The 55,787-nt window shown below is 67.7% G+C and carries 53 protein-coding genes (2 of these 53 running past the window's edge); 16 read left to right on the forward strand and 37 right to left on the reverse strand.

The genetic code is table 11. The features are described from left to right. Positions 1-786 carry the 3' portion of an ABC transporter permease gene (locus AC1D0A_RS12680; protein WP_476945961.1) on the forward strand. 27 nt of this gene lie to the left of the window's left edge, so 786 of the gene's 813 nt are visible here — the last part of the coding sequence; the start codon falls outside the window, past its left edge; the stop codon is at positions 784-786. 10 nt (positions 787-796) lie between these two features. On the opposite strand, the gene AC1D0A_RS12685 is transcribed toward AC1D0A_RS12680, so the two are convergent. After that, complete coding sequence (locus tag AC1D0A_RS12685) at positions 797-1,462, reverse strand: HutD/Ves family protein (protein ID WP_243180629.1); 666 nt, start codon at positions 1,460-1,462, stop codon at positions 797-799. A 166-nt stretch (positions 1,463-1,628) separates the two neighbouring features. Here AC1D0A_RS12685 and AC1D0A_RS12690 point away from each other — a divergent pair, with 166 nt between their 5' ends. Next, positions 1,629-2,231, forward strand: a complete 603-nt coding sequence (locus tag AC1D0A_RS12690; RefSeq protein ID WP_243180630.1) for a phosphoribosylanthranilate isomerase — start codon at positions 1,629-1,631, stop codon at positions 2,229-2,231. A 32-nt stretch (positions 2,232-2,263) separates the two neighbouring features. On the opposite strand, the gene AC1D0A_RS12695 is transcribed toward AC1D0A_RS12690, so the two are convergent. The 8 genes from AC1D0A_RS12695 to AC1D0A_RS12730 all read right to left on the reverse strand — a co-directional run bounded on the left by AC1D0A_RS12695 (position 2,264) and on the right by AC1D0A_RS12730 (position 10,649). Continuing rightward, positions 2,264-2,968, reverse strand: coding sequence for a hypothetical protein (locus tag AC1D0A_RS12695; RefSeq protein ID WP_243180631.1), 705 nt, complete (start codon positions 2,966-2,968; stop codon positions 2,264-2,266). 98 nt (positions 2,969-3,066) lie between these two features. Next, positions 3,067-3,246, reverse strand: coding sequence for a hypothetical protein (locus AC1D0A_RS12700; RefSeq protein WP_026538140.1), 180 nt, complete (start codon positions 3,244-3,246; stop codon positions 3,067-3,069). Beyond that, the gene (locus AC1D0A_RS12705) at positions 3,243-3,620 is read right to left on the reverse strand and encodes a hypothetical protein (RefSeq protein ID WP_243180632.1); all 378 of its coding nucleotides are present in this window, start codon (positions 3,618-3,620) and stop codon (positions 3,243-3,245) included. Before AC1D0A_RS12705 ends, AC1D0A_RS12700 begins: the two co-directional genes overlap by 4 nt. Next, positions 3,610-5,493 carry a hypothetical protein gene (locus AC1D0A_RS12710; protein ID WP_243180633.1) on the reverse strand — a complete coding sequence of 628 codons (1,884 nt, stop codon included), beginning with the start codon at positions 5,491-5,493 and terminating at the stop codon, positions 3,610-3,612. The genes AC1D0A_RS12705 and AC1D0A_RS12710 overlap by 11 nt, the downstream gene beginning before the upstream one ends. Before the next feature lie 8 nt (positions 5,494-5,501). Further along, the gene (locus AC1D0A_RS12715) at positions 5,502-7,595 is read right to left on the reverse strand and encodes a glycosyltransferase (protein ID WP_476945962.1); all 2,094 of its coding nucleotides are present in this window, start codon (positions 7,593-7,595) and stop codon (positions 5,502-5,504) included. An 11-nt stretch (positions 7,596-7,606) separates the two neighbouring features. Beyond that, positions 7,607-8,707: a hypothetical protein gene (locus AC1D0A_RS12720; RefSeq protein WP_243180635.1), complete on the reverse strand. Its 1,101-nt coding sequence runs from the start codon at positions 8,705-8,707 to the stop codon at positions 7,607-7,609. A gap of 90 nt (positions 8,708-8,797) precedes the next feature. After that, positions 8,798-9,796, reverse strand: coding sequence for a glycosyltransferase family 2 protein (locus AC1D0A_RS12725; protein ID WP_243180636.1), 999 nt, complete (start codon positions 9,794-9,796; stop codon positions 8,798-8,800). A gap of 1 nt (position 9,797) precedes the next feature. Beyond that, on the reverse strand, positions 9,798-10,649 hold the full coding sequence (locus AC1D0A_RS12730; RefSeq protein ID WP_243180637.1) for a glycosyltransferase family 2 protein: 852 nt from the start codon (positions 10,647-10,649) through the stop codon (positions 9,798-9,800). A gap of 235 nt (positions 10,650-10,884) precedes the next feature. Between AC1D0A_RS12730 and AC1D0A_RS12735 the strand changes: the two genes are divergently transcribed. Continuing rightward, positions 10,885-11,958 carry a glycoside hydrolase family 16 protein gene (locus AC1D0A_RS12735; RefSeq protein ID WP_476945963.1) on the forward strand — a complete coding sequence of 358 codons (1,074 nt, stop codon included), beginning with the start codon at positions 10,885-10,887 and terminating at the stop codon, positions 11,956-11,958. 73 nt (positions 11,959-12,031) lie between these two features. Here the strand turns inward: AC1D0A_RS12735 and AC1D0A_RS12740 are convergent, their stop codons facing one another. Further along, positions 12,032-12,940: a metallophosphoesterase gene (locus AC1D0A_RS12740; protein WP_476943219.1), complete on the reverse strand. Its 909-nt coding sequence runs from the start codon at positions 12,938-12,940 to the stop codon at positions 12,032-12,034. Positions 12,941-13,474: 534 nt separating this feature from the next. On the opposite strand from AC1D0A_RS12740, the gene AC1D0A_RS12745 reads away from it, so the two are divergent. The 3 genes from AC1D0A_RS12745 to AC1D0A_RS12755 all read left to right on the forward strand — a co-directional run bounded on the left by AC1D0A_RS12745 (position 13,475) and on the right by AC1D0A_RS12755 (position 15,125). After that, positions 13,475-14,026 carry a YceI family protein gene (locus tag AC1D0A_RS12745; protein WP_028275465.1) on the forward strand — a complete coding sequence of 184 codons (552 nt, stop codon included), beginning with the start codon at positions 13,475-13,477 and terminating at the stop codon, positions 14,024-14,026. A 142-nt stretch (positions 14,027-14,168) separates the two neighbouring features. Next, positions 14,169-14,582, forward strand: coding sequence for a YccF domain-containing protein (locus AC1D0A_RS12750; protein ID WP_028275466.1), 414 nt, complete (start codon positions 14,169-14,171; stop codon positions 14,580-14,582). A 69-nt stretch (positions 14,583-14,651) separates the two neighbouring features. Beyond that, entirely contained in the window at positions 14,652-15,125 is a 474-nt protein-coding gene (locus tag AC1D0A_RS12755; protein ID WP_243180640.1) for an SRPBCC family protein, read from the forward strand. A 34-nt stretch (positions 15,126-15,159) separates the two neighbouring features. Here the strand turns inward: AC1D0A_RS12755 and AC1D0A_RS12760 are convergent, their stop codons facing one another. The 8 genes from AC1D0A_RS12760 to AC1D0A_RS12795 all read right to left on the reverse strand — a co-directional run bounded on the left by AC1D0A_RS12760 (position 15,160) and on the right by AC1D0A_RS12795 (position 24,206). Next, positions 15,160-16,029, reverse strand: a complete 870-nt coding sequence (locus AC1D0A_RS12760; RefSeq protein WP_476943218.1) for a DUF4031 domain-containing protein — start codon at positions 16,027-16,029, stop codon at positions 15,160-15,162. Positions 16,030-16,147: 118 nt separating this feature from the next. After that, positions 16,148-17,485, reverse strand: coding sequence for an FAD-binding oxidoreductase (locus AC1D0A_RS12765; RefSeq protein ID WP_476943217.1), 1,338 nt, complete (start codon positions 17,483-17,485; stop codon positions 16,148-16,150). Between the two features lie 176 nt (positions 17,486-17,661). Further along, positions 17,662-18,153, reverse strand: coding sequence for a carboxymuconolactone decarboxylase family protein (locus tag AC1D0A_RS12770; RefSeq protein WP_243180643.1), 492 nt, complete (start codon positions 18,151-18,153; stop codon positions 17,662-17,664). A 597-nt stretch (positions 18,154-18,750) separates the two neighbouring features. After that, positions 18,751-19,776: a glycerate kinase gene (locus AC1D0A_RS12775; RefSeq protein ID WP_476945964.1), complete on the reverse strand. Its 1,026-nt coding sequence runs from the start codon at positions 19,774-19,776 to the stop codon at positions 18,751-18,753. A gap of 4 nt (positions 19,777-19,780) precedes the next feature. Continuing rightward, the gene (gene kce / locus AC1D0A_RS12780; RefSeq protein ID WP_028275471.1) at positions 19,781-20,713 is read right to left on the reverse strand and encodes a 3,5-dioxohexanoate:acetyl-CoA acetone transferase; all 933 of its coding nucleotides are present in this window, start codon (positions 20,711-20,713) and stop codon (positions 19,781-19,783) included. Between the two features lie 99 nt (positions 20,714-20,812). Then, positions 20,813-21,577, reverse strand: a complete 765-nt coding sequence (locus AC1D0A_RS12785; RefSeq protein WP_243180646.1) for an SDR family oxidoreductase — start codon at positions 21,575-21,577, stop codon at positions 20,813-20,815. Between the two features lie 83 nt (positions 21,578-21,660). Next, on the reverse strand, positions 21,661-22,980 hold the full coding sequence (locus AC1D0A_RS12790) for an MFS transporter (RefSeq protein WP_476945965.1): 1,320 nt from the start codon (positions 22,978-22,980) through the stop codon (positions 21,661-21,663). A 167-nt stretch (positions 22,981-23,147) separates the two neighbouring features. Continuing rightward, complete coding sequence (locus tag AC1D0A_RS12795) at positions 23,148-24,206, reverse strand: LacI family DNA-binding transcriptional regulator (protein WP_476945966.1); 1,059 nt, start codon at positions 24,204-24,206, stop codon at positions 23,148-23,150. 470 nt (positions 24,207-24,676) lie between these two features. On the opposite strand from AC1D0A_RS12795, the gene clpB reads away from it, so the two are divergent. Next, a complete protein-coding gene (gene clpB / locus AC1D0A_RS12800; RefSeq protein WP_476945967.1) occupies positions 24,677-27,334 on the forward strand; it encodes an ATP-dependent chaperone ClpB in 2,658 nt (885 codons plus the stop codon). 123 nt (positions 27,335-27,457) lie between these two features. On the opposite strand, the gene AC1D0A_RS12805 is transcribed toward clpB, so the two are convergent. After that, the gene (locus tag AC1D0A_RS12805) at positions 27,458-28,228 is read right to left on the reverse strand and encodes a septum formation family protein (RefSeq protein WP_243180650.1); all 771 of its coding nucleotides are present in this window, start codon (positions 28,226-28,228) and stop codon (positions 27,458-27,460) included. Between the two features lie 293 nt (positions 28,229-28,521). Between AC1D0A_RS12805 and AC1D0A_RS12810 the strand changes: the two genes are divergently transcribed. Both AC1D0A_RS12810 and AC1D0A_RS12815 read left to right on the forward strand, forming a co-directional pair. Beyond that, complete coding sequence (locus tag AC1D0A_RS12810; RefSeq protein WP_018774150.1) at positions 28,522-28,755, forward strand: DUF3073 domain-containing protein; 234 nt, start codon at positions 28,522-28,524, stop codon at positions 28,753-28,755. 273 nt (positions 28,756-29,028) lie between these two features. Beyond that, positions 29,029-29,811, forward strand: a complete 783-nt coding sequence (locus AC1D0A_RS12815) for a VOC family protein (protein WP_476945968.1) — start codon at positions 29,029-29,031, stop codon at positions 29,809-29,811. A 92-nt stretch (positions 29,812-29,903) separates the two neighbouring features. Here the strand turns inward: AC1D0A_RS12815 and purM are convergent, their stop codons facing one another. The 3 genes from purM to AC1D0A_RS12830 form a co-directional block, all read right to left on the reverse strand. Then, positions 29,904-31,073, reverse strand: coding sequence for a phosphoribosylformylglycinamidine cyclo-ligase (gene purM, locus AC1D0A_RS12820; RefSeq protein ID WP_243180652.1), 1,170 nt, complete (start codon positions 31,071-31,073; stop codon positions 29,904-29,906). Next, the gene (purF, locus tag AC1D0A_RS12825) at positions 31,070-32,743 is read right to left on the reverse strand and encodes an amidophosphoribosyltransferase (protein WP_028275477.1); all 1,674 of its coding nucleotides are present in this window, start codon (positions 32,741-32,743) and stop codon (positions 31,070-31,072) included. Before purF ends, purM begins: the two co-directional genes overlap by 4 nt. Before the next feature lie 64 nt (positions 32,744-32,807). Then, positions 32,808-33,191: a hypothetical protein gene (locus AC1D0A_RS12830; RefSeq protein WP_476945969.1), complete on the reverse strand. Its 384-nt coding sequence runs from the start codon at positions 33,189-33,191 to the stop codon at positions 32,808-32,810. Positions 33,192-33,280: 89 nt separating this feature from the next. On the opposite strand from AC1D0A_RS12830, the gene AC1D0A_RS12835 reads away from it, so the two are divergent. Further along, positions 33,281-34,129: a class I SAM-dependent methyltransferase gene (locus tag AC1D0A_RS12835; protein WP_476945970.1), complete on the forward strand. Its 849-nt coding sequence runs from the start codon at positions 33,281-33,283 to the stop codon at positions 34,127-34,129. Positions 34,130-34,178: 49 nt separating this feature from the next. Here AC1D0A_RS12835 and bcp read toward each other — a convergent pair whose 3' ends face one another. Beyond that, positions 34,179-34,658 carry a thioredoxin-dependent thiol peroxidase gene (gene bcp / locus AC1D0A_RS12840; protein WP_243180655.1) on the reverse strand — a complete coding sequence of 160 codons (480 nt, stop codon included), beginning with the start codon at positions 34,656-34,658 and terminating at the stop codon, positions 34,179-34,181. Between the two features lie 240 nt (positions 34,659-34,898). On the opposite strand from bcp, the gene AC1D0A_RS12845 reads away from it, so the two are divergent. Beyond that, complete coding sequence (locus tag AC1D0A_RS12845) at positions 34,899-35,849, forward strand: serine hydrolase (RefSeq protein WP_476945971.1); 951 nt, start codon at positions 34,899-34,901, stop codon at positions 35,847-35,849. Positions 35,850-35,900: 51 nt separating this feature from the next. Here AC1D0A_RS12845 and AC1D0A_RS12850 read toward each other — a convergent pair whose 3' ends face one another. The 12 genes from AC1D0A_RS12850 to AC1D0A_RS12905 all read right to left on the reverse strand — a co-directional run bounded on the left by AC1D0A_RS12850 (position 35,901) and on the right by AC1D0A_RS12905 (position 49,184). Beyond that, entirely contained in the window at positions 35,901-36,398 is a 498-nt protein-coding gene (locus tag AC1D0A_RS12850; protein ID WP_243180658.1) for a peroxiredoxin, read from the reverse strand. Between the two features lie 44 nt (positions 36,399-36,442). Continuing rightward, entirely contained in the window at positions 36,443-37,096 is a 654-nt protein-coding gene (locus tag AC1D0A_RS12855; RefSeq protein WP_476945972.1) for a winged helix-turn-helix domain-containing protein, read from the reverse strand. An 11-nt stretch (positions 37,097-37,107) separates the two neighbouring features. Then, a complete protein-coding gene (gene allB / locus AC1D0A_RS12860; RefSeq protein WP_243180660.1) occupies positions 37,108-38,451 on the reverse strand; it encodes an allantoinase AllB in 1,344 nt (447 codons plus the stop codon). Next, positions 38,444-39,658, reverse strand: a complete 1,215-nt coding sequence (locus AC1D0A_RS12865; protein ID WP_476945973.1) for a glycerate kinase — start codon at positions 39,656-39,658, stop codon at positions 38,444-38,446. Before AC1D0A_RS12865 ends, allB begins: the two co-directional genes overlap by 8 nt. A gap of 1 nt (position 39,659) precedes the next feature. After that, on the reverse strand, positions 39,660-41,450 hold the full coding sequence (gene gcl / locus AC1D0A_RS12870; RefSeq protein ID WP_476945974.1) for a glyoxylate carboligase: 1,791 nt from the start codon (positions 41,448-41,450) through the stop codon (positions 39,660-39,662). Between the two features lie 161 nt (positions 41,451-41,611). Beyond that, entirely contained in the window at positions 41,612-42,490 is an 879-nt protein-coding gene (locus AC1D0A_RS12875) for a 2-hydroxy-3-oxopropionate reductase (RefSeq protein ID WP_476945975.1), read from the reverse strand. A 95-nt stretch (positions 42,491-42,585) separates the two neighbouring features. Further along, positions 42,586-43,386: a hydroxypyruvate isomerase family protein gene (locus tag AC1D0A_RS12880; protein WP_476945976.1), complete on the reverse strand. Its 801-nt coding sequence runs from the start codon at positions 43,384-43,386 to the stop codon at positions 42,586-42,588. Between the two features lie 282 nt (positions 43,387-43,668). Beyond that, positions 43,669-43,830: a glycine zipper domain-containing protein gene (locus tag AC1D0A_RS12885; RefSeq protein WP_162159054.1), complete on the reverse strand. Its 162-nt coding sequence runs from the start codon at positions 43,828-43,830 to the stop codon at positions 43,669-43,671. A 145-nt stretch (positions 43,831-43,975) separates the two neighbouring features. Further along, complete coding sequence (locus tag AC1D0A_RS12890) at positions 43,976-44,788, reverse strand: bifunctional allantoicase/(S)-ureidoglycine aminohydrolase (protein WP_028275486.1); 813 nt, start codon at positions 44,786-44,788, stop codon at positions 43,976-43,978. Further along, entirely contained in the window at positions 44,785-46,071 is a 1,287-nt protein-coding gene (locus tag AC1D0A_RS12895; protein WP_476945985.1) for a DUF6986 family protein, read from the reverse strand. Before AC1D0A_RS12895 ends, AC1D0A_RS12890 begins: the two co-directional genes overlap by 4 nt. A gap of 66 nt (positions 46,072-46,137) precedes the next feature. Beyond that, complete coding sequence (gene aceB, locus AC1D0A_RS12900; protein WP_476945977.1) at positions 46,138-47,736, reverse strand: malate synthase A; 1,599 nt, start codon at positions 47,734-47,736, stop codon at positions 46,138-46,140. A gap of 35 nt (positions 47,737-47,771) precedes the next feature. Beyond that, positions 47,772-49,184, reverse strand: coding sequence for an NAD-dependent malic enzyme (locus AC1D0A_RS12905; protein WP_476943203.1), 1,413 nt, complete (start codon positions 49,182-49,184; stop codon positions 47,772-47,774). Positions 49,185-49,390: 206 nt separating this feature from the next. On the opposite strand from AC1D0A_RS12905, the gene AC1D0A_RS12910 reads away from it, so the two are divergent. Further along, a complete protein-coding gene (locus AC1D0A_RS12910; RefSeq protein WP_028275490.1) occupies positions 49,391-50,146 on the forward strand; it encodes an IclR family transcriptional regulator in 756 nt (251 codons plus the stop codon). Between the two features lie 96 nt (positions 50,147-50,242). Here AC1D0A_RS12910 and AC1D0A_RS12915 read toward each other — a convergent pair whose 3' ends face one another. Together AC1D0A_RS12915 and pucL are read right to left on the reverse strand one after the other, a co-directional pair. Beyond that, positions 50,243-51,760 carry a nucleobase:cation symporter-2 family protein gene (locus AC1D0A_RS12915; RefSeq protein WP_476945978.1) on the reverse strand — a complete coding sequence of 506 codons (1,518 nt, stop codon included), beginning with the start codon at positions 51,758-51,760 and terminating at the stop codon, positions 50,243-50,245. 108 nt (positions 51,761-51,868) lie between these two features. After that, entirely contained in the window at positions 51,869-52,777 is a 909-nt protein-coding gene (gene pucL / locus AC1D0A_RS12920) for a factor-independent urate hydroxylase (RefSeq protein WP_243180668.1), read from the reverse strand. 382 nt (positions 52,778-53,159) lie between these two features. Between pucL and AC1D0A_RS12925 the strand changes: the two genes are divergently transcribed. The 4 genes from AC1D0A_RS12925 to AC1D0A_RS12940 form a co-directional block, all read left to right on the forward strand. Next, positions 53,160-53,342, forward strand: a complete 183-nt coding sequence (locus tag AC1D0A_RS12925) for a hypothetical protein (RefSeq protein ID WP_243180669.1) — start codon at positions 53,160-53,162, stop codon at positions 53,340-53,342. Positions 53,343-53,626: 284 nt separating this feature from the next. Continuing rightward, a complete protein-coding gene (locus tag AC1D0A_RS12930) occupies positions 53,627-54,121 on the forward strand; it encodes a nucleoside deaminase (RefSeq protein WP_459385715.1) in 495 nt (164 codons plus the stop codon). Positions 54,122-54,138: 17 nt separating this feature from the next. Continuing rightward, positions 54,139-55,404 (forward strand): XdhC family protein, encoded by a 1,266-nt coding sequence (locus AC1D0A_RS12935; RefSeq protein WP_476945979.1) that lies wholly within the window; start codon positions 54,139-54,141, stop codon positions 55,402-55,404. Beyond that, positions 55,395-55,787: the 5' portion of an FAD binding domain-containing protein gene (locus tag AC1D0A_RS12940; RefSeq protein ID WP_476945980.1), read on the forward strand. 564 nt of this gene lie beyond the right edge of the window; only the first 393 of its 957 coding nucleotides appear in the window; its start codon is at positions 55,395-55,397; its stop codon lies beyond the right edge, outside the window. Before AC1D0A_RS12935 ends, AC1D0A_RS12940 begins: the two co-directional genes overlap by 10 nt.

The raw sequence follows: 55,787 nt of genomic DNA on the forward strand, positions 1-55,787 counted from the left end.
GTCCTGGGCATTATCACGGCGCTGGTGTTTTTGTTCATCTACACACCGCTGCTGCTGGTGGTGGTGAACTCGTTTAACGCGGACCGGACTTTCGGCTGGCCGCCCAAGGGCTTCACACTGGAATGGTGGGGCAAGGCCTTTGACTCGCCCGGCGTCAGGGACGCCGTCGTGTCCTCCCTGTGGGTGGCGGTCGTATCGACCATCATTTCGCTGGTGCTGGGGACGCTGCTGGCGATCTCATTGCAGCGCTACGAGTTCTTCGGCCGCGACGTCATCAACCTCCTGGTCATCCTGCCCATCGCGTTGCCAGGGGTTGTCACGGGCATCGCGCTGAACAACATGTTCACCACGATCCTGGGCGTCCCGCTGAGCCTGTGGACGGTGGTGATCGCCCACGCCACGTTCTGCATGGTGACGGTGTTCAATAACGCCATTGCACGGCTCCGCCGCACCAGCGCCGGCCTCGAGGAAGCCTCTGCCGACCTCGGCGCCGGTGTTTTCACCACGTTCGGCCTGGTGACTTTCCCCCAGCTCCGCTCCGCGCTTCTGGCCGGCGGCCTGCTGGCCTTCGCGCTGAGCTTCGACGAGATCATCGTTACCACGTTCACGATCGGGGCCGGCGAGACCACGCTGCCGATCTGGATCCTGCAGAACCTCTTCCGTCCGAACCAGGCGCCCGTGGTCAATGTCGTGGCGGTCGTGCTGATCGTGGTCTCGATCGTCCCGATCTGGCTCGCGCAGCGGTTGTCCGGGGACTCGGTGCGTGTCAGCGGCGCCCGGGTGTAGGCGGACAGGGCTATACGGTGCCGGGTTCCGCAGGGTCGATCGAGATGACAGCCAGGAATCCGCGGCCCAGGATTTCCGGCGTCGCGGTATCGGCGCCGACGACGGCGTCGTAACGGTTCAGCTCGACGCGCTCCGGCTCGGGGGCGGCGACGGCGGCCGGCCCGGTGGGAAGGCTGCCGGCAGTCCCGGGGCTGGCCGTCCCCTGCCCCTGCAGGAGGATGCCGAGTTGGCCCGCGAACACCGGATGGGCGCGCTTCTTGGACAGCTCGATGATGGAGGTGTAGCCCTTGAAGGCGCCGTTGCGGGTGATGACGTTCAGATCCCGGATGTCGCCGGTGGGCAGCGCCCCCGCCGAGTCCGCGTCGCCGGAGAACCGGAACGGCCGGTACTTCTCCAGCGGATGCTCGGCCCCGTCCACGCTCAGCAGCAGCAAGTCGCCGTCAACCACCGTCAGTACACGGTCCATTCCGGCGTAGGCGGAGAAGGGGCCCGCTTTGGAGACTTCGGCAATGCTGACGCGCCAGTCCCAGGCGTTGTCCTGCCCTGTATCTTGCGGAGCGGTCTGCGGGCCGGTCTGCATGGACGGGGTCCGTGGATGGCGCGCCACTTCGCGCGTCACCCCGCCGCCGTTGCGCCAGGGGTGGGCTTTGAGCTCGGCATAGCGGATGATCTCCATGGCCTCAGCCTATCGGCCCGTTTCCGGGGACGGCGCTCGCGCCGACGCCGCCGGCACGCCGCCGGCACGCCGGCGGGGACTGCGCACGCCCGTGTCGACGCAAAGTCGGCGGCTAGGGCCCGGCCTTGCTAACGTCGGAGGCAGGAAGCGCCCAGAAGGAGCCCGAATGTTTGTCAAAGTGTGCGGCCTGAGCACCCCGGATGCGGTCCGCGTCGCGGCAGGCGCCGGCGCGGACGCCGTCGGCTTCGTCCTGACCCACAGCCCCCGGGAGGTCACGCCGGAACAGGTCAGGAACCTCCTCGCCCACGTCCCGGACGGGGTGCCCGCGGTGGGGGTGTTCCGGCACGAACCGGCCGCCGACGCCGTCGCCGTCGCCCGTGAGGCGGGCCTGGTCTGGGTCCAGCTCCACGGGGACCGCTCACCCGCCGACGTCCGGACAGTGCACGACGCCGGGATGAAACTGATCAGGGCCGTCACCATGGCCGCCGCGCCTGAGGACTTCAGCGACTGGGGCGAGGAGCTGCTCCTGATCGACGCCGCCGTGCCAGGCTCAGGCGAGGCCTGGGACTACGGATCGGTCCGGGCGAAGGCCCTGACCGGACGCAAGTGGCTGCTCGCCGGCGGTCTCGATCCCGCCAACGTGGCCCGGGCAGCGGCGGAGGCCGGGGCGTGGGGTGTCGATGTGTCCTCCGGCGTCGAATCGGCGCGCGGCATCAAGGACTTGGCCAAGATCGGGGATTTCGTGCGGGCGGCCAAGGCGCCTGAATGAGGCTGGGCCGCCCGCGGACCATCTGAGGGGGGCTAGGAGCGTTTGATGATCACGTCATCGATGTATTCGTCGCCCTTTTGCCGGTTGTGCTCGGCCCCGAGCTGAACTTTGCTCAGGCTGCTTCCGAGCATTTGGACGCTCGAGCTGCTGTAGCGCTGCACGCCGTCGAACCATACCTGGATCGTTGACGAATTGCCGTTGGCGGTCACCCGCATGGACACATGGTGCCAGGCGCTCAGAGAGATGCTGCTGGAGATCAGCTTCGTGTAGACAAAGCTGCCACTCGGTGACGTGACCCGGAGCCACAACTGCCCGTTGCTGTTGTAGCGGTAGATGTCCGCGACACGGGTGGAACCGGAGAAGAAACGGAAGTACGGGACGTCATTGCCGGAAACGCCGGCAACAGTGATATTGAACCAGCCGTCTGCGTACGAGGTCTTGGTCCCCGAGGAAAACGAAGGGGAGGAGAGGTTTGCGAGCGAGCCGGAGTCCGTGGTCACGTGCAGCTTAACCGCATGTGTCCCGGTGTGGGGCCGCGAAGTGGACATCGTTGCGGTGCCGGTGCCGGACACCTTGGGGACGAGGCCGCAAAAGCCGCCCGCTTCAAAACTGGTGGCGAGCACGACGGTGCCCGGATAGGAGTTTGTCGGTGCCGGGCTGCAGGTTGCGGCGGTGGCAGCCTGGGCGGAACCGAAGACAAGGGAACCGGCTACGAGCATTCCGAGCGTCCCAACCATGCTGAGTGTTCTAAGTTTTCTCATTGAAAATACTTTCCGTGATTGGTTCGACTTGTTGGTGTCCGCCCGGCGCCGCGGCACCGGGCGGACGGTTTCTGTCATGCCAGCTGCGCCAAATGCACCAATTGCATGACCACCGCGACGCCGACTATGGCCAGCAGGGCTGCCGTGGTGATCACCACGGCGCGCGGGAGTGCCTTGTCCGGCTGCAACACGCGAAGCACATCGCAGCTCACGAGGGCCGTCATGGTGGCCAGCCCCGTCAGGAAGATGATCATTTCGCACGCACCAGGGCACGCTTTGGCCGCTTGAGCTCAATGCCCAGGAATACGAGGGTCAGGGCCGACAGGAGGCATACGGCCGCCGGCGGTGACCAGAGACGTGCGTAGATCATCGCCGTCGCCACGAGGGTGGACATCGCGAGGCTGAAGGCGATTGCGATGGCGATGCTGAGGGGAAGCGCGCCAGTGGCCTGGGCTGAGCGCGGGGGGTCGAAGCGGAGGAGCAACACCAGCGCCGTTCCAGGCCCGGCCAGCATCAGCAGGCCAATCACCGCCAGGCGCAGGCCCTCGGGGCCGACAAACGAGAGCGGTATGGCTGCTACGGCGACGGCTGCCGTCGCATAGCTCACGTAGCTGCGTTCAGTTGCCATTGCTAACTCCTTCGATGTGAAAAATCACGCCGCCTGCGTTTTCAAAAACCTTTGTCCAGCCCGGACTCGTGGCGCATGTGGCGGTAAAACGTTGAAGGTCGCCGGTGGGAGTCGAACCACGAAGTTCGGCTGCCTCCTGCTGGCTTTCGGTAACGATGAGGTACGCGCCCGCTTTGTGGGCGATCTGGTTGGCCGCGTCACAGCTGAGCGGCGCGGCGTTGGGAATGGGCTCGGCAGCAACGAGCGCCCGGTAGTCGTAGTCCGCGTAGTGCTGGTATCTCCACGGGGTGTTGCGAACTGCCTCAATGAGGACGGAACCGGTGGGCGCAGTCGCATAGAGGTGGTTCACTAAGGCGATTTCGTCGTCGTTGAAGCTTTCCATGCCGTCATTTCCGTAACGGGAGACGACAGTGGCTGTAGCGAGTACCGCGCCCATCAGCAGCAGCGCTAGGGCCCGGCGCAGGCTCAGCCCCGCGGCACTGTCTGACATCAGTGGCAGCACAACCAGGCAGACGGCGAACGGAAGGCTGAAGAGGTACAGGCGCAGAAGCAGTTCACCGCCATAGGGCTGGAGGGGAATCAGGACCAGCGGCGCCAGCGCCGCGGCCGCGGCCGCCAGCCACGGTGCCTTCCGCCGGTAGCCCACTATGGCGCCGGCAACGGCGAGCACCCAGACGACCGCAACCTCGGCCATGCGCGTGTAGACCACGAACATGTGGGCGTCGCTGCCTGAGACCCTGTTGCTCAGCGCGCCGAGGCTGTTCGCACCGATGTCACCGAGCGAGCCGAGCAGCTGGCCGAAATGCCCCTCCACGAATGTGGAAGCCGCAAAGAGCAGCCAGCCGACGGGCAGGACCACGGCCAGGACCGGCAGGAAGCGCAGCCGGAGACGTCCGGTCAGCAGGAGCGCGGCCAGGATGGGGATCGCGGCGAAGGGGCTGAGCTGGTGTGAAGCAGTCATGGCAAGCAGGATCAGCGCGCAGACCACCACGAGAATCGCCGTGTCCGCCCGGTGCGGTTCCGCGGCGCCATACCGCGGGACCGAGCTGTCCAGTTTGCCGACACTGCGGGCAAGCCACCGGGAGAAGCGGGTGCGCTCCGTGGGCCAGGCCCAACCGCCGAAGACGCTGAGCAGGCAGGCAATCAGTGTGAGCAGGAGGAGGAACGAATAGGCCTGTGGTGACAGGTAGTCCTGCCCAATCCAGCTGGCCACGTAGAAGATCCAGACAGCCGCCCAGGCCTGGCGCGGATTTGCCGTCAACCGCCGGGCCAGGGCCAGCAGCGGTGCGAGCAGGAGGATGTTGATGCCCACCGGCGCCCACGTTGCGATCCCGAAAAGATCCTTGGCGCCCGTCGCCCCGGAGAGCATTCCCAGCACGTTGAAGAATCCTGGCCAGTTGAAGTAGGCGTCCAGGGTCGGATCCAGCTGGCCCGATTGGCTAATGGTGTCGGCAATGCCCAGATGCCGGTAGCTGGCCTCGAGGCGGGGCAGGCCATGAATGATGGGGTCAGCACCGTCGAGGAGAACCACTGTGACCAGGAGCTGCCAGGTCAGAAGCGCCGGAACCAGACGGCGGAGGCTCAGCGAGGCGACAAATCCGGCGAGGCTGAGCGCGAGCGCAACGAAATAGGCCGGGGGGAGGGCATCAATCAGCCCGGCCCCGCCGATCTGAAAGGGATTGACCTGGTTCATGCTCCACACGCCGAGGGCGAGCGCGGCCGCGGCTGCCGCGGCCAGGGCACCGATGTGCCACGACGGCGTGAGTCCGAGGTTGCGGTGGGTGGGCGGCTTAGCACCGCCGACGTGCGCATGCGCCTCATGCCGGTGGGCGGTGCCCACCGGGAGGCTTGTTGCCGTTTCGTGTGTCATCATTTCTCGATTCAGGTCGGCTGGTGGCGCGCCGCTGAAGGAATCTCGCCTGCGGTGGAGGCGGGCTTCATCCGGGTCAGGGTGATCAGGCGCCAAGTGGCCATCAGGCAAGCAGCCGCTTGGGCAACGGCCCAAAGGACTGAGACCCCGGTGAGGCCATATTGTTGCGCCACGGCCGCGGCGGGTGCCACGACCAGGATGGCGGCCAGAGTGGCGACTATCGTGGATTCGAAAAGCCGCCCTTGGGCCCGGCACAGACCGTAGTAGACCTGGGTCACGCAACTCAGGAGGAGTGCCGGGACGAGTACAGGAATGAGGACCCACGCGGACGCGTAATCCGGCCCGAGGAAGCCCAGAAGCAGGGGGCCGGCCAGCAGCAGTATCAGCCCGGCCACGAGAGTCAGCATAAAGCTGGCCCGTAACGCGGAGGCGAGGAGGCCCGGCCGCGCCCGTGAACCCGCGAGGGCCGTTTGCAGGGTAAACCCGGCGGACTGCGGCACGAAGAACACTGCCGAGGCCATCATCCAGACCACATACCAGGCGGCAGTCGACGCCGGGCCCAGGGTAGCTGCAACGATGAGCGGGAGCAGGTAGCCGGGCGCGCGGTCGGCGAGCGTGAGGGCGTGGTTGGGAAGCCCTGGCTTCAGGAGATTGAGGGCCGGCCGAGGCCGGAAGCCGTGCTTCCAGTCGGGGGACACGTGGGCCCGGGCGAGCTGGCGCAGCCCTACGAGGACACTGGCCAGGGCGCCGGCGGCAACGGCGCCCACAATCACCGCCAGGTCACGGAGCCCGGCGGCCAGCGCGACGGCCAGGAAGAGGAGCTGGACGAGGGACTGTGCGAGGCTTCTGACCAGCGTGCGGTCGGCCCGTTCCTGGGCTACGCCCACGTGGTCGAGCTGGTAGGCGCTGGCGGCGAGCAGCGCCGTGGCCAGGAAAAGAACCGTGACCAAGGGGTCGGCCCAGGCCTCGCCCACGCCTGTGCCGAGCCAGGAGGTGACGGCAACCAGCAGGCCCGCGCCCAGCAGCGAGCACGTCGCCACGGTAAGCAGGCCGGTGGCGATGAGGCGCCGGCCGCCGTCAGTTTCCGCGGGCAGCAGCGTCAGCGTGGCAGGCCCGACGCCGAGCATCCCCAGCTGCACGGTCAGGAGCGCGGCTGCGACCACCGCGGACCCCAGACCTATTTGCTCCGGCGGGAGCACGAGGGCCGCGAGAGCCCAGAACAGGAAGCCCGTCACCATGGGGGCAATCCTCGCGGCGGCCAGCCAGGCAGCGTTCCCGCCGACCGAGATCGGTTTGTGGGCCGGCCGCAGGAGCTCGCCGGCCATGGCGCGGTAGTTGTAGAGCAGGAAGCCCATCCAGTACGGCAGGAAGCGGGGTGCCCGGAACAGGGACATGCCGACCCCCCGAACGGTGGCCAGCAGGGGCAGCATCACGAGCCAGCCGGCGCGGCCCGTGTGCTTGCGGACAGTCCGGGCCATCCCGGCCCCGTCCTGGAGCCATTGGTCGCGGGCGTAGTCGAACGTGTCGTCGAACCGGTGCCTGACCACCACGGAGTCGGAGACGCCGAGCTTGAACCCGGCCTGCTCCAGCCGGATTCTCAGCTCCACATCCTCCCCGGAGCGGAAGTCGTCGTCGAACCCGACGTCGAGCAGCACGTCACGGCGCATCAGCGTGGCGCTGACGCCAAACCACTTGCGCACCCGGCTGTGGTTGTGGTGCCAGGCCAGCGCAGCCCCCCAATAGCCGGGGCCGTCGGCTTCGCTGGCCAGCCCGAATTGCAGGCCGTCGTAGCCGCCGGCCTCGAATTCGGTGAGCAGCCGGGACAGGCTCTTCGGCGGCAGGACGACGTCGGCGTCGATCAGGGCGACAACGTCGCCGGTGGCATTGCGGGCGCCGAGCATCCGTGCGGCAGGCAGGCCACGTCCTTCGTCGGAGATGACAGTCGCCCCGCAGTCGCGGGCGATTTCGACAGTGTCATCCGTCGAGCAGCCATCGACCACGATCATCTCGTACGGGTGTTGGCTGCGGATCGACTCCAGGCACTCGCCCAGCCAGGCTGCGGCATTGCGCGCCGGAACAACAACCGACACCTTCAGATCGCTCACGTGGCCTCGCCTCACTCATCCAGTTTTGAACGAACCAGATTCGCGATGAAGTCAGAGGCCTGGTCCGCTGACCAAGCGGCCGGCAGCCGGAGCAGCCAGCAGGGAACGTCCTCCAGGGCCCGGCGCACCACGGCCGCCTTCTGGCCAAAATGCTCCTCCAGGGGGACGAGGCTGGTGGCGCCGAGGGCCTCGACGAGGCGCCGCGAGACCATGGGCAGTTCCGAATGGAAGTTGCCGACGACCCGGGACGTCATCCACTCGGCGCTGCGTGCTTCCAGCCGCGCGTCCGCGCCGTCGAATCGCTCGAGGAAGATGGCCAGCTGTGCCGGCGCCGCGGACGAGATCCGCTGCGCCCCAAAAACATGCTCCGGCTGCACCATGCGGTGTTCGGGGGACCAGCGCCGGGTGAACGCGGCTGTTTTCGGATAGCGGACAATGACCGGATGGACCGCCGTGGCCAGATGGGCGACAGGGGTCGTCATCCATCCGGGGGCCAGGGGCTTGCGGGTTCCCCGGAACATGTCCGGGTAGATGGCGCGGTGGTGGGGTTTGATGAACATCGGTTTGGCGTAGCCCATGAGCATTCCGCCGGCGCCCATGAAGGCCCAGTCGTCGGCCATGAACCGCACATCGGGCATGGCCACCAGCTTCGCCACCGTACTGGTCTTTCCAACACCTCCCCAGGCCGGCAGGAGAACCCCGGAGCCGCGGAAGTCCACCACGGCGGCATGGATCATGGCGGTCTCCTCCTGGACACACAGCCGGTCCAGCAGCGGAATCACAGAGGTCAGGAGCTCACCGGCGCCTTCGATCCGGTACCCGTCCTTTGTTTCGATGATCTGGACGCGGTCCGCCGGAATATAGAGGGACTCCCCGGTGAACCGGTAGGCATCCTCCGCGTGCGACTGGCTGGAAACCGGCGATATCTTGGCGCCGATGGTGATCCGCCGCGGCGCGGTGGAATTCCCCAGGAACGGGGCGAGCATGTCCCGCAGTTGCGGTTCCCCTGGCGTGCCCGCCTCCACGTCGATGCCCACGATCCCGTGGACATCGAAGGAGGCTCCGGCAGAGGCGCCTATGGGCTGTTTCACGTCGCGCTCAGGTTGGCTCATGATCCAAGCTTTCTGGGGTCGGGTTCCTGCGGTCAGGTGGTTCCGGGTGCGTCTGCACCGGGCGGTCTAAGGGGAAGGGCGCAGCGCGGTTCATTTGACTTCCCGCCACGGCTCTTCCGGCGTCACAACAGCCGCTTTGGCCGGCGACGGCGCCGCAGGCAGCCGGCGGCCGCGCACATAGCCGGTCGCAGTGGCCGCGAGCACGGCGATGATGGCCGCGGCCCGGCCGAGCCCGGCGCGGTCCCCGCCGCCGAGCCAGCCGCGGACTCCGGCGAACACTGCACGAGGCAGGACCTGCCGGACATAGCGCCGCTCGGGACCAAGTGCCCGTTTGTGGCCGACCACCCTGCTGACCTGTGCCTTGGAAATCCCCTCGCCCCAGGACCGGGCCAGCATGTAGCGCACGGTGCCGCGCTCGGCCGGAACGTGGTGGTGCACCAGGGCCGCGGGCTCATAGACCACCCGGGATCCGGGAGCTCCGATCACCGCGCGGATGCACAGTTCGGTCTCTTCGCAGCCCAGCGGGACGGCGTCCTGGCGGCCCAAGGTTGTGTTGAAACCGCCGACCCGTTCCAGGACGCCGGCGCGGAAGGACATGTTCGCGCCAATGACGTTGCGGACCTCGGCGGCGACTTTGGGCATTCCCCGGTACGTGCAGCCGACAATCCAGTCGAGCTCGTTGGCGAAGTAGCCCGGCCGTCCGGCTTCCCAGAGCGGTTCCACCCGGCCGCCGACCGCCAGAACGTCGGGATCGTCGTACATCGCCGCGAGCCGTTCGAGCCAGTCCGGCTCGGCTTCGGCATCGTCATCGAGGAAGGCCACGATCTCGGCCTTGGCGATTCCTGCTCCGGTGTTGCGGGCGCCGGAGAGACCCTTGGGTCCGGCGTTCTCGACAATTACGGCATCCGGGACGGTAAAGATCAGGCGCTTGTACAAGTCCACGTTGTAGTCCACGACGACGATCGTCTGCTTGGGTGGGAAGGTCTGGGTGCGGACGGAGTCCAGGGCGCCGATCAGCCGGTCCCACCGGTCCTCCGAGTAGGAGCAAATGACCACGGATACTTCCGGAAGGCTGGAGTTCTCGGACATCCTATTCGCCTGCCCGTACGCCCAGGACGCTGCTGGGATCGGTGGGAACGTGCGGGAAGACCTCGTTGGGGTACTTGTACTTGACCCGGCGCAGGGCTTCGGGGCGGGCGCCGGCGGTCGGGGCTTCCCAGCTCACGCGCTCACGGGCCAGGGTGCGGAGGACCCGCCAGCCGTCCCGGAAGGTATGCAGGTTTGACTGCCCCGAGATGCGGGACAGTTCGTGGCTGGGCACCTCGGCGATGCGCAGGCCCGCCCTTGAGGCCCGCACAATCAGTTCAGTTTCGATCTCGAACCCGTCCGACTCCAGCTCCAGAATGTCAACGCATTCGCGGCGCAGGGCGATGTAGCCGTAGCAAAGGTCCGAGTAGTCGCTGTGGAGGACAGTGTTGGCGAGCCGGGTGAGCATCTTGTTTCCGCCGCTGCGCAGCCATGTGAGATCGTCTGAGCCGCCGCCCGTCACATAGCGGGAGCCTTTGACGAAGTCGTATTCGTGCTGGAGCGGAGTCACCAGCCAGCCGATCTCCTGGGGATCCATACTGCCGTCGCCGTCGAGCATGACGATGATGTCGCCGGAGGCTGCGGCGAATCCGGCCCGCACGGCGTTGCCTTTGCCAGGGCGGGGCTCTGCCACCACCACGACGTCCAGGCGCAAGGCCCGGGCCACCTCCACTGTGCCGTCCAGGGAACGGCCGTCAACAATTACCACCTCATCCACATAGGAAGGCATACGCCGCAGCACCCACGGCAGGTTCATTGCCTCGTTCAAAGTGGGGATCACCACGCTGACCGAGGGATTTGCCGGCGGGGGCGTCGTTTGGGGGCGCACGTTCGGCTTGAGATTCGGGATGGACACTGGCCTCACCACTCAATGACGTATTCTGCTCGTCGCAACTACAGCGCTTTCCGACTCCTCCGACCGGAAAATAGACCCAATGCTTACGCTGTTCGGTCGTCGACAACTTAGTGATATACCCCAGGGTTAAAGTTTGGTTTCGCCACCTTGCATTAACCTTGGATTAACTGGAACCTTCAACCAAATTTGAGGCAAAACTGTTGATGGGCGGTTGCCTCCATGCGACACTGGCCGGATGCGGACACCCGTTCATTGGGGGCGCGTGCCGGCAGGTCGCCGGCGTCTCCTGACCTTCATGACCATGGCGGTTCCCGCCATGGTCATGGTTCTGGCCCTGGCGGCGTGCGGCACGGATGCAGCTCCACAGGGCGAGCGGCCGCTGTTCACGTCCATTTCGGCGTCGCCGGCGGCTCCGCCGACCGACGCCGGAACAGGAGCCCAGCCCGGGCTCCAATCAGTGGCGCCGACTGAGCCGCCGGCAGGTGGCACCGCCACTGCCGCCCCTGCGACTGGGAGCGCGCCGGCGTCACGGCCTGCCCGGACATCGGCACCGCCTCCGGACCGGACCACTGACACGGCCATGTCGGGGGATCTGCCCGGATGGAGGAACGTCTTTGTGGAGGACTTCTCCGGCGGTGACGTCCCCCTTGGCTCCTTTCCCGGGCCGCTGTACCGGGACCGGTGGAGTGCGGGATACAAAGACGGAACACCGGATACGGACGGACAGGTCAGCGGCGGAAAATCGGGCTACTACCCCTCGAAAGTCCTGAGCGTCAAAAACGGCGTTCTGGACTGGTTCATGCATTCGGAAAACGGTGTCTTCATGGGCGCCGCGCCCACGCCCAAATTTCCGAATGCCAGCAAAAATCCCCCGAGGGCCAACAGCATGCTGTACGGCCGCTACTCAGTCCGGTACAGGGGGGATGCCATGCCTGGCTTCAAGACGGCGTGGCTCCTGTGGCCGGATAGTGGCATCTGGCCGCGGGACGGGGAGATAGATTTTCCCGAAGGCGACCTCGGAGCAATCCTGACGGCAGCTGCCCATTTCATGTCCTTGGATCCAAAGCGTTTTGAACAGTTCTTTTCCAATAAAGTTTCCACGGACTGGCATGTGGCCACGACAGAGTGGACCCCCGGACGCGTTGAGTTCTTCATTGACGGACGATCCATCGGCGCGAGCACGACGGACGTGCCCTCGACGCCCATGCATTTCATCCTGCAGACCGAATCCTGCCTGCCTCTGTGTCCGGCTCCGGAAACCCAGGGCCACGTCTACCTGGACTGGGTCAGCATCTGGGTGCCGGCCTGAGCCGTCTTGGGCGCGTCCGGCGGCCTACCGTCGGATGCGCCGCCGCACTCCTGAGCCGGAATGCCGCAGCAGATTACCGGTGGAGGGTAAAGGAATCCGAGAAGCTGTAGCCGTCGGCGGGAATGAACCGGGCGGCAAGTTCATCCGCCGTCGCCATGACGTCCAAGGTCCCAAAGGCCGGGTCCTGGTTCTTTCCGGATGTGCTGGCGAAGTAGCGCATCTCCGGGTCCTCGGACCGGACGTTGTAGAGTCCGACGCCGCCAACGCCGACGGTGGCGAACACGGTCCCCGAGCCCTGGGCCATGGCGTCATCGGTATCGGCCAGGCATGCGGAGGCGAAGGTCGCGGGAACGAGTTCCGCGCAGCCTCCGCCCGTGGCCAGTTGATGCGTCCGCTGATAGACGTGGTCGTGGCCGGACAGGACCAGGTCCACCTGCTTTTCGATCAGCATATTCGTGAAGTCCTGCCCCGCCTGGCAGTCGTAGTTGCCGACGCTCAGGCACGGGGTATGCATGCCCACCACCGTCCAGGGGATGTTCTGCGATTTGGCCTCGTCGATGGCGTCCGCAGTCCAGCGCCAGCGTTCGCTGTCCCTTGAGTAGTCCAGCGGCTCCCCGCCACGGAAATCGATGCCGGGGGAAACCATGATGAAGCGGACAACCGGATTCTGCTCGGGGACATCGAGGCGCCATTGGACGCCGTATTCGCCCTGGAGGCCGGGCATCCTGTTGGGCAGGCACTGGACATACTTCTCGATGTCGCCATCCCGGCCGTCACTCTCGTGGTTTCCGGTCACCAACTGGTACGGGAAGTTCTCGCCGAGACGGGCGGTGACCATGTCGCAGAACTCCTGTTCGAGCCCGGCCTTGTATGCGAAGTCGCCCAGCGCCAGGTTCAGGTGGGGCTTGAGGCCGGCAACGGCGTCGAGCACTTTCTTGGCGCCCGAGCCTACGCCGATGTCACCTTGGGCGGTGAAGTGCACGGGCTCCCCGGCTGACGGCGCGGCAGACGACGACGGCGGTGCGGTGGATGGCGGTGGGGACGACGGCGCGGGGGACGACGGCGTGCCGGGGCTGGGGCGCGGTGCGGGTTCCGGCGGCCCGGGCTGGCAGGCGGAAAGCAACAGACCCAGGCTCAGCAAGCCAGCGCAGATACCCGCCTTGCCACGTTTCCCCAGGGACCTGGCCACGATTCCTCACATCATTTGGTTGATCAGGACTGTGTGAATAGTTCTGCGAAATTCGGTGATTGCCCGGCATTTATAGGCCAGAGTAACCCGGCCGTGGAGCGAAGGCCAGAGAACGCCTCGGCCCGGACAGCTGGATCCGCCGCCGGAAATCCCGCCGCCGCCGCGCGACGCCGCCGCCCGGCGTGGCCGCTGGCGTGTTGCGTGCCGCGTGTCCCGCGTCAGGGCCGGTGGGACCTAGCCCGGGACGGGCTTCCTCGTTAGCATGCAGAGTGGGGAATACCCCGACCGCCCGCGGGACAGGCCCGCCACCGCTTGAAGGAGACCGTTGTGACTCTGCCCGAAGGTTTGACCCCCGGAGTGTGGACATTGGACATGTCCCACAGCGAAATCGGTTTCAGCGTCCGCCACGCGGGCATCAGCAAGGTCCGCGGCCGGTTCAACGAGGCCTCCGCCGAGGCAAGGGTGCGCGAGTCGCTGGCGGACGCAAGCCTGCACGCCACGGTCAAGACCGCCAGCTTCGATTCGGGCGACGCCAACCGCGACGGCCACGTCCGCGGCCCGGACTTCTTCGACGTTGAGCAGTTCCCCGACATGACTTTTCGGGCCACCGGGATCCGGGGTGAGGGGGAAGACTATGTGCTGACCGGCGAGCTCACAATCCGTGGCGTCACCAAGCCGGTGGAGCTCGAAGTCGAGTACACCGGCGTGGCGGTGGACCCCTTCGGCGCCACCCGGGCCGGATTCAGTGCCGAGGCGGACATCAGCCGGAAGGAATTCGGCCTGACGTGGAACGCCGCCCTTGAAGCGGGCGGCCTGCTGGTCAGCGACAAGGTCAAGATCAACGTTGAGGCCGCCATGGTCAAACAGGCCGATACCTAAGCACCGACGAGGCGGGCCCAACCCGGCCGGGCACCCGTGGACCGGGCTCGTGGAAACCTGTCCGGGGTTGGGCGCGAAAATCAGGGATCTTTCCGGGTAAACCACTGATCCGAATGTCACTCCTACGGGCGAGAATTAATCCATGAAGACACTCCTGAACATCATCTGGCTGCTCTTCGGCGGCCTGTGGCTTGCCTTGGGATATTTCCTGGCCGGCGTCGTCTGCTGCCTGCTGGTCGTCACCATTCCGTGGGGCCTGGCCTCGTTCCGCATCGCGTCCTATGCCTTGTGGCCGTTCGGCCGCATGGTGGTGGACAAGCCCGGCGGCAACGGCATATTCACCCTGGTGGGAAATGTCATCTGGCTGCTTGTGGCCGGGATCTGGATCGCGATCGCACACGTCGTTACGGCCTTCGCCATGGCCATCACGATTATCGGCATTCCGCTGGCGATCGCCAATCTCAAGCTCATACCCATCTCGCTGATGCCGCTCGGGAAACAAATCATCCCGAGCAACACCCCGTATGTGACCGCCTACAGCCCCGGCCGGCGCTAGGCGGCGGCAGCGCAGCCAGCAGGCCGGGGGACTTCACCTGTCAGTTCAAGCAATCCGAGGGAGAGGACCATGAGCCAACCGGCAAACGGCGAAACGGACCTCATGCTGGTCATTGTCCGCGAGTTCAGGGCGCCGATCCACGGCGTGTGGTCGGCTTTGACGGACCCGGACCAGGCTCCGCAGTGGTGGGGTCCGCGCGGCTTCCACGTCCCGCGTGAGAGCGTCGACGCGGACCTCGAAGTCGGCGGCCTGTACCGCGCCTGCATGATCCAGGACAGTACCGGGCAGCAATTCTGGTGGAGTGGGGTGCATACCGATGTCGAGCCGCCGCACCTGTTCATGTTCACCCATGCCTGGGACAAGCCGGACGGCACCCGCGGCTTCGAGACCGAGGTGACGATCCGGTTGGAGGAGATCGACGGCGGCACGCAGATGACCTTCACCCAGGGGCCGTTCGACTCTGCGGAAAGCCGCGACCGCCATGGCGAAGGGTGGCGCGAGTCGTTCGACCGGCTGGCGAATCACCTCAGCGTGGCTGCCTGAGCCGCCGGTCTCCGGTGGGAGGCCGGGGCACCGCTCACGCGAGTTCGCCCTGCAGGTTCCGGCGGGCCGCGTCCAGCCACAGTGTCCGGCCACGGTCGGTGTGGAAGAGCGGATCGAGCTGCAGCAGCTGGCGGACGACGGCGGCGCGGCCGGCGGCGAAGTCGGCGTCGCCGATGTGCGCGAAATCTTCCCTGACGGCGGCGAGGTAGCGGGCGTAGGCCTCCGGTTCCCCGCCGAGGACGGAGAGGTCGGCGTCGCTGAGCAGGGCGCCGTCGTCGTCTCCGGGCTCCGGACAGTGGTCGGCCGTCAGCAGCACCAGGCGCACCACTTCGTCCACCTCGGCGGCCGGGAGACCGGCATGCCGGAGCCGGTCGTCGGCCAGCCGCGCCGACTCTTCCTCGTCCTGGCCTGCCACGCCGCGGTAGACGGCGTCGTGGAACCAGGCGGCCAGCAGCACGGTGCGGGGCGGATCGGCCGGATCGCACAGCACGTCCAGGGCTTCCAGCACCGCCAGCAGATGGGTGCGGCCGTGGTACTTCCGGTGTTCCTCGCCCCAGCGGTCCAGCAGGTCCAGGAAGAGGGCGTCGTGGCCCGCCAACGCCTGGTTCCAGCGGTTCAGGAGCGGAACCCGGAGGGCCTTGCCGCGCCGTCGGGCCGGGATCCGCAACCCGCTGGCGATCAACTTTCGGACGAGGACCCGGCCCTCCACAGGAATGGCGCCGGCCGCCACCAGGGCCTCGTATCGGGACTCGGCGACGTCGTAGTGGTCGCCGTCGAACGCTCGCCTCGGGATGCCGGCGGCTGCGGCGAAGGCGTGCAGTTCCGCCAGCGACGTGTCCGAGACCAGGTGGGAAAAGTGGGTTCCGTGGGCAGGCCAGAGCGGCGGATCGACGTAGACGGCCATGGTGGCAGTCTAGCCCCGACCGCGGACACGCGCGGCCCGGACTGCGGGCACCGGTGCGGCACCGGGCGGCCACCGCCGTCGGGGTCATGCCGCGACGGCGGGGCCACCGCCGTTGTGGTCACGCCGCGACGGCGGGTCGGATGTTCTGGTTGCCGCGGAACACGTTCCCGGGATCAAACTCAAGTTTCACTTCTGCCAGCCGGTTGTAGTTTTCGTCGCCGTAGGCCGCGCGGATCCGGGCCTGGCCTTCGTCGCCGATGAAGTTCAGCCAGACGCCCCCGGTCGCGTAGGGGGAGATGTCCTGGCGGAAGCGTTTGACCCATGCCTTCGCGTCCTGCCCGCCCTGCGGCGTGTCGCCCAGGCCGAACGGGTGGCTCACCCAGCTGGCGGTCCGGTTCAGCAGCGGGGTGGCCGCGGCGGCCGGCCCGCTCACCGCCCCGCCCCAATGGGCGATCAGTTGCTGGGAGCTTGGTCCCGGGAGGTTCCGGGCCGAGTCGATGATGACGTCCAGGGCGTCGTCGGAGAGATCGTCGTGATAGTCGGCGCTCCAGTAGTTGTACTTGCCCGGCGGGTCGTCCAGGGAGCACTGGAAGTCTGCGTAGCCGGTATCTTCCACCAGGTCCACAACAGGGCCCAGTTCCCGGTATGCCTTGGCATGTTCTTTGCCTTCCTCGGCATCCCCGGCGAAGACATACACGACGTATACCGCCATCTTGCCCACCATGGCCGCGGGCACGAAGGGTTCCGCCGGTGCAATCCCGTAGATGAGGGTGGCGGACTCTTCGTTGGGAGCCGCGGAGGCCAGGTCCCGGTATCCGCGGCTGAGTTCCGGGGCTGCGTCCCCGGGCCACATCAGCACCCCGGCATGCACGCTTGGCCCCAGCTGATGCAGGCCGAACGTAAAGGAGGTGGCGACGCCGAAGTTCCCGCCGCCGCCGTGAAGGGCCCAGAAGAGTTCGGGATTCTCCTGGGCGCTGGCCGTCACCTGCTCGCCGGTGGCGGTGACCAGATCGACGGAGACGAGGTCGTCGCAGGCGAAGCCGAAGGCGCGCTCAAGCCAGCCGGACCCGCCCCCGAGCGTGAAACCCGCGAGCCCGGTCGTGGAGACCCGCCCGCCCGTGATGGCGAGGCCGTATTCCTGGGTGGCGCGGTCAAACTCGCCGCAGGTGAGGCCCGCGCCCACCGTGGCAGTGCGGGCCTCCGGGTCCACCCGCACGGATTTCATCGGACGAACGTCAATCACGAGGCCGCCGTCGTTCATGGACATGCCGGCTACGGAATGGCCGCCGGCCCGGACGGCGACTTCGAAGCCGTGTGTACGCGCGTACGCCAACGCCTCGGCCACCCCTTCAGGGCCGGCGCACGGGGCAATCACGGCCGGATGGCGGTCGATCATCGCGTTGAAGAGTCTTCGTGTTTCGTCGTATTCCGGGTGACCCGGCCTGACCCACCTCATGGCAGTGCTCCCTCGGTGACCGCAGCTCCGCCCCACTTTTCGAGCTTACGACTGCACGCCAGTTGTGGCTATGGCTCATTGCTTGGCCAGCCGCACACCGCCGGCGCCTTAGCCGCGGACACCTGTCCGCCGACCGGGTGTTCTGGCGCGGGCGGCTGGCGGGAGTGGACGGTGGGTTAGCCGCGGGCGTCGCGGACCGGGTGCTGGCTGACGATGGAAACCCGGTTGAACGCGTTCATCGTAATCGCCAGCCAGCTGACGGCGGAAAATTCTTCGGCAGTCAGGTGCCGCCTGGCCTGTGCGCCTTCGTGGTCGCGGGCATGGGCGTCAGAGATAGTGGTGATTGCCTCGGCCAGCGTCAGGGCTGCGCGTTCCTTTTCGGAGAACAGAGTGGTGTCGCGCCATGCGGGGAGGACGGCCAGGCGCTGGGCCGACTCGCCGTTCTTGACGGCATCGCCCACGTGCATGTCCAGGCAAAAGGCGCAGCCGTTGATCTGCGAAATGCGGACATTGAGCAACTCGATGAGTGTGTCGTCCAGCCCGGCCTCGACGGCGGCTTCCTTGGCTTTCAGGCCCAGCCCGTTGAGTGCGCGCCAGGCAGCGGGGTGAGCCTTGTCAAGGAATATGCTCCGGTGCCCGGGATCCTGCGGTGCCGTCGTGTCATTCATGGGTTCCACAATACCGACGGGCCTCGGCACGGCCCGGAGCGGCGTGTGACAATTCTGTCAAACCTGTGACAAGCTTTGGGGGTGGGAGTGTTTGGTCCGGCGGCCGGCTCCTTGGGGGACCCAGCCGCCGSACCGCTCCTTCTGAGCCCGGACTTTCGGGCAGCTACTTCCGAGCCGGGCTACTCCTTCCGAGCCGGTCCAGGTTTCGCGCCACCGAGCTCCGCTAGGCCGGGCTTCACGGAGTTGGTTTGCGCAAGTTGTCGCTGGGGGACATGTCCAGTTTTCAGCCAATCGTGCGGCCGCGGGAGGACATGTCCAGTGGTCACGTCCGGCTGCGGGGGACATGTCCAGTCTTCAGATCCGGGGATGAGCACAAAGGGCGTATGTCCACTGGCACGGGGCAGCAGAGGGCATGCCCGGTGGTCACACGTGGCGGGGATGGACATGTCCAGTTTTGGGCAGTTTTGCGGAGCACGGGAGGACATGTCCAGTGGTCACGTCCGGCTGCGGGGGACATGTCCAGTCTCCAGGTCCGGGGATGGGCACAACGGGAGTATGTCCACTGGCGCGGGCCAAGGGAGGACATGTCCCGCGGACTCACAGGTGAGCAGGCGCGGCAGGAGCAGCACCAGCAGCATGGGAAGCCGCCGAAGCCGCACGGGCCAGTCCCGCCCCCGCGGCCTGCATGGCTGCCGGATCTCCGGCCACGATGATGCGGGCAAAGCTGTCGGCGTAGTCGCCGAGGTCCGGATCCACCGATCCCACCACCGCGTACACCGGCGTGGTGCCGGCACGGGCCAGGATGGCACCGATGATCTTCCCCTGGCCGGTCTGGGAATCCAGCCGGCCCTCGCCGACCACCACGGCGCTGCTGGCAGCCAGTTGCGCGTCGAAGCCCAGCAAATCCAGCACATAGTCCGCCCCTGACACCAGGCGGGCGCCGTAACGGGCCCACATTCCGCCGGAGAAGCCACCCGCCGCCCCGGTCCGGTCCACCAGCCGGGGATCGCGGCCGTAGTCCCGGGCGAACTCCGCCGCGAGCAGCTCGAGTTTGTGTGTCAGCAGCTCAACAGCGGCGGGCCCGGCTCCCTTATGCGGCCCGAACACGCGTGCGGCGTCGGAAAAACGCGTCGTGACATCGCTCAGGATCACCAGCTCGGCGCTGCGGAGCCCGCCGCGTTCCTCGATCGCGGCGATGGCGCCGGCCCCGCCGTCGGTGGTGGCCGAGCCCCCTGCCGCCACCACGATGCGGCGTGCGCCGTGCCGGGCGGCCTCCGCGATCATGACGCCGGTGCCGTACGTGCTCGCCGTCAGCGGGTCCCGGCCGCCGGCGGACGGCAGGTTGAGGCCGCTCGCGCCGGCCAGTTCGACGACGGCGGTCCCGGTGGCGGTGAGCCCGACCGCCGCCTCGACGGGTTCGCCCCACGGCCCGACCGTGGTGACAAGGACGGGCCGGGCGTCCAGACCGCGGGCGAGGGCCTCGGTGGTGCCCTCGCCGCCGTCGGCCACGGGCAGCTCGCGGGCCGCCGCGCCGGCCGAGCGGATGCCGGCCGCGATATGCCCGGCCACCTCGGCCGCCGTGAAGGTACCCTTGAAACTGTCCGGGGCCACCAGGATGCTCATCGGCTCAGAACCCTACGTTTTCCCGGCCCTTGAGCTGCAGCATCTGCCGCGCCTCGTCGGGGGTGGCGACCTCAAAGTTGAGGGCTTCCAGGATGGTGCGGATCCGGGTGACCTGTTCGGCGTTGGACGCGGCGAGCTGGCCAGGACCGATCCACAGGGAATCCTCCAGGCCCACCCGGACGTGGGAGCCCATGGCGGCGCCGATCGTGGCGAGCGGCATCTGGTTCCTGCCGGCGCCCAGGATGGACCACTCGTAGTCCTCGCCGAGCAGGCGGTCCGCCGTGCGGCGCATGTGCATGAGGTCCTCGGGGTGCGCGCCGATGCCGCCGAGCAGGCCGAAGACCGACTGGACGAACAGCGGGCCCCTGGCCAGCCCGCGGCCGTGGAAGTGCGCGAGATTGTTCAGGTGCGAGATGTCGTAGCACTCGAACTCGAAGCGGGTGCCGTTCTGGTTGCCGATGCCCAAGATGGTCTCGATGTCCTGGAAGGTGTTCTTGAAGACGAGGTCGCGGCTCTTTTCGAGCCCTTCGCGCTCCCAGTCGTGGCCGAACTCGGTGAAGCGGTCCAGCATCGGGTAAAGCCCGAAATTCATCGAGCCCATGTTGAGGGAGGCAAGCTCCGGCTTGAACAGCGCCGCCGGCTGCATCCGCTCCTCGACGCTCATGTGCGGCGAGCCGCCCGTGGTGATGTTGATGACGGCGTCGGTGTTGCGCTTGAGCTTGTCCAGGATCGGGGCGAAGTGCTCGGGGTCCTGGGAGGGGCGGCCGTCCCTGGGGTCGCGGGCGTGCATGTGGACGATCGCGGCGCCTGCCTCGGCGGCGCCGATCGCGGCGTCGGCGATCTCGTCGGGGGAGACGGGCAGGTGCGGGGACATGGACGGGGTGTGGATGGCGCCGGTGACGGCGCTGGTGATGATGACCTTGCGGGCAGCAGCCATGGGAATGTCTCCTTGGTGGGCAGGGCGGGGCAGTGTGGGTGCGGGGCGGGCGGCGGCCTGGGGCGGACCGGCTCCCCAGGCAGTTCAGTTCAGTTCAGGTCAGTAGAGCTTTTCGGTGTTGCCGTCCACGGCCAGAGCCTGGCCGTGGACGTTGCGGGCCATGTCGCTGGCCACGAAGGCGGCCATGTTGGCGATGTCCTCGGCCTCGATCAGCCGGCCCAGCGAGGACTGGTTGTGGTACAGCGCGGACACCTCGTCCGCCGGCAGCTCGAGCATCCGGGCTTTGGCGGCGATGACGGAGTCGATGCGTGGGCCGTTGACGGCGCCGGGGCAGATGGCGTTGACGCGGATGCCGTCCGGGCCAAGTTCGATCGCGAGGGTTTTGGTCAGCCCGACGACGGCCCACTTCGACGCCGAATAGGCGCTGCGGCCGGCCATGCCCAGCCGCCCGGCGGCCGAGGACAGGTTCACGATAGAGGCGCCGCTGCCCTCGCGCAGCAGGGGCAGGGCATGCTTGATGCAGAAGAACTGACCATGGATGTTGACGTCGAAGGTTGCCTTCCACGCCGCGGCGTCGAGGGATTCCAGGGGTCCGGTGGGCCCGGCGATGCCGGCGTTGTTGACGAGGACGTCGAGGCCGCCCATTTCGACCCGGACGGTGTCCATGAGTTCGCGGACCTGGCCCTCGTCCGAGACGTCGCTGACCGCGGCGAGGAGCCCGTTGACGCGGGCCTTGTCGACGGCGTCGGGGTCGATGTCGGTGACGAAGACGGTGGCGCCGAGTTCCCGGAACTTGCTGGCGATGGCAAGGCCGATGCCGTTGGCTCCGGCCGTGACGAGAATGCGCTTGGCAGTGAAATCCATGAGTAGTCCTTGCAGTGAGATGGCTTGCGGACCCGCTCCGAACGCGCGGCGGGGCGCGTCCGGAACGGGCGGTGGGAGCAGCGTCAGTGGGCGGCCGGAACAATCGCGGGCTTCTCCGTGCCGCGCTTGAGCAGCAGGGACAGCAGCGCGCCGATGACGCACATGCCCACGATGAACCACAGGCCGGAGAGCTTGGAGCCGGTGGCGTCCTGCATGAAGCCCATGACGTAGGGGCCCACGAAGCCGCCGCAGAGGCCGATGGTGTTGACGAAGGCGATGCCGCCGGCGAGGGCGGCGCCGCTGAGGCGGGTCGCCGGGTAGGTGAAGAGGATCGGCTGCAGGGCGAAGAAATTGAAGGCGGCGAGGCAGAAGCCGATCATGCCCAGCAGCGGCCCGCCGACGGCGCCGAGGGCGAAGCCGGCGACGATGCCGGTCATGGTGCCGGTGACCAGCATCCGGGAGCGGCGGCCGTCGGTGGCGAAGCGGGGGACCAGCAGGGCGCCCGCCGCGGAGAAGATCCACGGGATGGCCGTCAGCAGGCCGATCTGCAGCGGGCTGAGCTTGCCGTACGTGCCGATGATGGAGGGCAGGAAGTAGGACAGGGCGTAGACGGCGATCTGGTGGGTGAAGTAGACGCCGACGACGAGGAGGATCTGCTTGTCCTTCAGGACATCGCGCAGCAGGTGGTTGCCGGAGGCCGCGGCGCCGGCGGTCTCCTCGGCGGCGATGCGGGCCTCGAGATCGGCGGATTCCTCGGCGGTGAGGAACGTCGCCATGCTGGGGCGGTCCGGGAGCTTCTTCCAGACGACGTAGGCGAGGACACAGGCCGGGAGTCCTTCGACGAGGAACATCCACTGCCAGCCGTGCAGGCCGCCGAGCCCGTCAAAGGTCAGCAGCAGCCCGCCCAGCGGGGCCCCGACAATGTTGGCGATGGAGACGCCGAGCAGGAACATTCCGTTGGCCTTGGCGCGGTCCTTGACCACGAACCACTGCGTCAGGAAGTACATAACGCCCGGGAAGAGTCCGGCCTCGGCCACGCCGAGCAGCATCCGCATGATGTAGAAGGACCATTCGCCCTGGACGAAGGCCATGCCGGCGGAGATGATGCCCCAGGTGATCATGATCCGCATGATCCAGAACCGGGCGCCGACCTTGTGCATGATCAGGTTGGACGGGATTTCGGACAGGGCATAGGTCAGGAAGAACAGCCCGGCGCCGATGCCGTACGCGGTGGCCGAGATGCCGAGGTCGATCTCCAGCCGGTCCTTGGCCATACCGATGTTGGTGCGGTCCAGGAAGGCCATGATGTAGGCGCCGATCAGCAGCGGCATGACGCGGCGTAAGATCACGCCGTTGATTTCCTGTGGTGTGCGCATCTTCTTTGTTGCGGATACAACTGACATGGGTCGGGGTCCTTGGCTCGTTGGCGGGATAGGTGGTCAGGGAGGGCATGCGGAAAGGGCAAACGGGAGGTAGGCGGCCGCGGCAGTGCGCGCGGGGCGTGGTGCGTCAGGGTCGCGGGAACGGGTGGGGCTGGCCGCGGACGGGCCGGCCCGCGCGTGGCGCGGCCTCAGCTGTCAGGAGGCGTGCAGCCGCACGTCCGCCCGACGTGCAGGCGGTGCCGGCACACTTTCGAGGTGTAGGTGGCGGACGGGGAATCGATGCGTTTGAGCAGCATGGCGAACGCCTCGTTGGCCATTTCCTGCTGCGGTTGGACAATGCTGGTCAGGTTGATCAGCCCGGAGCGGCTGTGCGGCAGCCCGTCACAGCCAGCGACAGCGACGTCGTCCGGGATGCGAAGGCCGCGCGACAAGACGTATTCCATGACGCCGATGGCAAGCTCGTCGCTGCCGCACACCACGGCCTGCGGCGGCGTTTCGGCAGAGAAGAGCCGCTCCGCCGCCAGCCGGCCGCCCTCGTTGTTGACCCTGGTGCTGATCTTCCGGTCGCCGCTGATCGTGCTGCCCGCCGCGGCGGCTGTGCGGACAAACGCCTGTTCGCGGGCCAGGGAGGCCGTTGAGAACCGGGGGCCGATCACTGTGGCGATTTCGGTGAAGCCGTGGCTGAGCATGTGCTGCATCAGCGTGGTGGCTGCCGCGTCGTCGTCGATCCCGACGAAATCCGAGTCGAGGAAGTCCGCCCTGCGGGACAGGCACACGTAGGGGATGCGGGCCGCCCTCAGCGTGCGGAGCGCGGTGGCGTCGTCCCGGAGCGAGGCGGCCAGGATGATGCCATCGACGTTGCGGTGCGCGAGTGTCGAGGTGACCTGGGCGAGCACCTCCGGATCGTCCTGGGTAGTGGCGACGAACACTTCGTAGCCGGACTCCGCCGCGGCCGTAATGACGCCCTGCGCCCAGCGTGGAAACATCGGATTGATGATGTTCGGCAGGATCAGCCCGATGACCCGGGTCCGCTGCGGGTCGGTTGACTGCGACGGCTTACGGGGCCTGAAGCCGAGCTCGTTCGCCACGTGGATGATGTGGCGCCGGGTCTCGGGCGAGACGCCGCCTTTGCCGTTGAGGACGTAGGAAACCGCAGCCGAGGAAACCCCTGCGGCGCGGGCCACGGCAGCGGCCGAAACCGGCGGTACGGGGCCGTCGACGGTGGCGCTTATGGCGTGTTCGTGCATGTCCGGCCCTCCTTCGCGTCGGTTCGTTTTGCTGTGACCCCAGTTACAGTAAGGAGCCCGCCGATCGTTAAGCAACGTTAAGTCATTCACGCGGGCCGCGCAGGCTAAGGGCCGCCGGGCATGCTCATTGTTCACGCCCGGCCCGAGGGGACATGCCCAATGTTTGTGGCCGGCCCGAGGGGACATGCCCAATGTTGGCGTCCGGGCCGGGGGGACATGTCCAGCCGTGGACCCGGGCGCTGGGCATAGTGGCACTATGTCCACTCTTCGGGCGCGGGGGAGGGCATGTCCCGCGGCGGGGGTGCGGGGGGAGGGCATGCCCAGCGGCGGGGGGCGTCCGGGTGGCCGCGGGCGGCCGGCCCTAGACAGGCGTTTCGCTGTCGGCAAACATGGAGCCAGCCTCCCTCATTTCAAAGTTGAGCGATGTAGACTCAACTTTGATATCAGGACCAGTCCGGAAGGAGCCCTCGTTGGACGCCAAATTCACCACCAAGAGCCAGGAGGCCCGCGCTGCGGCCGCCATGAACGCCTCGACCGCGGGCAACCCGCAGCTCGAGCCCGCTCACTTGCTCAAGGCCCTCATGGACCAGCGGGAGGGCGTCGCCGTCGCGCTGCTCCGCGCCACCGGCGCCGACCCGGACGCCGTCAGCGTCCAGGCGAGCACCGCCATCAAGGCCCTTCCGTCGACCTCCGGGAGCAGCGTGCAGCAGGCGCAGTTGTCCCGGGCAGGGCTGCAGGCGATCAAGAATGCCCAGAACGAGGCCGAGCGGCTCGGGGACGCCTTTGTTTCCACCGAACACCTGCTGCTGGGCCTTGCCGCCGGGACCGACGGCGTCGGGAAGCTCCTGCGCCAGGCCGGCGCCTCCCACGAGGCGCTGCTGGCCGCCCTCCCGGGCGTCCGCGGCGACCGCAAAGTGGACAACGCGGACCCGGAAAACTCGTTCCAGGCGCTGGAGAAGTACGGCACGGACCTCACGGCGGTCGCCCGCTCGGGCAAGCTGGACCCTGTGATTGGCCGCGATGCCGAGATCCGGCGGATCATCCAGGTCCTGAGCCGCCGCACCAAGAACAACCCCGTCATCATCGGCGAGCCCGGCGTCGGCAAGACCGCCGTCGTCGAGGGTCTCGCCCAGCGGATCGTGGAAGGCGACGTGCCCGAAAGCCTGCGCGGCAAGACGCTGATCGCCCTGGACCTCGCCTCGATGGTGGCCGGGGCGAAGTACCGCGGCGAATTCGAGGAGCGGCTCAAGGCTGTCCTGGAGGAAATCAAGAACTCTGAGGGGCAGATCGTCACGTTCATTGACGAGCTCCACACGGTGGTGGGTGCCGGCGCCACCGGGGACAGCTCCATGGATGCCGGCAACATGCTCAAGCCCATGCTGGCCCGCGGCGAGTTGCGCCTCATCGGTGCGACCACGCTGGACGAGTACCGCGAGAACATCGAAAAGGACCCCGCCCTGGAGCGCCGGTTCCAGCAGGTCTACGTGGGCGAGCCCAGCGTGGAGGACACCATCGGCATTCTGCGCGGCCTCAAGGAACGCTACGAGGCCCACCACAAGGTCTCCATCTCCGACTCCGCCCTCGTAGCGGCCGCGACGCTCTCCAACCGGTACATCTCCGGCCGGCAGCTGCCGGACAAGGCGATCGACCTCGTGGACGAGGCCGCGTCCCGGCTGCGCATGGAGATCGATTCGGCCCCAGAGGAGATTGACCAGCTGCGCCGCTCCGTGGACCGCCTGACCATGGAGGAACTGGCCCTGGCCGGCGAGACCGATCCCGCGTCGGTGGAACGGCTCGCGGCCCTGCGGGCGGACATGGCGGACAAGAAAGAGGAACTCGCGGGCCTGAACGCCCGGTGGGAGGCCGAGAAGGCGGGCCTGAACCGGGTGGGCGACCTGCGGGCCAAGCTTGACGAGCTCCGCTCCGCCGCGGACAAGGCCCAGCGCGAGGGGGACCTGGAGACCGCATCCAGGATCCTCTACGGCGAGATCCCCGCCCTGGAACGGGAACTGAACGCCGCCGCCGAGGCCGAAGCGGCCGTGCCGGACAAGTCCGGGCAGATGGTGGCCGACCAGGTTACCGCCGACGACATCGCCGAGGTGATTTCGGCCTGGACCGGCATCCCCGCGGGGCGCATGCTCCAGGGCGAGAGCCAGAAGCTGCTGAACATGGAGCACGTGCTGGGCGAGCGGCTGATCGGCCAGAAGCAGGCCGTCGCCGCGGTCTCCGACGCCGTGCGCCGCGCCCGCGCCGGGATCAGCGACCCCAACCGGCCCACCGGCTCGTTCCTGTTCCTCGGCCCCACCGGCGTCGGCAAGACCGAACTCGCCAAGTCCCTCGCGGACTTCCTGTTCGACGACGAGCGCGCGATGGTGCGGATCGACATGTCCGAATATTCGGAGAAGCACTCCGTGGCCCGGCTCGTCGGGGCGCCTCCCGGGTACGTCGGCTACGAGGAGGGCGGCCAACTTACCGAGGCCGTGCGGCGGCGCCCGTACTCCGTGCTGCTGCTTGACGAAGTGGAAAAGGCCCATCCGGAGGTCTTTGACATCCTCCTGCAGGTGCTCGACGACGGCCGGCTCACCGACGGGCAGGGCCGCACCGTGGACTTCCGCAACGTGATCCTGGTGCTCACCTCGAACCTGGGCAGCCAGTTCCTCGTGGACCCCAACCTCGACGCCGCGGCCAAGAAGAACGCCGTCATGGCCACGGTCAACGCTTCTTTCAAGCCGGAGTTCCTCAATCGGCTCGACGAAGTGGTGCTGTTCGATCCGCTGAGCGTGGAGGAGCTCTCCCGGATCGTGGAACTGCAGGTCAAGGAGCTGGGCGAGCGGCTCAAGGGCCGCCGGCTGAACCTCGAAGTTACCGAGGGTGCCCGCGCCTGGCTGGCCGTATCCGGCTTCGATCCCGCGTACGGCGCGCGGCCGCTGCGCCGCCTGGTGCAGCGCGAGATCGGCGACCGGCTCGCAAAGGCCATCCTGGCCGGCGAAATCGCCGACGGCGACACCGTCCTGGTGGACACCGCGCCGGACCTGATGGAACTCACCATGGGCGGCCTGGGGGACAGGGAGCTGACCAGCGGCGGCGCGGCCACGGGCACCGGGCTCTCGGTCCGGCGCAAGGAGTAGGCGCCGGCCCGGGTGCGCTCGGTGCCACTGGCAGCCCGGTCCCGTCCCGGCCGCCAGTGGCGCTCAGCACCCTGCCGGCGGGCCAACACCGTGCGCCTTGCCAGCGCACTTGGCCGGGCAAGCCTAGGGCAGCAGGGACTCCTTGATGACGTTTCCACCGTTCGCCGCGGCGTAGCAGTCGACCCGCCGGTCGCCCATCTCCCAGCTGCGCGGGCTCGGGTAGGCCAGCTTGTAGCTCAGGTCGTAGTCGCCGGCCTTTGCCGTGAGCGGAGCCGCCTTGCAGGCATCGCGGGCCTTCTGCTTGAGCTGGTCCCGGCCGGGGTACGAGTCATCTGGCCCGTATTTTTCCACCGCGACCAGCTGCGCCGAGTGGCCGGTGGCGCAATCCACGACGGTGGACTGTTGCGCATCCGGGTCGAAGTCCTTGAAGCAGTCCCGCAGCTGGAAGTCCAGGGGGCTGACGCCTTCCAGCGGCAACGCCCCGCGGCTGGCGGGGGCGGACGCCGACGAAGCGGCGGGGGCCGGGCTGTCGTTGTCCGCGGAGGCCTGGCCGCTGCCGGCAATTGCGGCCACAGCCCACCAGACCAGAAGCGCAAGCACCACGAGGACCGCCGCGGCCACGCCGAGCCGCTTTGGCCCCTGCCGGCGGATCCGGCGGACCAGGGGACGTGCCCGCCGTGAGAGAGCCTTCTTGGTGCGTGAGAGCGCTTTCCTGGCGCCGGCGAACGCGGTGCCGGCAAGGGCCGGGCGCGCGGGCTTCGCCGCTGCGGGTGCCGCCGCAGGATTCGTGGGCCGCGCACGGTCGGCTGTAATGACGGGCAGGGCGGACGTCGGCGGCCTCGAGGGCGGCGGCGGGATAGTCCCGGCGTCGTTCCTTGGATTCTCTTCGGTCACTGAGAAATTCACCACTTCCGTGCGTCTTTGCCGGGGCTGGAGGCCCGGCGTAGCGGCCCTTTTCTGGGCGCACATCACGAAACTCTATCGAAGATGCGCGGCACCGCGCATGCGCCAGCGGCTGCGGCCACCGTTGCGGGAGGCGCCACACTGTCCACAGGGGGCGGGCCGGCGAGCAGTTGGCGCCGAAAGCATGTAATCTAGGTGTACGACAAATTGACCAAACATTCCGGGGCCTCACCGATCGCCAAAAGGTGACCACCTCCGGTCCAAGTACAAAAGGGGGTCACGCCATGGGGCGCGGCCGTCAAAAGGCAAAAGCTACCAAGCAGGCTCGGGACATCAAGTACTACTCCCCGAACACTGACTATTCGGCCCTTCAGCGCGAGCTCACGGGCCCGGGAAGTCGCGCCACGAGCCACTTCGCGGATGACCCGGTTGAACCGGATTATTCAGCGTATGTGGATAAGTACGCGGACGATGTGGAAGACGACGACGACGAGGTTGATTCCCGTCGCATAGGTTAGTCGACGCTTCCTTCCGGCAGTTTTCTCCGGGGGATCCATCCGGCACCGCGGTGCCAGCCAAAGATTTTCGGGCCGCCGGCCACACCTGTAACAGGCGTGGCCGGCGGCCTTTCTTGTGCCCGCAGCCGTCCGTATCCGGGCCGGCCGGCTGGCCCGCGCTGCGCCGCGGATGAGCGCGGATGAGCCGGCGCAGTTGTCACCGGCGGGGCGCCGGGCTAGGTTGTTCGTGCCGGATTTTCCCGGACGCCACACCGATGCCCCGGAAGGACTGCCATGACCATGCGCAAAGGATTCGCCGAGGGCGAGCTCTGCTGGACGGACCTCCAGACCCCCGACGTGGAGACGGCGAAGGTCTTTTACTCGGAGGTTTTCGGCTGGCGGTTTGAAGACCTGCCCACTCCGGACGGACGCAGCTACGCGAAAGCCTTCCTGGGCGACGACCTGGTTACCGTGCTCGCGCCGCAGAACCCCCGGCAGGAAGCCGCGGCGGAACCGGGCCGGTGGAACGTGTACTTCGCGGTCGACGACGCGCGGGACCTGGCCACCGAACTGGCCCATTCTCCCGGGCACCTTGAATTCGGCCCCGAGGAGATCGGTGACACCGGCGTCATGGTCTTCTTCGCCCCGCCCGGCGGCGGAACCACCGGGGCCTGGCAGGCCGGCAGCCACATCGGAGCCGGCCGGAGCCAGGAGGCGGGCACCTTGGCCTGGGCTGAACTGCTCACGCCGGAGCCGCAGGCCGCCGTCGGCTTCTTCCAACAGCTCTTCGGGCACGACGTGACCGAATACCCCCAGGACGACGGCGGCACCTACACCACGCTCATGGTGGGCGGCGCCGAGGTGGCCGGCATCGCCCGGGTCCCCGGCGACGCGCAGGACACCCTCGAGCCGGGCTGGCAGGTCTACTTCGGCGTCTCCGACGTCGCAGCGGCGGTGCAGGCTGCGGTGGCCGCGGGCGGCGTCGTGCTGATCGAACCGGATGAGATCGAGGAAGCCGGCACCATCGCCACCCTCAGAGATCCGCAGGGCGGCGTCTTCAGCCTGCTGGAGGTTTAGGGCCGCGGCTTAAACGGATCGAGTGCTCCCCAGCTGCCGTTCTGAGCGTTCAAAACGGCAGCTGGGGAGCACTCGACATGGGTCGGGCCCGTTTAGGCGTAGGCGTTGACCAGCCTGACGGCGCCGCCGTCGACGCCCTTGGCGCCCTGGACGTAATCCGGGCCGGTTTTGAGGACCGCATCCGAGTTCTGCTCGACGGTGCCCATGATCCAGGACGGCAGGCCGCGGTCGTTGAGCCGGTTCACGGCGGCGTCGGCCGCTTCCGGCGAAACAATGGCGACCATGCCCACGCCCAGGTTCAGGGTGCGCTCGAGATCGGCCAGCGGGACGTTGCCGAGCTCGGAAACCAGCTTGAAGATGGCCGGGAGCTCCCAGGTGGAGCGGTCGACGGTGGCCAGCAGGCCCTGCGGGAGGACGCGGGCGAGGTTGGCTGCGAGGCCGCCGCCGGTCACGTGGCTGAAGCCGTGGACGGCCTTGCCGGCCGCGGAGCCGTTCACCGGGAAGGTGCGGGCGAGGTCCAGGCAGTCCGCGGCGTAGACGCGGGTGGGCTCGAGGAGCTCCTCGCCCAGGGTGCGGCCGAGCTCGGAGACCTGGCGGTCCAGGGCCCAGCCGGCGTGGTTGATGACGCGGCGGACCAAGGAGTAGCCGTTGGAGTGCAGGCCGGAGGAGGCCATGCCGATCACCACGTCGCCGGCGCGGACGCGGTCCGGGCCGAGCAACTGGTCGGCCTCGACGACGCCGGTGGCGGCACCGGCGACGTCGTACTCGTGTTCACCGAGCAGGCCGGGGTGTTCGGCGGTTTCGCCGCCCACCAGGGCGGTGCCGGCGACGGAGCAGGCGGCCGCGATGCCGCGGACGATGTCGGCGATGCGCTCCGGGACCACCTTGCCGCAGGCGATGTAGTCGGTCATGTACAGCGGTTCTGCGCCCACGACGACGATGTCGTCCACCACCATGCCGACGAGGTCGTAGCCGATGGTGTCGTGGATGTCCATGGCCTGGGCGATTGCCACCTTGGTGCCGACTCCGTCCGTGGAGGTGGCCAGCAGCGGGCGCCTGTAGGTCAGCAGCCGGGAGACGTCGTAGAGGCCCGCGAACCCGCCGACGCCGCCGATCACCGAGGCGTTGTGGGTTGCCTTGACGGCGTCCTTCATGAGTTCGACGGCGCGGTCTCCCGCTTCGACGTCGACGCCGGCGGAGGCGTAGGTGATGCCGGCGTTCTGGGCGGCGTTCATGTCAGCGGCCGGGGAGGCGGAAGTCATACTGGCTCTTTCTTGTCGGCTGTGGTGACGCGGTCGGCATCGGTGAGCAGTTCTTCGAATTCTGAGTCCGGCCCCGGATCGCAGCCGGTGGCGCCGGCCTTCTCGGCCGGATCGTCGGAGATCGACGTGCCGGGTTCGGCGTCGGACGCTGCGGAGGCCGCGGGCGCCGCGCCGGAAGCAGCCGTGGCGGGCGGGAGGCCGCCGAGGTCGGTGCGCTCGAGCAGGTTCTTGCCGAGCTTGTCCGCGCCGGGCAGCTCGATCGGGTACTTGCCGGTGAAGCAGGCGGTGCAGAGACGCTCGCGCGGCTGGCGGGTGGCGTCGATCATGCCGTCTTCGGAAATGTAGGCGAGCGAGTCGGCGCCGATGGCCTGGGTGATCTCGTCGATGGTGGCGCCGTTGGCGATCAGTTCCGCCCGGGAGGCGAAGTCGATGCCGTAGAAGCAGGGCCACTTGACCGGCGGGGAGGAAATCTTGATGTGGACGCTTGCGGCGCCCGCCTCCCGGAGCATCCGCACGATGGCGCGCTGGGTGTTGCCGCGGACGATCGAGTCGTCCACCACCACGACACGCTTGCCGCGGATCACGGATTCGAGGGCGTTGAGCTTGAGCCGGATGCCGAGCTGGCGCAGCGTCTGCGAGGGCTGGATGAACGTGCGGCCCACGTAGGAGTTCTTGACGAAGCCGTGCGCGAAGGGGATGCCCGATTCCTCGGCGTAGCCGACCGCAGCGGGGGTGCCGGATTCCGGCACGGGGATGACGATGTCCGCTTCCTGGGTGTTTTCGCGGGCCAGCTGGCGGCCCATTTCGACGCGGGATTCGTACACCGAGCGGCCCGCAATGGAGGCGTCCGGGCGGGCGAGGTAGACGTATTCGAAAACGCAGCCGGCCGGCGTCGCCTCGGCGAAGCGCTGCGAGCGGACGCCGTCCTCGTCGATCGCGATGAATTCGCCGGGTTCGATTTCGCGGATGAAGCTGGCGCCGACGGTGGCGAGGGCGGACTGCTCGGAGGCAACCACCCAGCCGCGTTCAAGCCGGCCCAGGCACAGCGGGCGGATCCCGTAGGTGTCGCGGGCCGCGTAGAGGGTGCCCTCATCCATGAAGACGAAGCAGAAGCCGCCCTTGATCTTGGGCAGCAGCTCCATGGCCGTCTGCTCCAGGGACTTGCCCTCTTCGCCCTCCAGGAGCGCGGTCACCAGGGCGGTGTCCGAGGTGTTGCCCTGCTTCATCTCGCCGCTGAGGTTCCCGCCGTTGCGGTCCTCGATCATCGCCTTGAGCTCGGCCGTGTTGGTCAGGTTGCCGTTGTGGGCCAGGGCCACGGTGCCCGTGGACGTCGCGCCCAGGGTGGGCTGGGCGTTGGCCCAGTGGCTCGCACCGGTAGTGGAATAGCGGCAGTGGCCGACGGCCAGGTGCCCGGTCAGGGTGTTCAGCGTGGTCTCGTCGAAGACCTGGGAAACGAGGCCCATGTCCTTGTAGACGTTGATCCGCTTGCCGTCGCTGGTTGCTATGCCAGCCGACTCCTGACCGCGGTGCTGCAGTGCATACAGCCCGTAGTAGGTGAGTTTTGCTACTTCTTCACCGGGTGCCCAGACCCCAAAGACGCCGCATGCGTCCTGAGGGCCTTTTTCGCCTGGGAGAAGATCATGAGAAAGTTTTCCATCGCCGCGTGCCACTGGTCGATTATCTCACGATGTGCGCTAAGACTTTTCCGGCGGCCGGTTTATGACCTGACGCCCTTCAGCGGAGGTTCCCGCCGCGGCCCTCGTCGTCGTCGGCGTCCGGTGCGGATTCGACGACGGCGTGCTCGGCGCGGCGGACGCTCCGGCGGTCCAGGACCAGGGCGGTCGCGGCACCCACGATGACGCCGCCGGCCGCGCAGAGGACCATGAAGAAGCCGAAGACCGAGGAGCGGTCGAAGCTCGGGTCACCGGGCAGGGCGTAGGCGATGATGGCCGCGACGGCCACGCCCAGGAGCCCGCCCAGGATCAGGAAGGGAACATATTTCGGGGCCCGGCGGACGGTGACCTCGCGGCGCTCCGGAACGCCGCCCTGAACGTTGCCCTGTGCCGGTTCCCGCTGGGGGTCGTTGCCTGCTGTGCCGGGGGTTTCGTGGGGAGACATGCCGTTAAGCCTACTGCCCTTCGACTCATTGCCGCGGACCGCATCCCAGAGCAGACTAGGGCTAGGTACAGACGAGCTAAGGATCCGCCATGTTAGCCTCAGCCGACCGTGTTCGTGAGGAGCAGCGCTTGCTCTGGGATGAGTTCTCGGCGGGGTGGAAGAAATGGGACGCGGAACTGCTCGGCTGGCAGGCCCCGTTCGGCGACGCCCTCCGCCAGGAGCTCCGGCTCCGCCCCGACTCAGAGGTGCTGGACGTCGCGGCAGGCACGGGGGAGCCCGGCCTCAACGTGGCCGCGCAGGTGCCGGAGGGCCGTGTGGTCCTGACTGACATTTCGGCCGGAATGCTCCGGGTGGCAGAAGAGAAGGCATCGGCCCGGCGCCTGAACAACGTGGACTTTCAAGTGTGCGATTCGGCCGCCCTGCCGTTCCGCAACAACACGTTCGACGCCGTGTACAGCCACTTCGGTTTGATGTTCTTCCCGGTGATGTCCGCGGCCATGGCAGAGATGGCGCGCACCGCGAGGCCGGGCGCCCGGGTGGGCGCCGTCGTCTGGGGGCGCGCGGCGGCAAACCCCTGGGCCAGCCTGATCCTGGGCACGATTGCCCGGCACCGGGAACTGCCCATTCCGCCCGCCGAGACTCCCGGGCTGTTCCGCTGCGCACCAGCGGGTTTCATGACCCGCATGTTCAAGGAGGCCGGGCTGGCCGAGGTGGCCGAGCACCAGGTCAGCACCGACCTGGTGCACGAATCCCCGGAGAGCTACTGGGAGTTCATGACCGACATCGCGACTACCGTGGCGATGGGCCTGGCCAAAGCGGACGCGGAGTCGCGGGCCCTGATCCGCTCGGATGTGTTCGCTCTGCTGGGCCGCTACGAGCACGACGGCGCGATCCGGCTCCGGTCCACCGCCACCGTGGTGGCGGGGACCAAGGTCTAGCCAGGCGGGCGGCCCCGGACTGTTGGCGACGCTGCGGGGCGGTGCGGCGTCAGACGCCCAGCGCTTCCTTTAACGACGCCACGTGGCCCTGGGCCTTGACCTGGTACTGCGCCAGTTTCACGTTGCCCTCGGGGTCCAGCACCACGGTGGAGCGGACGATGCCCTCCGTGACCTCGCCGTGGACCAGCTTCTCGCCCCACGCGCCGTAGGCGAGGGCGACAGCGTGGTCCTCGTCGGCCAGGAGCGGGAAGGTCAGGGCGAAGTCGCCGGTGAAGTGGGCCAGGGCTTCGGGGGCGTCGGGGGAGATGCCCAGGACTTCGTAGCCTGAGCCCTGCAGGGACGCGAGGTTGTCGCGGAAATCGCACGCCTCGGTCGTGCAGCCCGGGGTCGCGGCCTGCGGGTAGAAGTACACAATGACGTTCTTGCCGCGGTAATCGGCCAGGGCCACCGGCTTGCCTTCGGCGTCCGGCAGGGTGAAATCCGGGGCCGGCGTGCCGGGCTGAAGCTTGACGGTCATGTTTGCGCTCATGATGATCCTTCGGGGAGGGGACAATGGGTCTGTGATGCACAACATCGTGGACCCAGGCTGTATTCCGCCGGCTGAGCCTGGCAAGGACCCGTCCGGGGCGGCTTTGGCAGGCTTGGGGCCGACAGCTTTTTCATAGCTCCGGCATAGCTGCCGTAGCTAGATTGAAGTCATTATGGAACAGCAAAATCCACAGCAGCGACGATTTGGATTCGGGCGCACTTCCGGCCGCGGGCGCGTCGAGTGACCGTCCGGCCACGGGCCCTGATGGGTGCGGTCTGTGCAGCAGTGCTCGCGGTCGTCCTGGCCGCAGGTATCTATTCCTTTGCGCAAGCCCGCTTGACGGCGGCGAATCCCACGGCGGCGAATCCCACGACGGCGAATCCCACGACGACGTCGGCCGCGCAGTCTGCCGCGACGACAGCTGAGGCCGGTGCTTCGCCGTCAGCCAGTCTCAATGCTGCGGTCCAGGCATCCGGCCCGGCGTCGGGCGCGGTGGACGCGGCCCTGGACGCGCGCATCCAGGCCATTCTCGCTGCCAACAGCCAGTACCAGATCGGCGTGGCGCTGGTCGGCCTCTCCCAGGGCGCCGGTTCCGCGGACGTCCACGAATACGGTGTCCGGGAGAAATTCGTGGCCGCGAGCACAGCCAAAGTCCTGGCCGCGGCGGCCTACTACCACTTGGTCGAAACCGGGGCGGCCAGCCTCGATGACCCTTTGGGGAGCTACACCGCCGGCTTCCAGCTCCGGGAGATGATCCAGCAGAGCGACAATGACTCGTGGTCGCTGATCATGGACGCAGTGGGCCACGAGGAACTGACAGAGTACGCGGCGTCGCTGGGTGTGAGCTATGACCCGGAAACCAACACGCTGACACCGGCGGAAATGGCGACCATCGTCTCCCGCCTCTACTCCGGGACGCTCCTGAACGCCGACCACACCGCCGAGCTGTTGTCCTATATGCAGGACACCAACTACGAAACACTCCTTCCCGCCGCAGTGCCGGACGGGATCACGGTCTTCCACAAGTACGGGCTCCTGGGCGGTGAACTGCACGACGCCGGCATCCTCGCCCGGGACGGCACCGCATACGCCCTGGTGATCTACACCAAGGGCAAGGACCTGAGCGACGTCCCGGAACGCACTGAAGTGATCCATCAGCTGACGCAGGCGGTGGCGGGCGCCCTCTTCTAGGCTGTTTCCAGCCCGCGCATGTCCGGGTCCGCCCGCATGGCGTCCGAGCCCCTAGATGCCAAGCTCCTCCCGCAGCGCCCGCACGTGGCCCTGCGGACTGACGTGGTATTGCGCCAGGACCACGTTGCCATCGGGACCGACAACCACGGTGGACCGGACCGTGCCTTCGCGGACCTCGCCGTCCATCAGCTTCTCGCCCCAGGCGCCGTACGCGAGGGCCACAGCGTGGTCTTCGTCCGCGAGCAGGGGGAACGTGAGCGCATGTTCCGCGGCAAAGGCGGACAGGGCCTCCCGGGCGTCGGGTGAGATGCCAAGGACCTCGAAGCCTGCGCCGTGGAGGGCAGCGAGGCTGTCGCGGAAGTCGCAAGCCTCGGTGGTGCACCCGGGAGTGGCTGCGCGGGGGTAGAAGTAGATGATGACGTTTTTGCCGCGATAATCGGCCAGGGAGATCCGGCGGCCCGCAGCATCTGGCAGCGTGAACCCGGGTGCTGGATCTTCGCTGTGCAGCTTAGTGATGGCGTGCAGCTTGGTGGTCACGGTGGATTGCATGCAGTTCCTTCGATCGAGGGTCGGGATGGTTGTGGCAGCGGAGCTCAGATGCTGTATTCCGCTGGTCCGCGGACCGTCGCCCGCGGACTGGGGACGAAGCGGTAGCCGCCGCTGCGGACGGTGACGACGGCGTGCCGGCAGCCCTTGAGTTTCCGGCGCAACCGGCCGACGTACACGTCGATGGACCGGGTTGCCGCGCCCGGGGTGTCGAACGCGTCGAGGCAAAGCTGCAGCTCCTGCCGGCTTACCGTGCGGGAGCAGTTCTGCACGAGACATCTCAGAAGCGTGAACTCCAGATCCGTCAGGGGCACCCGCTCTCCATCCAGCCTGGCGTCTCCGGCCGCGAGGTCGACGGCGAGCCGGCTGATGCTGCCGGGGACGGGCTCCAGGCCCGCCCCGCCGGTGTCCCCGGCGGGATCTGCTGTTCCCGCCGGGGTGCCGTCGTCTCCGGGGGACCGGACGACGACGGCGGATGTTGCGGCTCCGGCGGCGGGCCTAAAGTGGACTTCCGCCTCCGGGGCACATCTGAGGGCGCGGCCGAGCACGAGTTCGGCCGCGCGGGCCAGGCACACCGGGTCAACCTCGGAGTCGTCCGGCACCGTGACCCAGACCGCCAGTCCCTTCGCGGTGAGGCCGGCCTGCCGTGCCTGCCCGTTATGCCGGGCCCGTCCGTGAACGGCGGGCGGGGTGCCGGCCACGGCCGCCTGGCTCACACGCCGCCGCGGCGGATCAGCTTGCCGGCCGGGGTCCGGCCGTCGATCAGGGTGCCGCGGAGGTAGGTCTGCCGGACGACGCCGGAAAGCGCCTTACCGTCATACGGGGTGATGGGGTTCTTGTGTTTGAGCTTGGAGACATCCACAACGAAAGCCTCGTCCGGGGCAAATACGGCGAGGTCGGCGTCGTATCCCAGCGCCAGTTGGCCTTTATTGCCAAGGCCGGCGAGTTGGGCCGGCTTTGCCGCCATCCACGAGAGAACCTGCTCGAGCGGGATGCCGCGGTGTCGGGCCTCGGTCCAGATCAGTGACAGGCCCAACTGCAGCGAGGAGACGCCGCCCCAGGCCACGGCGAAGTCACCGTTTTCCAAGTCCTTCAGGTCCAGGGTGGACGGGGAGTGGTCCGAGACGATGCAGTCGATGGTGCCGTCCTGCAGGCCGGCCCACAGCAGTTCGCGGTTGGAGGCTTCGCGGATCGGCGGGCAGCACTTGTAGGCGGTGGCGCCGTTCGGGATTTCCTCGGCCGTCAGCGTCAGGTAGTGCGGGCACGTTTCCACGGTGAGGCGAACGCCGTCGCGCTTGGCGGTGGCGATCATGGGGAGCGCGTCGGAGGAGGAAAGGTGCAGGATGTGGGCGCGGGCTCCGGTCCAGCGGGCCCGTTCGATGACCTCGGCGACGGCCTTGTTCTCGGCCCCGCGCGGGCGGGAAGCCAGGAACGTGGAGTAGTGGTCGCCGCCGGGGTGGGGCGCGTGGTCGATCGCGTGGGAGTCCTCGGCGTGGACGATCATGAGCGAGTCGAAGGACTTGAGCTCGGCCATGTCCTGTTCCATTTCGTCCGCTTCCAAGTGCGGGAACTCGTCCACGCCGGAGTGCAGCAGGAAGCATTTGAAGCCGAAAACGCCCTCGTCGTGCAGCGGCCGCAGTTCGTTCTTGTTGCCCGGGACGGCTCCGCCCCAGAAGCCGACGTCCACGAACACCTGGTCCCCGGCCACCTCCCGCTTCAGTTTCAGGGCCTCCACGGTAGTGGTGGGCGGGATGCTGTTCAACGGCATGTCAATGATGGTGGTGACGCCGCCGGCCGCTGCCGCCCGGGTGGCGGACGCGAATCCCTCCCACTCGGTCCGGCCGGGCTCATTGACGTGCACGTGGGTGTCCACGAGGCCCGGCAGGAGGGTCTCGTCGTCGGCAAGCTCAATGACTTCACGGCCGGAGAGGCCGTTGCCCAACGGCTCGATCGCGACAATCACGCCGCCGCGGATGCCGACTTCCCGGGCGGCGATGCCGGCGGTGGTCAGCACCCGCTGCCCGCGGAAGACGACGTCGTAGGTTTCTTCAGACACTGAGGGTCTCCTTTCCCGGAGCACTGTCCAGGGCGCGGGCGCCCTGCGCGGAGGGCGCCACGTTGGCCAATTGCTCGCCGAGTTGCCGGCCGAGGCGCTCCAGCAGCGCCGCGGCGTCGGTTATACATGTGTCTACATTGCTTTCCAGCTCCGTCAAAGCGTGGACTGCGAGGAACCCGGAACTGCTGATCTGCTCCGGGGTCAGGACGGACCGGCCGCACACCGCGACCACCGGAACCTTGGCGCGGCGCGCCGCCCGGGCAACGCCCACCGGAGTCTTGCCCAGGAGGGTCTGTTCGTCGAGGCTGCCTTCGCCGGTGATCACCAGATCCGCGCCGGCCAGCCGCTCGGCCAGCCCTGTGAATTCGAGGACGACGTCGATGCCGGGCCGGCGGGTCGCGGCCAGCACTGCGATGGCTGCGTAGCCCACGCCGCCGGCAGCCCCGGCACCCGGAGCGTCCGCAGCCTTCCGCGCGCGGGGCCCGATTTCGGCGCAGAGCACGTCCACAAAGCGGCCCAGGGCGGCGTCGAGGGCTGCTACGTCCTCGGGGGTAGCGCCCTTCTGCGGGCCGAAGATCGCAGCGGCGCCTTGGGCACCAAGCAAAGGGTTGTCGACGTCGCTGGCGAGTACGAAGCGTGCCTCGTCCAGGCGGGCATCGAAGCCGGAGAAGTCGATCCAGGCCAGCCGGGCCAGGGCCGCACCGCCGGGCGGAAGTTCGTTGCCGTCGGCGTCGAGGAGCTTGGCACCGAGTCCCTGGAGGACCCCGGCGCCGCCGTCGGTGTTGGCGCTGCCGCCGACGCCCAGGATGATCTGCCGGCACCCGGCGTCGAGCGCGGCCCGGATCAGTTCGCCGGTTCCCTTGCTGCTGGCGCCATTGGCGGAGTCGGAATCAGGGCGGCCGCCCCCGCCGCCGGCCAGGACGGCGAGGCCGGACGCGGCGGCCATCTCAATGACCGCCTCGCGTCCGCGGACCGCGAACTCCGCCCGGATCGGCGCTCCGGTGGGGCCGCTGACGACGGCGCTGCGGCGGGTGAAGCCGGAGCCGACGGCGGCATCGAGGGTGCCCTCGCCGCCGTCGGCCACGGGAATCCGCAGTACCTCCAGATTGCCCCCGCAAGCCCGCTGCAGCCCTGCTTCGAGGTGCCGGGCGACGTCCGGGGCCGAGAGCGATCCCTTGAACTTGTCGGGCGCTATGACGACGCGCATCTCAGGCCTGCAGGGCCAGAATGGCGGTGGGGGCGTCCTCGGCGGTCTCGGCCAGGGCCTCGAACTCGTTGACGGCGCTGATTTCGGTGCCCATGGAGATGTTCGTGATCTTCTCCAGGATGACTTCCACCACCACCGGAACCCTGAACTCGCCCAGGAGCGCCTTGGCCTTGTCGAACGCGGCAGGCAGGTCTTCCGGGTTTTCCACCCGGATCGCCTTGCAGCCCAGGCCCTCGGCCACCTTAATGTGGTCCACGCCGTAGCCGCTTGCGGTTGCAGAGAGATCCGTCGAGTTGATGTTCTCAAACGCCAGGGACACGTTCTGTTCCATGTTGAAGCCGCGCTGGGACTGGCGGATCAGGCCGAGGTAGGAGTTGTTGACCACAACGTGGATGTACGGCAGGTTGAATTGGGCGCCCACGGCCAGTTCCTCGATCATGAACTGGAAGTCGTAGTCACCGGAGAGGGCAACCACGGTCTGGTCCGGCTTGCCCCGGACCACGCCCAGCGCGGCGGGGGCGGTCCAGCCCAGCGGGCCTGCCTGTCCGGCGTTGATCCATTTGCGCGGGCCGAACACGTGCAGCATCTGGGCGCCGGCGATCTGCGACAGTCCGATGGTGGACACGTACGTGGTGTCCTTGCCGAATGCTTTGTTCATTTCCTCGTACACGCGCTGCGGCTTGATCGGCACGTTGTCGAAGTGGGTCTTGCGGTGCAGTGTGGCTTTGCGCCCGGAACATTCGTCAACCCAGGCGGTGTAGTCCGGCAGGGACCCGGCGTCCCGGCGTTCCCGGGCCAGCTCCAGCAGCCCATCCAGGGCGGCGCCGGCGTCGGAGGCGATGCCGAAGTCCGGGGAGAACACGCGGCCGATCTGGGTCGGCTCGATGTCGATGTGCACGAACTTGCGGCCTGCGGTGTAGGTGTCCAGGCCGCCGGTGTGGCGGTTGGCCCAGCGGTTGCCGATGCCGATCACGAAGTCGCTGCGCAGGAAGTTCTCGTTGCCGTACCGGTGGCTGGTCTGCAGGCCCACCATGCCGGCCATGAGTTCGTGGTCATCCGGGATCGCGCCCCAGCCCATCAGGGTGGGGATCACGGGGACGCCCAGCAGCTCGGCCAGGTCCACGAGCTGGGCCGAGGCTCCGGCATTGATGATGCCGCCGCCGGCCACGATCAGCGGGCGCTCGCCTGCGGTGAGCATGTCCAGTGCCATTTCCAGCTGCTTCCGGCTGGCCCGGGGCTTCTCCACGGGCAGGGGCTCATAGGTGTCGATATCGAATTCGATCTCGGCCATTTGCACGTCGATCGGCAGGTCCAGCAGGACCGGGCCCGGGCGGCCGGAGCGCATCAGCTGGAAAGCTTTCTGGAAGGCCCCGGGAACCTGGCCGGGTTCAAGGATGGTCATGGCCAACTTGGTGACCGGCTTGGCGATGGACTCGATGTCCACGGCCTGGAAGTCCTCCTTGTGCAGCTTGGCCACGGGTGCCTGGCCGGTGATGCAGAGCATCGGGATGGAATCGGCCCACGCCGCGTACAGGCCGGTGATCATGTCCGTGCCCGCGGGGCCCGAGGTGCCGATGCAGATGCCGATGTTGCCGTCCTTGGCCCGGCTGTAGCCGTCGGCCATGTGGCTGGCGCCTTCAACGTGGCGGGCCAGGGTGTGGCGGATGCCGCCGTGGGCCCTCATGGCCGAATAGAACGGGTTGATCGCCGCGCCTGGCAGGCCGAACGCCTCGGTGGCGCCCTCCTTTTCCAGGATGGCGACGGCTGCGTCTACAGTGCGCATCTTCGTCATGGTGTGCTCCTTGAAAGTCTGTTTTTGGGTGTGCTGAAGGGAGGCCCGGCGAACCGTCGCGGGCACCTCTTGTTGGGGGGAGGTCGGGCCGCCGTCGTAAATCTCGACGCCGGGCCGGTGCGTTCGTGTCGAAGTGCCCCTTGCCGGGGCGGCAGCGCCGCTTAGTTGCGGCCGCTGAGCTTCAGGACCTGCTTGAAGAGGCCCGAGTGGTCCAGGCCGCCGTCGCCCTGGTTGACGGTGGCGGCGACGAGCTGCGCGACGATGGCGCCGAGGGGGACGGCGACATTGGCCTCGCGGGCCGCGGAGGTGACGATGCCGAGGTCCTTGTGGTGCAAGGCCAGGCGGAAGCCGGGGTCGAAGTTGCGGTCCAGCATCTTCTGGCCCTTCTGCTCCAGGACCTTGGAGCCGGCCAGGCCGCCGCCGAGGACCTTGAGGGCGGCGTCCGTGTCCACGCCGTAGGCCTCGAGGAAGGCGATCGCCTCGCCAAGGACTTCAATGTTGACGGCCACGATCAGCTGGTTGGCTGCCTTGACGGTCTGGCCGGAGCCGGAGGGCCCCACGTGGACGATGGTCTTGCCGACGGCGGCCAGGACATCCCGTGCCGCCTCGAAGTCGGCGGCGTCACCTCCCACCATGATGGAGAGCGCGGCGTCGATGGCGCCTTGTTCGCCGCCGGAGACCGGGGCGTCGAGGGGACGGATCCCGGCGGCCCGGGCGTCGTCGGCGAGGCGTTTGGCGACGTCGGGGCGGATGCTGCTGGCATCAACCCACAGGGCGCCCGGCTTGGCGTTGGCGAACACGCCGTAGGGACCGCTGACCACGCCTTCGACGTCGGGGGAGTCCGGCACCATGGTGATGACCACGTCGGCGTCCCTGACGGCCTCCGCGATGCTCGCGGCACCCTTGCCGCCTTCGGAGACGAGCTTGTCGGTCTTGTCCTGGCTGCGGTTGAAGCCCGTGACCGTGTGGCCGGCCTTGACGAGGTTGACGGCCATGGGCAGGCCCATGATACCGAGGCCGATGACTGCGATGTTGCTCATTGTGGTTCTCTTTCTGAAGTCTTTGTGTGCGTTTTAGCGCGGGTGTGCTTATGTGCCGGGGGAGGCGGGTGCGTGCTGTTTGGTTGGCGGGGCGGTTATGGGGACACGCGCTGGCGGATGGCCCAGCTGAACGCGGTCTGCGCCGGTTCCTTGTATTCGAGGCCGATGTAGCCTTCGTAGCCGAGTGCGCGGCTGCGGGCGATCCATTCGCCGAGGGGAAGCTGCCCGGTTCCGGGAGCCCCGCGGCCGGGGTTGTCGGCGATCTGGATGTGGCCGAAGTCCTTGGCGTGCTTTTCGATGACGGCGGCGACGTCGTCACCGTTCACGGCCAGGTGGTAGAAGTCCGCGAGGAGTTTGACGTTCCCGGCGCCGGATTCCTGCTTCACCCGGGCGATGACGTCGAGGGCGTCCTGTGCCTTGAGCAGGGGGTACCGGGGGGCGCCGCTGACGGGTTCCAGGAGGACCGTACCGCCGATGCGGGCCACGCCGGCAGCCGCCGTCGCAAGATTTTCGGCGCCAGTGGCGTCCTGCTGCTCAGCAGATTCGCCGTCAATACGATTGCCGTAGAGGGCGTTGAAGGCCTTGCAGCCGAGGCGCTCACCGATGCCGGCGACGACGTCGATGTTGTCCTGGAACTCGGTGGAACGTGCCGGCCAGGAGACCAGGCCGCGGTCACCGCCCGGCATATCGCCCGCGTTGAAGTTCAGGCCTGTGAGCTGCACGCCGGCGTCAGTGATGGCGTTCTCAAACCGGGCAACCTCGACGTCGGTGGGGACGGATGTCTCGAAGGGCCACCAGAATTCGACGGCGTCAAAACCAGCGGCCTTCGCGGCGGCCGGGCGTTCCCAGAGGGGGAACTCCGTCAGGAGGATGGAGCAGTTCACGGTGTACGTCATTGTGGGTTCCTTCCGGTGTGGGCGGGAGCTGGATCCCGGGCACCTTTGCCTTGCAGATCCTCTTGCCTGTTTTCCGCTTTGTGGAATTAAGATTCTGCTTTATGAAAAGTGTAGGGAAGGTTGGGCCGGGGAGTCAAGGGGTGAGCGAATGCGGGGTGTGGCTGCGGGGTGAGGCGCGCGGGACCCCAATATTCTTGGCCCGGCACCTCAGGGCGCGGGAGCCTACGGTAGTTCAGGCTCCGGCAGTTCAGGGCGCGCGGGCAGCAGATGCCGCGAAATTCCCTAGCGCTTCGTAGGGTCCTTCCGGATGCCCAGGCCCACGAGTGCGCCGACCCCGAGGCCGATCAGCAGACCCGTGAACGGCTTGTCGACGGTGGTGACCCCGATGGCGAAGCCGAGGGCCGCGCCGAGGAGCATTCCGATCCACAGGGATTCGTACTTCACAGCCTCAGGCTAGCAAGCATCGCCCGGGCCGCAAGGGCTCCGGGCTGGGTGACCAGATTTGGTGCGGAGGCGCGACCGGCGGAACCACGGAGGAGTCCGCCACTACGTGGATCGGTATTGGTGGATCGGTATTGCTGGATCGGTCTTAGGTCAGGCGGATCTGGCGGTTGACGTCCTTGTACAGCAGGTACCGGAAGTTGCCCGGACCGCCGGCGTAGCACGCCTGGGGGCAGAAGGCACGCAGCCACATGAAGTCGCCGGCCTCCACCTCCACCCAGTCGTCATTGAGCCGGTAGACGGCTTTGCCTTCCAGCACGAAGAGGCCGTGCTCCATGACGTGGGTTTCCGCGAAGGGGATGGAGGCGCCGGGCTTGAGGGTGACGATGTTGACGTGCATGTCGTGGGCGAGGTCCTCCGGGTCCACGAAACGCGTGGTGGCCCAGGCCCCGTCGGTGTCCGGCATCGCCCGCGGTGCGACGTCCTGGTCGCGGGTTACAAAGGATTTCGCCGTGTAGCCGTCCAGCGGCTCGTAGGCCTTCCGGATCCACTGGAAACTGGCGATCTCCCCGGACTCGTTCGCCACGGACCATTGCGCCCCCGCGGCGAGGTAGGCGTAGCCGCCCTCGCCCAGCCTGTGGATTTCCCCCTCAAGGGTCAGTGCCAGGGCGCCCTTGGTCAGGAAGATGACGCCTTCGACGCCGGCCTCCGGCTCGGGCTTCTCCGAGCCTCCGCCCGGTCCCACCTCGACGATCAGCTGCGAGAACGTCGTGGCAAAACCGGCGATGGGCCGGGCCAGGATCCAGGAGCGGGTGTTGGTCCAGCCGGGCAGTTTGCTCGTGACGATGTCCCGGAGCACGCCCTTCGGAATGACGGTGTAGGCCTCCTTGACCACGGCCCGGTCGGAGAGGATCTGGGTCTGCGGCGGAAGCCCGCCTTCGGGGTAGAAATAGTTACTCATGGGTGCGTTCCTTTTGCGGAGGGAGTGGAGGTGTTGGCCAGCCGGGGGTGGGCCAGCGCGGTGAGTTCGGGGAGCCCGACGCCGGCCAGCGCCAGGACTTCTTCGGTGCCGACGGCGCCGCACTGGACGCCGCGCAGCACGAAGGCTGCCAGGGCCCGTGCGGTGGCGGGTTCGTCCAGAACGCCGCCCGCAGTTTGGTCCACGTAATTGCGGAGCCGGGCAGCGGCGGCCGGGAGCCCTTGCCGGTAGAAGGCGTAGGTTGCGGCGAACCGGCTGGGCAGCTGGGCGGGGTGGAGGTCCCAGCCCTGGTAGTAGCCGCGTTCCAGCGAGCGGCGGACCAGCCGGCCGTGGAGCTGCCAGGCCTGCTCCACGTTCCCGCCCACCGGGATGATGTTGGTGGAGCCGTCGGAGAGCCGGATCCCGGTGCCGGCCGCGGCAAGCTGCATGACTTCCTTGGCAAAGTCCGCCACGGGATGTTCCATGGACTGGTATTCGGCGGAGATCTGCAGCGATGCTGAGTAGTCGTAGGTGCCGTAGTGCAGCCCGCTGATCCGGCCGGGCACCGCGTGCGGCAGGCGCGCCACCGGCGAGGTTCCGTCCGGGCCCAGGATGAGCTGCGGCGTTTCCACCTGCACCTCAAAGCGGAGCCGGCCCGCGGGGAGCGAGTGGACTTGCTCGAGCCGGGACACGGCGAAGGCCATGGCCTCCACCTGCGCCACCGTGGTGACCTTGGGCAGGGTGAGGATGAGCCCGTCCGGCAGTTCGCCGGCCGTGGCCAGCTGCGAGACGAAGAGATCCAGGGTCCGCAGGCCCCGGGCGCGGGTGGCGGCCTCGAAGCACTTGAAGCGGATCCCGATGAACGGCGGCGCGGTACCGGCGGCGACGGCGGCGGCCACGGCGGATGCCGCGGCGACAGCGGCGGCGTCCTCGGCGTCGTCGCCCCGGTCCCCGAACCCGTCCTCAAAGTCCAGGCGGAGGTCCTCGATCGGCTCGCGTGAGAGCTTGGCCCGGACCCGCGGTGCGACGGCGGCGGCCAGTTCGGTTTCCTGGCCCTGCAGAGCGCACAGGCTTTCGACGCCGCCGCGGGCGTCCACCGCGGCGAGGGCCTGGGCGCCCCAGTCCGCGGCGAACTCCGGGCCGAAGCGGTCGGCCGGAACGTAGACGGTGTGCACCGGCTGGCGGGAGCCGTCGTCGCCCGGGTAGCTGCGCTCCAGCAGCCGGTCGGTGTCGGCGAGCTGCGCATCGATCCGGGCGAGGTCGGCCCCGGAGAGGGCCGGCGTCACCGGACCCTGGCTCTGCAGATGGCTGCGTGGTTGCGGCCTGGCACTGGCGGAGGTGGCTGCCATGCCTCAGCCCACCAGCTCGTAAGCCGGCGTGGTGAGGAAGTCCGTGTAGTCCTCGGACAGGCAGATGTCGCCGATGAGCTTGCTGGCGGGCAGGTAGTGCTTCACGAAAGCTTCCTCGCCCACCTCGCCCCGGAGCTTCTCGGTTTCCTCGGCCAGGATCCCGGATACCAGCTCGCGGGTGACGGTCCGGCCAGTGTCGGCGAGCACAGAGTTGTTGCGGATCTGCTGCCAGACCTGGGACCGCGAGATTTCCGCCGTCGCCGCGTCCTCCATCAGGTTGTGGATGGCGACCGCGCCGTTGCCCGAAATCCACACCGCTGTGTAGGCGACGGCAACGTAGAGGTTCAGGCGCATGCCTGCCTCGGTGACCGTGCCACGGGCGGAGGCGACGTCCAGGAGCTGGTCCGCGGTGACCGAGACTTCCGGGCGCTGCCTGTCCAGCTGGTTCGGCCGCTCGCCCAGGACGGCGTCGAAGACGTCCCGGCAGACCGGCACCAGGTCCGGGTGGGCCACCCAGGAACCGTCAAAGCCGTCGTTCGCCTCACGGGTCTTGTCCGCGCGCACTTTCTCGAACGCCTGGGCTGTCACCTCGGGTTCGCGGCGGTTGGGAATGACGGCCGCCATGCCGCCCATGGCGAAGGCGCCGCGGTGGTGGCAGGTCTTGACCAGCAGTTCGGTGTAGGCACGCATGAACGGCGCGGTCATGGCCACGGTGGCGCGGTCCGGCAGCACAAAGCGCGAGCCGGCGTCACGGAAGTACTTGATGATGCTGAACAGGTAGTCCCAGCGGCCGGCGTTCAGGCCGGAGGCGTGGTCGCGGAGTTCGTAGAGGATCTCGTCCATTTCGAATGCTGCGGGGATGGTCTCGATCAGGACGGTCGCGCGGATGGTGCCTTGCGGAATGCCGAGGTAGTCCTGGGCGAAGACGAAGACCTCGTTCCACAGCCGGGCCTCGAGGTGGCTCTCCATCTTGGGCAGGTAATAGTACGGGCCATGGCCATTCTTCAGCAGCTGCCTGGCGGTGTGGAAGAAGTGCAGGCCGAAGTCCACCAGGGCGCCTACGGTGTGTTCGCCGTCGATCAGCAGGTGGCGCTCTGCCATGTGCCAGCCGCGCGGGCGGGCGACAACGACGGCCAGCGGGGCATCGGTCCGGAGCGTATATTCCTTGCCCTCGGGGGACGTGTAGGCCAGGGTTCCCGCCGCGGCGTCGCGGAGGTTCAGGATTGATTCGATCACGTTGGACCAGGTGGGAGTGCTGGCGTCCTCGAGGTCCGCGAGCCAGACCTTGGCCCCGGAGTTCAGGGCATTAATGGCCATCTTGGCCGGTGCGGCCGGACCCGTCATTTCCACCCGGCGGTCCTGCAGGGCTGTCGGGGCCGGGGCCACCGTCCAGTCGCCTTCACGGATATCACGGGTTTCCGGCAGGAAATCGAGCCGGCCGGTGCGGGCCACCTCGTCGCGTTTGACCGCGCGGGCCTTGAGCAAATCCCCGCGGGTGGTGGCGAAACGCTGGTGCAATTGCTCAATGAAGGCCAGCGCCTCGGGTGTGAGGATCTCCTCCGCGCGGTCAACGGGGCGGCGGGCTGAAATGGTGAGGGCCATTGTGGTCCTTCCTGGTCGGTGAAGCAGGCGGCGAATCAGGCGTGGGTCAGCGCGGCGGCCGGGACCGTCGCATGGGCAGCCGCGACAACCGCCGCGGCGACGTCGGCGGCAACGTGGGGGTCGAAGACGCTGGGAATGATGTAGCTGGCATTGAGCTCGTCGTCGGCGACCCGGTTGGCGATCGCCGCGGCGGCGGCCACCAGCATCTCGGGGGTGATGTCCGCCGCCCCCGCGTCCAGCAGCCCGCGGAAGAACCCTGGGAAGGCCAGGACGTTGTTGATCTGGTTGGGGAAGTCGCTGCGGCCGGTCGCCACCACAGCGGCGTGCCGTGATGCGACCACCGGGTCGATTTCCGGCGTGGGGTTGGCCATGGCGAACACAATAGCGTCGTTGGCCATGGATGCCACCTGTTCTTCGCCGATCACGTGCGGTGCGCTGACGCCGATGAAGACGTCGGCTCCCTTGAGCGCCTCGTGAAGGGTGCCGGAGAAGCCCCGTTCGTTGGTGTTCTCGGCAATCCAGGTGCGGTGCTCGTCGCTGTACTGTTCGCCGAAGTGGATCGCTCCCGATCGGCCGGCGGCGATGATGTTGCGGGCCCCCTGTGCCTTTAGCAGCGCGATAATGGCGGAGCCGGCGGCGCCGACGCCCGAAACGACAATCCGGACCTCGGAGAGTTTTTTGTCCACCACGCGCAGGGCGTTGGTCAGGGCTGCCAGCGTGACGATTGCGGTTCCGTGCTGGTCGTCGTGGAAGACCGGGATGTCGAGCTCCTCGCGGAGCCGGGTTTCGATCTCGAAGCAGCGCGGAGCGGCGATGTCCTCAAGGTTGACCCCGCCATAGACCGGGGCGAGCGCCTTGACGATCCGGATGATTTCCTCCGTGTCCTGGGTGTCCAGGCAGACCGGCCAGGCGTCGACGTTGGCGAACTGCTTGAAGAGCGCGGCCTTGCCTTCCATGACCGGCAGTGCGGCGGCCGGGCCGATGTTGCCGAGGCCCAGGACGGCGGAGCCGTCGGTGACGACGGCGATGGTGTTGCGTTTGATGGTCAGGTTCCGGGCGGCCTCAGGGTTTTCCGCGATCGCCAGGCAGACGCGGGCGACGCCGGGGGTGTAGGCGCGGGAGAGGTCGTCGCGGTTGCGCAGCGCGACCTTCGGCACAACTTCCAGCTTGCCGCCGAGGTGCATCAGGAAGGTTCGGTCCGAGACGTTCCGGACCGTGACGCCGTCGAGCGCGTTGAGCGCGTCCTTGACACGTGCGGCGTGCTCGTCGTCCGTGGTGTTGCAGGTGACGTCGACTACCAGGGTCTCGTGGTGGGATTCGGTGACATCCAGGGCCGTGATCGCGGCGCCGACCGCACCGACGGCGGCGGCCAGTTCGCTGGTGGCGGTGAAGCTCGAGGGCGCCTCCACGCGCAGGGTGATCGAATTTCCGGGGCTGGGATTCGCCATTGAATTTTCCTCCTAGTCGGCCCGCGGACGGGCTCTTACTGCACTAACTTATTTCGTATGATGGATATTATTATCTACTTTGTGGAAATACAACCCCCCCGGGGTCCGTCGGCGGCGGGGGCGGTACTGTATCTTGTGTCCACTAGGCACTTTTTTCACGATGTGGATAAAATTTGTCGTAAGCAACCCCTCAGGAGAGCAAAGTTATGGCGGAGAAAGCCCCCGGAGGCGTGCAGTCCGTTGAACGCGTCTTCGAACTTCTGGAACTGATCACCGATGCCGGCGGCGACGTCACCCTCAGCGAACTCTCGTCCTCCACCGATCTGCCGCTTCCCACCATCCACCGGCTGCTGCGCACCCTCGTCACCCTGGGCTACATCAGGCAGCTGCCGAACCGCCGCTATGCCCTGGGCCCGCGCCTGATCCGTCTGGGCGAGGCGGCGAACAAGCAGCTCGGGGCGCTCGCCCGGCCGCAGCTCCAGTCCCTCGTGGAACGGCTCGGGGAAACCGCCAACATGGCTGTGCTGGACTCTGACATGGTGATGTACGTGGCCCAGGTCCCGTCCCTGCACTCCATGCGGATGATCACCGAAGTGGGCCGCCGCGGTTACATGCACGCCACCGGCATGGGCAAGGCGATCCTGGCCCAGCTGGACGATGAGACGGTGCGTGGCATCGTGACCCGGAAGGGCATGCCCACACCCACACCGAAGAGCATCGGCGACGTCGAATCCCTGCTCGCCGACTTGAAGCTGATCCGCAGCCGCGGCTATTCGATCGATGAGGAAGAGCAGGAGATCGGCGTCCGCTGCTTCGCGATTGCCATCCCCAACGCGCCGACCCCCGCGGCGATTTCCGTCTCCGGGCCCGTTTCCCGGGTGGACGAGACTTTCGCGGACCGGGCTGTGCCGTTGCTGCGCGAGGCAGCCCTGGCGATCTCCCAGGACCTCAACAAGAGCTGACATCTAGCGGCCGTGCCGCAGTCCGCCAGGCCAGGTTGCGGCCCCTTTTCCTTCACGGGGAGGGGCCGCAACGCTCATGCCGGTGGGGCGCAGGGACTAGTGCTCGGATGTCGCGGCGGACTCCACCGGGACTTCCTTGCCGTCGCAGTCGATCAGTTTGCCGTTCTCGTAGCGGTCGCCCTCGGCCAGGCACTGGAGGTCTTCCTCGCGGATGACCCGGCCCGTTCCGGCCACGAAGACCGACTGGTTCTCCGAGTTGCCCTTCTTTAGGTGGTTGAAGAGCAGGTTCAGCGCGATGGCCATGACCGCTGCGGAGCTGATGCCGGAATGGAAAATCGTTGCGAACCAGCTGGGGAACTTGTCGTAGAACGTGGGGGCGGCGATCGGGATCATCCCGAAGCCGATGGAGGCGGCGACGATGATCAGGTTCATGTTGTTCCGGTACTCCACCTTGGCCAGGGTCCGGATGCCGCTCGCGGCCACCGTGCCGAAGAGCACGATCCCCGCACCGCCCAGGACGGCTGTGGGGACCGCCGCGACCACGCGGCCGAGCACCGGCAGTAGGCCCAGCAGCACCAGGATGACGCCGCCGGCCGCCACCACATAGCGGCTCTTGATCTTGGTGACGGCGACCAAGCCAACGTTCTGGGCGAACGCGCTCTGCGTGAAGGAACCGAAGACCGGCGCCACGAGGCTGGAAACCATATCTGCCCGCAGGCCCGCGGCGATCCGCTTCGAATCGACCCGGGTGCCCACGATTTCGCCGACGGCCAGGATGTCGGCCATGGTCTCGGTCAGGATGACCAGGACCACGATCAGCATGGAGATGATGGCGGCAGCCTCGAAGGTGGGTGCGCCGAGGTGGAACGGTGCGGGGAAGGCGACGATCGGGCCGTCACCAACCTTTGAGAAGTCCGCCATGCCGGTCACGACGGCCACCCCGGTTCCGGCGACCATGGCCAGCAGGATGGACAGGCGGGAAATGGTGGCGCTGCCGACCTTGCTCAGCAGGAGCACGAGGGCCAGGGTGACGGCCGCCAGCCCGATGTTGGCCACGCTCCCATAGTCCGCCGCCTTCTTGTTCCCGCCCATAGCCCAGTTGGCCGCCACGGGCATCAGCGTGAGGCCGATGGTGGTGATGACTGTGCCGGTGACCACCGGCGGGAAGAACCGGACAATCTTGGAGAACACCGGGGCGATCAGCAGCCCGATGGCTGCAGAGGCAATGACAGCGCCGAAGACGGCCGGGAGGCCGCCTCCGCCGGTGACGATGGCGACCATGGTCGCCACGCTGGCGAAGGAGACGCCTTGGACCAGGGGCAGCTGGGAGCCGAAGAACGGCACGCCCAGGGTCTGGAGCAGCGTTGCCAGGCCGCCCATGAAGAGGGCCGCGGCGATCAGGACCCCGACGTCGGCCGGGGCCAGGCCGGCGGCCTGGCCGACGATCAGGGGGACGGCGATGATGCCGCCGTACATGGTCAGGACGTGCTGGAAGCCGTAGGCGAAGCTACTTCCGACGGAGAGCCGTTGGTCCTCGGGGCGGAGAGTGCCGCCGGTGCCGCCGGTGCCGCGGGTGCGTGGCAGCCGGGCGGTCAATTTTTTGCGTGCGTTCATGGCAGACCTTCTTGGTTCATGGCGGACGTCGTTGTCCGGCTAACAATGTCTGGCTAACGGGTGCCGGAGTGCCGGCGCCGGAGGCCCGGGCCGGCCGGCCCGGGAGTCCTAGCAGAAGCCGGCGATCCCGGACCAGGCGATTTCTGCGGGGCTGGCGTCTTCACGCTGGACAGTGGCCTCGATCAGGCCGTAGGGGCGGTCGGCGGCGAAGAAGACCTCGTTGGGGTTGTCGAGGCCAAAGGGCGAGAGGTCGACGAGGAAGTGGTGCTTGTTGGGCATGGAGAACTTGATCTCGTCGATCTCGGTGTGCGCTTCCAGGACCTTGGCGCCCATGTCGAAGAGGGTCTGCTGCAGGGCGTGGGAGTAGTTTTCGCTGAAGCCCTCCAGCAGCAGGCTCTTGACGTCCTCGTAGCTCTTGTTGAAGTCGAACGTGCCGAAATCGGTGCCGGTCCTGAAGCGCCAGCGGGCCGATACGTCCGTGGCGAGGATGCGGTCGGACGTTTCCGGGAGGGTGGTGTACTTGTCCCGCGGGAAGCCGCTGAACCCGGACTGGGTCGACTTCAACACGGTGAGGTCCTTGAGCCCGGCGATGAGGTGCTCGGTACCGCTGTCGCGGACAAGGACCGCGGTGCGGACTTCCTGGCCGCTGCGGACGAAGGAGTGGTCGTGCCCGGTCCCGTGGGCCTGGATCCGGTCCCATTTGTAGGATTCGGCTGCCCAGCGGCCGCCGGTGACCCAGTCGAAGTTCGAGGTGAAGTGCTTGCCTAGCCGCAGCAGGAAGGCTTCCGGGGAGCCGATGCCGTCCCGGGCGAAGGCATAGATGGTGTTCTTTTGGGTGTCCGTGGCCACCACATGGCTGTTGTCGCCTTCGAGGTGGGCAGCCGCGAAGTCCCCGCGCAACTGCGAGGTGACATTCAGGTCTTCGATTTCATGGCGGTCGGTGTCCCTGGTGATCTTGACGACCCGGACTTCGGCTTTTCCGTACTGGTTGTGGCCGAGGACGATCTTGTTGCTCATGGTCTGATTCCCAACTTCAGGTATGTGGCACCAAAGTCCCACATAGAAATTAAGCGCGTGTTTCCCGCGCGTTTCTCATTCCGTCGGCCCACAAAAAAGAGCCGACATCAGTTGATGCCAGCTCATTACGACCCTGCCTGCTGCTCCCAGGTTACGTGACCTGCGCCACGAATTGGGATTAAGCGTAGCCCGGTCCGGGCGTGGTGTACATCACTTTTCGAAAAAACGGTTTGTGACCGCGGCGGCCAACGCACTTGACCACCGGCTCCGCCCGCCCCTACTCTTTTCCACATAACAATAAATTATTTCCAAAATGTGGAACTCTTCGGCGTGCTTCGACTCGGTGCGGAGAAGCGCCCACGCAATGCATGAGGAGGAATCCATGAACTCGCAGGAGACGGACAGTGCCGTTGAATTTCCGGCGCCCGGGGTGGAGCTGTACCTGCCGTTCGCCGCCACGGACTTCGGCGCCACGGACCCAGACTTCTACATTCCGGCCGACTGCGAGCGGAGGGACCGCGGCTTTTCCCGGTGGCTCCGCGCGCTGCCGCTCTTTGGCCGGTAGGCGTTTCGTTTGGGCGGTAGGGCGGTTGGGCGGTGGCAGGGCCTTGGCGTGAAGACCCGGAAATAGAGATTTCACATAACGAAAACAGGCTTCCCTCAAATTGGGCGCGCCGCGCGGACATCCCGGTGCTACTGTCGATCTTGCCAACGGCGGGCAGCCCGGGACGCGGGAAGCTATCTACCAGGCGCAACCTTCAAGGCACATGCTGAAGACTGGTCACCGTCGCATACGGCCCTTGCGTACCCGTCACGGTGTACAGGCTTCCGCAGGTAGGGAGTGGCGGCATGACTACAACCGATACGGCCCAGAAGTTCCTGGCGAGATCCATCGAGTTGGCCACGGCCAACGTCCTGAACGGCGGCGGCCCGTTCGGCGCAGTGGTGGTCACTGCGGACGGGCTAGCGTTCGAAGGCGTCAACCGCGTCACCGCCACCAACGATCCCACGGCGCACGCCGAGGTCACGGCCATCCGGCAGGCCTGCAGCGAACTTGGCACTTTCGATCTCAGCGGAGCCACGCTCTACTGCAGCTGCGAGCCGTGCCCCATGTGCCTGGCGTCCGCACTGTGGGCGCGGGTGTCACGCGTGATGTTCGCCGCGGACCGGCACGATGCCGCGGCTGCGGGGTTCGATGACGCCGTCTTCTACGAATACTTCGAAAACGACCGGCGCGACACGCTCATGCCGGTGGGCAGGCTGCAACTGACAGACCCGCAAGCGCCCGCGGCACTGGATCCCTTCAAGGCCTGGAACTCGCTTGAGTCCCGGACCGACTACTAGCGCCGGGGACTGCGGCCATGTTGGATCTGCTCCCGCACCTGGGCACATGGCGGCCGGCCGCGTCCGGGCAGCTCTGCGCGGTGGCCACCGTCGTGGGCACTGCCGGATCAGTGCCGAGGCCCGTGGGCACCTCCATGCTGGTCTCGGAGACCGGCGAGGTGCTGGGCAGCCTGTCCGGTGGATGCGTTGAAGGGGCCGTTGTGGAAGCGGCCCTGGAGGCAATGCGCGACGGCGGGACGCGCCGGGAGTTCTTCGGCTACAGCGCCGAGGACGCGTTTGCCGCCGGGCTGACCTGCGGCGGCGGGCTGGAAATCCACATCGAACCCCTGGGCGCAGGGCCCGGCCGGCTGCGGCTGGACAGCCTGCAGGCCCTGGCCGGGAGGCATCCGGCCGGGGCCGCGCTGATCCGCAGGATGGACGCCGGCGGACGCGGCGCCGTCGTGGTTCCAGACCCGGCGGCCTTCCAGGTACTGCAGTCGGCCGAACTCGCCGCGATGCTCGGTGCGGGCGGTTCCGCCGGTGCCGGGCTCGCGATGCGGGCGGCAGCAGCCCAGTTGGAACCGCTGCTGAGGGGAGGCCGTACAGGGCTGGTCCGGCTCGCGCCCGCGGGGGAGCGCCAGCAGGAACCCGTGAGCCTGCTGGTGGAGAGCCGGCTACCGGCACCGCGCCTGCTGATCTTCGGCGCCAATGACTTCGGTGCGGCACTCGTGCCGGCCGCGAAACTCCTGGGCTTCCATGTCACGGTGTGCGATGCGCGCCCGGCGTTCGCACAGCAGGACAGGTTCGGCGCCGCGGACGAGGTGGCCACGGCCTGGCCGCACCGGTACCTGGCGGACCAGGCACGGGCCGGCCGCACCGACGCACGGACGGCCATCTGCGTCCTCACGCACGATCCGAAATTCGATGTCCCGCTCCTGCAGGCCGCGCTCGGCCTGGACGTGGGCTATGTCGGCGCCATGGGGTCCAGGCGAAGCCACCGCGGGCGGATGGACGCTCTGCGGCAGGCCGGCGTGGCCGACGGCGACCTGGCCCGGCTGCACTCACCCATCGGCCTGGACCTCGGCGCCGTCACGCCGGAAGAGGTCGCGGTGTCCATCACGGCAGAACTCGTGGCCAACCGGAGCAAGGCCGCCGGGCTGGTCCAGGGCAGCGCGTCCCTGAAGGATTCCAGCGGCCCCATTCACCACTACGCCCGAAATCACCAAGACAGCAGTCCTCAAGACAGCAGCCATCGCGACAGCAGCGCCGGCATGCCGGCATCCCAGGAGGCCCAGTGGACATGAACACCATCGAGGCCGTGCTCCGCACCGCGGATCCGGCGCAGTGGCGCGAAGGGGACGCCTGGCTCGCAGGGGGCACCGTGCTTTTCTCCGCGGGGAGCCCCGCCCCCGGACAGGAACCGCTCCGGCGCCTCCTGGACCTCGGCTCCACGGACTGGACACCCCTGGCGTTGTCGGCGGACGGCATCGAGCTGGCGGCAACCTGCACCATCGCGCAACTGTACGCGTTCCCCGGCTCGGCCGCCGGCCGGGGGCTGGCCGGGAACTGGCCCGGCGTGGAACTCGTCCGCCCCTGCTGCGAGTCCTTTGTGGCCTCCTTCAAGGTCTGGACCATGTCCACGGTGGGCGGCAACCTGTGCACTTCCCTGCCGGCCGGGCCCATGATC

The organism is Arthrobacter sp. P1_D4 (assembly GCF_056406115.1).

What these genes read in the sequence shown, in the direction of transcription:
- aceB (WP_476945977.1), bottom strand. Translation starts at nt 47,736, where the DNA reads ATGGCCCTCACCATTTCAGCCCGCCGCCCCGTTGACCGCGCGGAGGAG.
- AC1D0A_RS12735 (WP_476945963.1), top strand. Translation starts at nt 10,885, where the DNA reads ATGCGGACACCCGTTCATTGGGGGCGCGTGCCGGCAGGTCGCCGGCGT.
- AC1D0A_RS12875 (WP_476945975.1), bottom strand. Translation starts at nt 42,490, where the DNA reads ATGAGCAACATCGCAGTCATCGGCCTCGGTATCATGGGCCTGCCCATG.
- kce (WP_028275471.1), bottom strand. Translation starts at nt 20,713, where the DNA reads ATGGCTGCTGCCCGCAAGGTCATCATCACCAGCGCCGTCACCGGCGCC.
- AC1D0A_RS12810 (WP_018774150.1), top strand. Translation starts at nt 28,522, where the DNA reads ATGGGGCGCGGCCGTCAAAAGGCAAAAGCTACCAAGCAGGCTCGGGAC.
- AC1D0A_RS12765 (WP_476943217.1), bottom strand. Translation starts at nt 17,485, where the DNA reads ATGAGGTGGGTCAGGCCGGGTCACCCGGAATACGACGAAACACGAAGA.
- AC1D0A_RS12760 (WP_476943218.1), bottom strand. Translation starts at nt 16,029, where the DNA reads ATGGCCGTCTACGTCGATCCGCCGCTCTGGCCTGCCCACGGAACCCAC.
- gcl (WP_476945974.1), bottom strand. Translation starts at nt 41,450, where the DNA reads ATGACGAAGATGCGCACTGTAGACGCAGCCGTCGCCATCCTGGAAAAG.
- AC1D0A_RS12755 (WP_243180640.1), top strand. Translation starts at nt 14,652, where the DNA reads ATGAGCCAACCGGCAAACGGCGAAACGGACCTCATGCTGGTCATTGTC.
- AC1D0A_RS12915 (WP_476945978.1), bottom strand. Translation starts at nt 51,760, where the DNA reads ATGAACGCACGCAAAAAATTGACCGCCCGGCTGCCACGCACCCGCGGC.
- AC1D0A_RS12795 (WP_476945966.1), bottom strand. Translation starts at nt 24,206, where the DNA reads ATGCACGAACACGCCATAAGCGCCACCGTCGACGGCCCCGTACCGCCG.
- AC1D0A_RS12700 (WP_026538140.1), bottom strand. Translation starts at nt 3,246, where the DNA reads ATGATCATCTTCCTGACGGGGCTGGCCACCATGACGGCCCTCGTGAGC.
- AC1D0A_RS12890 (WP_028275486.1), bottom strand. Translation starts at nt 44,788, where the DNA reads ATGAGTAACTATTTCTACCCCGAAGGCGGGCTTCCGCCGCAGACCCAG.
- AC1D0A_RS12710 (WP_243180633.1), bottom strand. Translation starts at nt 5,493, where the DNA reads ATGATGACACACGAAACGGCAACAAGCCTCCCGGTGGGCACCGCCCAC.
- AC1D0A_RS12925 (WP_243180669.1), top strand. Translation starts at nt 53,160, where the DNA reads ATGAACTCGCAGGAGACGGACAGTGCCGTTGAATTTCCGGCGCCCGGG.
- AC1D0A_RS12685 (WP_243180629.1), bottom strand. Translation starts at nt 1,462, where the DNA reads ATGGAGATCATCCGCTATGCCGAGCTCAAAGCCCACCCCTGGCGCAAC.
- bcp (WP_243180655.1), bottom strand. Translation starts at nt 34,658, where the DNA reads ATGAGCGCAAACATGACCGTCAAGCTTCAGCCCGGCACGCCGGCCCCG.
- AC1D0A_RS12930 (WP_459385715.1), top strand. Translation starts at nt 53,627, where the DNA reads ATGACTACAACCGATACGGCCCAGAAGTTCCTGGCGAGATCCATCGAG.
- AC1D0A_RS12815 (WP_476945968.1), top strand. Translation starts at nt 29,029, where the DNA reads ATGACCATGCGCAAAGGATTCGCCGAGGGCGAGCTCTGCTGGACGGAC.
- AC1D0A_RS12880 (WP_476945976.1), bottom strand. Translation starts at nt 43,386, where the DNA reads ATGACGTACACCGTGAACTGCTCCATCCTCCTGACGGAGTTCCCCCTC.
- AC1D0A_RS12935 (WP_476945979.1), top strand. Translation starts at nt 54,139, where the DNA reads ATGTTGGATCTGCTCCCGCACCTGGGCACATGGCGGCCGGCCGCGTCC.
- AC1D0A_RS12690 (WP_243180630.1), top strand. Translation starts at nt 1,629, where the DNA reads ATGTTTGTCAAAGTGTGCGGCCTGAGCACCCCGGATGCGGTCCGCGTC.
- AC1D0A_RS12705 (WP_243180632.1), bottom strand. Translation starts at nt 3,620, where the DNA reads ATGGCAACTGAACGCAGCTACGTGAGCTATGCGACGGCAGCCGTCGCC.
- AC1D0A_RS12750 (WP_028275466.1), top strand. Translation starts at nt 14,169, where the DNA reads ATGAAGACACTCCTGAACATCATCTGGCTGCTCTTCGGCGGCCTGTGG.
- AC1D0A_RS12775 (WP_476945964.1), bottom strand. Translation starts at nt 19,776, where the DNA reads ATGAGCATCCTGGTGGCCCCGGACAGTTTCAAGGGTACCTTCACGGCG.
- AC1D0A_RS12725 (WP_243180636.1), bottom strand. Translation starts at nt 9,796, where the DNA reads ATGTCCGAGAACTCCAGCCTTCCGGAAGTATCCGTGGTCATTTGCTCC.
- AC1D0A_RS12830 (WP_476945969.1), bottom strand. Translation starts at nt 33,191, where the DNA reads ATGTCTCCCCACGAAACCCCCGGCACAGCAGGCAACGACCCCCAGCGG.
- pucL (WP_243180668.1), bottom strand. Translation starts at nt 52,777, where the DNA reads ATGAGCAACAAGATCGTCCTCGGCCACAACCAGTACGGAAAAGCCGAA.
- AC1D0A_RS12770 (WP_243180643.1), bottom strand. Translation starts at nt 18,153, where the DNA reads ATGAATGACACGACGGCACCGCAGGATCCCGGGCACCGGAGCATATTC.
- AC1D0A_RS12720 (WP_243180635.1), bottom strand. Translation starts at nt 8,707, where the DNA reads ATGAGCCAACCTGAGCGCGACGTGAAACAGCCCATAGGCGCCTCTGCC.
- AC1D0A_RS12835 (WP_476945970.1), top strand. Translation starts at nt 33,281, where the DNA reads ATGTTAGCCTCAGCCGACCGTGTTCGTGAGGAGCAGCGCTTGCTCTGG.
- AC1D0A_RS12790 (WP_476945965.1), bottom strand. Translation starts at nt 22,980, where the DNA reads ATGTCAGTTGTATCCGCAACAAAGAAGATGCGCACACCACAGGAAATC.
- purM (WP_243180652.1), bottom strand. Translation starts at nt 31,073, where the DNA reads ATGACTTCCGCCTCCCCGGCCGCTGACATGAACGCCGCCCAGAACGCC.
- AC1D0A_RS12910 (WP_028275490.1), top strand. Translation starts at nt 49,391, where the DNA reads ATGGCGGAGAAAGCCCCCGGAGGCGTGCAGTCCGTTGAACGCGTCTTC.
- AC1D0A_RS12695 (WP_243180631.1), bottom strand. Translation starts at nt 2,968, where the DNA reads ATGGTTGGGACGCTCGGAATGCTCGTAGCCGGTTCCCTTGTCTTCGGT.
- AC1D0A_RS12865 (WP_476945973.1), bottom strand. Translation starts at nt 39,658, where the DNA reads ATGCGCGTCGTCATAGCGCCCGACAAGTTCAAGGGATCGCTCTCGGCC.
- AC1D0A_RS12785 (WP_243180646.1), bottom strand. Translation starts at nt 21,577, where the DNA reads ATGGATTTCACTGCCAAGCGCATTCTCGTCACGGCCGGAGCCAACGGC.
- AC1D0A_RS12905 (WP_476943203.1), bottom strand. Translation starts at nt 49,184, where the DNA reads ATGGCGAATCCCAGCCCCGGAAATTCGATCACCCTGCGCGTGGAGGCG.
- AC1D0A_RS12850 (WP_243180658.1), bottom strand. Translation starts at nt 36,398, where the DNA reads ATGCAATCCACCGTGACCACCAAGCTGCACGCCATCACTAAGCTGCAC.